The sequence below is a fragment of the Rhizobium sp. ERR 1071 genome, assembly GCF_007828675.1.
Taxonomy (GTDB): domain Bacteria; phylum Pseudomonadota; class Alphaproteobacteria; order Rhizobiales; family Rhizobiaceae; genus Rhizobium; species Rhizobium dioscoreae.
On sequence record NZ_VITM01000010.1, the window covers coordinates 172,456 to 217,633 of the forward strand.

Genomic DNA, 45,178 nt, shown 5'->3' on the forward strand with positions numbered 1-45,178 from the left:
CCGTGCTTAGACTGGATGCCGCATCGGGGCCGGCAGGAAGCCCAAAACAAAATCTATGACCTTCGACGAGGACATTTCGCAGGGCTTGAGGGTGAGGCTTGCTGCGGAGAGCATATAGAGATTGAAACTGACGACATCGGTCCCGCCAAGCTCCTCGCCATAGAGCCAGATCCGTTTGCCGTCGGCCGATCGCTTGACCGTCACACCCCAGGGGCGACCTTGAAAATGCCCCTCCGAATAGCCGTCAGGCAGCTTCGCAAGCGCATGTTCGAAGCCCGACAATTCGGCGGGCAGCAGCTGCGGCGCGCCGTCGATCATGGAGCCAGGCATTCGTCACATATGCCGCAGCCGTCTTCGTCCATCTTCCTCGCCGACCGCAGCCTGCGGCAGCACAGACACGCGGTGCCGTCGGCTCGGGATTCCTCGTCACGCTCGGGCGGGAGGATCTCCATAAGCAAGTCGGAAAGTGGATCGGTAGCGATTTGGCCCATCTCAAGGCTCCGTATTGGGGGACGGACAAGAGATAAGAAGCCTTGCGCGCATCTCAAGGTACCGTTTGCGGCATGGCTGGCCTGCGGCAATTTCCTCGCCTCTCCCTAGCAAGACAACCGAGCCGGTTTGATATCGTCATCGAGGATGATATGTTCCGCATTTGTTTCAGCTTCCGCAATAACGGACCGCGCTGAACCTACTGTGTAATGACCGAGACCGCCATGAACGACACCAGCTCGACCACTGTCCGGAAGATCATCCATGTCGATATGGATGCATTCTATGCATCGGTCGAGCAGCGGGACAATCCGGAGCTGCGCGGCAAGCCGCTTGCGGTCGGCGGGTCGGCTGCACGCGGCGTCGTGGCGGCCGCAAGCTACGAGGCCCGTGCCTTCGGCGTTCACTCGGCGATGCCTTCGGTTACCGCAAAACGCAAATGTCCGGACCTGATTTTCGTGCCGCCGCGCTTTGACGTCTACAGGGCGGTGTCGCAGCAGATCCGCGAGATCTTTGCCGAATATACTTCGATGATCGAGCCGCTGTCGCTCGACGAAGCCTATCTCGACGTCACCCAGAACCACAAGGGGATGGAAATCGCCACCGAGATCGCGCTGGAGATCCGGACCAAGATCAAGCAGGTCACCGGCCTCAATGCTCCGGCCGGCATTTCCTACAACAAATTCCTCGCCAAAATGGCAAGCGACCTCAACAAGCCGAACGGCCAGGCAGTCATTACGCCAAGGAATGGCCCGGCCTTCGTCGAAACGCTTCCCGTCAAGAAATTCCATGGCGTCGGGCCGGCGACAGCCGAGCGGATGCACAAATATGGGATCGAAACCGGACTAGATCTGAAATCGAAATCGCTCGCCTTCCTGCAGGAGCATTTTGGAAAGGCAGGCCCTTATTTCTACGGTATCGCCCGCGGCATCGACGAGCGCCAGGTAAAGCCGGACCGGGTTCGCAAATCCATAGGCGCAGAAGACACATTCGTTGAGGATATCGACGATCTAGAGCTGGCGACGGCGGAACTGCGGCCGCTTGCGCAGAAGGTTTGGCGCTACTGCGAAACAGGCGGTTTCAGCGCCAAGACGGTGACCGTGAAGATCAAATATTCGGACTTTACCCAGGCGACACGTAGTCGGACAAGCTCCCTGCCGGTCGCCGGCGTCGGCGCTGTCCTCGAAACAGCGTCGGCGCTTCTGGCAACCGTCCACCCGTTCACGCGGCCAATCCGGCTGCTCGGCATCACGCTTTCGTCTTTGACGAACGAAGAGACAGATAGTGGGAGATCACAGCCGCAGCTCGATCTCGGCATCTGAGGGATGATAATCTGCCATTCCACCGGTCAAGATGGCTGACTAACCTCTCCACCCGGAGCAACAAACAGGCGAAGACGGAAAGCCCGCTGTTCGTCCGATGGAGGAAACATACGGGCGAACCGCTAGTATGGAAACGGCAATAGTGCCAGCTAAGGGAACCGGAAGCCCGGCCATCATAGCGAAAATCATCAAGGCCAGAGCCGCTCCTTCAGCCAGCCCGCCTTTTCACGCCGATATCGCAAGCGATGGTGGCGGCGCTCTGAATCGCCCTGCCAGAATTCGACCTCATGCGGCATGACGATGAAAAGCGCCCAATTTGCAGAAACAAGATCGGGCTCGTCCCGCAACCGCCGATGCTGCAGTGCCAATGCATCATCGAGCTCCTGCGACGAACCCAGAACCTCGCTCTGCCGCTTGGTCAGGGCAATCGCCTTGGCGCCCGGCGCGCGTGCACGGAAATCGGCATGGCGCTCATGCGCCTCAGCCTGAAACGCCATTCCGCGCAATCGCACCTGCCGTCCGAGCTGCGGCCAATAGAAGGTGAGTGACACAGAGGGATTGGCGGCAATCTGTCGGCCCTTCGGCCCCCTGCCTGGTGTTGCGAAGTGCCAGCCACGCTGGTCGAGGTTCTTCAGGATGAGAACACGAGCATCCGGTGCGCCATCCTCGTCGATCGTGGAAAGCACCATGGCATGCGGCTCCTTGATATCACCCTCGATGGCATCGCGCAGCCAGTCGGAAAACAAGTCTCGCGGATTGTCAGGTGTCAGATCCGCCTCGAACGAGGGAAACGGCCCGGCCAAGGACTTGAGTATGCGCAATTCGTCTCTCACGGTCTCCTCATGGTCTGGCGATAATGAGACGCAGCGAGCCTTCGAAGAAGGGCTGCGTGCGAAGCGCGCCATAACGACGATCCCAGGATCCGTCGGTGAGATCGCGGCCGAGCTCGGCGACAAAACGCTCGCCAACGGAGGCATCGACAAAGCTCCATGCCGAATTGGCAAGCCGCGCGCCGGGATCAAGCATTCGCTCCGGTCTGCCATAATAGGCCTCGCCGAAACCATCGACGCAATTCAGCGGGATCGGCACCGCCTTGATCTCCACATTGCCGCCGAGTGCGGTCGCGATCCTATCCATCTCCGGATAACGTCGTCCCTCGACCGCAATCATTTCAGGCGCATAGGTGTGTAGCCACGACCGTTCCAGCAGATGCGGATCGCAGCTCAATACCAGGACGGGGCCGCGGGTAACGCGCCGCATCTCGGCAAGCCCTCGGTCGAGATCAGACCATTGATGCACCGTGAAGGTCGCCATTGCCGCATCGAAACTCCAGTCGGAAAAAGGAAGATGTTCCGCCGTTCCGTCAATTGCGACCGGGAGATGCGCCGGTCGTTGGGCGCGCATGGACGCAGACGGCTCGACGGCCGTCACCTGCCGGTCGACCGGCTCATAGGAGCCTGCGCCGGCACCGACATTCAACACGGTTTTCGCATCGCCGAGAGCGGCGCGGATGAATTCGGCTATATGGGGGTCCGGCTGACGATAATTGGTATAGCCCGATCCGATCACGCCGTAATTCGCATCGCCCGCACTGCCGTCCTGATATCTGCCTTGCACTTCATGTCTCCGTTGCTTCGTCGGACAAAGCTTCGCCGGACGTGAAAATGCCATTGCATCGTCGCGTCATTGTTCGATGAATACGCTGTCCATTTCTCTCGGCATCAAAAAACACGTTATTTTTACGGAAGAAAAACGATATGTTCGAACAGTCAATGTTCGGAAAATGCACATGACTAGACGATTGCCCTCCCTGAATGCGCTACGCGCCTTCGAAGCGGCCGGCCGGCTCGGCCGCATGACGCTTGCGGCAGACGAGCTTAATGTGACGCACAGCGCCGTCAGCAGGCAGATTCAGCATCTGGAGGAGGTACTTGGCGTTCCCTTGTTCGAAGGACCGAAAAACCGGCTGAGATTGACTGAAGGCGGGATGACCCTCTTGACCGGGCTGACGGGCGCATTCGACCAGATGGATCTGTCGGTGCGAGCCGTAGCCGATACGGAAGACGGTCAGCTCGACGTCTCCTGCCCCGGCACCTTTACGATGCGCTGGCTCATTCCCCGCCTCTATCGGTTTCAGGCGAAATACCCCAACATAGAAGTGCGCCTGTCGGCCTCTTCAAAGCCCGTCGATTTCAGCCGCGACGGCTTCGATGTGGCGATCCGCGTCGGAAGCGCGCCATGGCCTTCCGGCGCCGATGTGATTTTCCTGTTTCCGGAGCAAACCGGCGCGGTGCTCGCGCCATCGCTGTTTGCCGCGTCAACGCCAGAGTTCGATGGCCTGCCCCAGCTTCATACGCGCACAAGGCTGCGCGCATGGGGCGACTGGCTTGCCCGATCGGAGAGATCGGTCGCCACGGGACCGCGCGTCGAATACGAGCATTTCTACTTCATGCTGGAGGCTGCGAGCGCCGGCCTCGGTGTCTGCGTCGCCCCCTGGCCCTATGTCAGTGACGACATCCGTTTCGGCCGGCTGATGGCGCCATATGGCTTTCTGGAAAGCGGCCACGAATATGTAGCACTGCGCCGCGCCCGTCGGAACCGAAAATCCGTTCTCTTCTGCGAATGGCTGCAGAATGAGGCGGAGGTCTACACGCGCTCCAGCACGCCGCCGACTGGCTGATGCTTGAAAAGACCTTGGCCACCATCTGCCTTGGAGACTAATCGACCGGAGAAAACCCGGCCTTGTTGAGAATCTCCTGCCCGGTCTCCGATAGCAGGAAGTCCTGCAGAGACCTTGTTTCATCATCAGCGCCCTTACGAATTGCCATACCATATTCGATAAGCGGCTGAAACTCGTCGGGTATGTCGATGACGCTGAAAGCCGGATCCCCTGCCAAAAGACGCGCGTTCGAAGAATAGCTCATCATCAGATCAACGACGCCGTCAGTAATCAGATAGCCGCCGCGCTTGCCCGCTGGGGTTGGCAGCGAATGACGGCCACCTACCAACTGCCGCGACCGAGACCTGATCGCCGCGCCCTTGCCCGGATACCGTGCTTCGATCTTGTCGAAGACCTCGAAAGCATAGTCGCCGCCCGGATCGTCGCCCGGCGTGGAGGTACCAATCCTAACGGCCGGATCGGCCAGGACCGTGAGAAAATTCTGCGTCGTCAAACCGAGATCGGCGCGCGCCAGCACACAGAGCCGATTGCGGGCAAAACAGATCGCACCCTCCACAAAACCAATCAAGGCGAGACGCAGCGGATGCGCCATATTGGCGGAGGCAAAGAGATCGAAACGGGTGCCTGCCTCGATCGTTTGCCGCAGCAGCCCCGCGGGTCCGAGCGTCAGCGAGATACCGATGCCAAACTCTCGTCCAAAGGCATCGATGATCGCCGGAAAGGCATGGCGCAGACTGCCGGCCGCCAAGACATGAACCGCATTGCTCACGGGCGATTTCCTTTTCTGTCTCTTTGCCGGAATAGCGGCACAAACGCGGTCTCCATGAGTTCGCCATCGGCGAGCTTTGCCGAGCGAATGGCAAGACCATAAAGCAACTCGAGATTATCTTCGGTCATCACATCATCTGTGGCACCAAATACGGTTCTTGCCTGATCGAGCATGAGCAGTACCTTGTCGGCGACGGCGACGGCATGGTTCGGCTGATGCGTGGTGAAGACAATCGCCAACCCTTGACGATCGGCGAGGGTTGCAAGCAGCGACAGCACGATATCCTGGTTCTTGAGATCGAGCGCCGAGGCCGGTTCGTCGAGCAGCAGCACGGTGTTTTCGCCTGCCAACGCCCTTGCGATCAGCACCAATTGCCGCTCACCGCCGGAGAGCGCTTCGATGTTGCGTCGCGCGTAGCCGGCCATGCCGGTGAGATCGAGTGCTTCCATCGCCTTCTCGACATCGACCTTGCGCGGCGTCTGGAACAGGCCGATATGGCGGGCACGCCCCATCATCACGACATCGAGCACGGAATAAGGGAAGGAACCCGAAAACTCCTGCGGCACGAAGCCTGTGTGCGGGTTCAGCGCGACCTTACCGGCGCTCGGCTTCAAAAGTCCGGCCAGCACGCGCAGCAAAGTGGACTTGCCGCGACCGTTCAGCCCGAGAATGGCCGTGATCTCCCCGGCGTGGAAATCGAGATGAAGATCGCGGAACTGCCAGCGTTCGCCATCATAGGATTGGCTCGCCCCTTCGATACGCAGTTTGATCGGATCAGAACCCACGCGCGCCTCGCTGGGTTTGCCTGAGCACCAGGGCGAAGACCGGGGTGCCGATCAGGGCCGTGAGAATACCGAGCGGGATTTCCGAACTGGTTGTGGTCCGGGCGACCGTGTCGATCACAAGCAGGTAAAGCGCGCCGATCAGCAGCGATGCCGGCATCACCAAGCGATGATCCGGACCGACGAGCATGCGCGCCATATGCGGCACGACGAGACCGACCCAGCCGATGATACCGCTGACGGCAACCTGCGCCGCTACGATGCAGGAGACCAACACAAGGATCAGCCAGCGCAAAGGCTCGACATTGACGCCGAGCCCGCGTGCATCCTCGTCGCCAATCGAAAGAAGGTTGACGCGCCAGCGCAGTCCCAGCAACAACAGGCTGCCGATGACGACAGGCCCAGCGATCAGCCAGAACTTTTCCCAATTTGCGGTGGCAAAGCTGCCAAGCAGCCAGAAGACCATGGCCGGCAGCTTGTCTTCGGTATCGGCGAGATACTGCACGAGGCTCACCAGTGCTCCAAAGAAGCCGCTCACCACGACACCGGCAAGAACAAGCGCAAGGATATTTCGCCGGGCGACAATGCCGTTCAGCGCGTAGACGATGACGAGGGCGGAAAGACCGAACGCAAAGGCGGAGCCGAGCAGACCATAGCGCGAGAAACCCATAAGGATGGCAAGCGTGCCGCCGAAAGCCGCCCCCGAGGAAACGCCCATCACCTGCGGCCCTACCAAAGGATTACGGAACACGCCCTGCAGCGTCGCACCTGAGAGGGCCAGACCGGCACCGGTGAGCAGCGCCAGCAAGATACGCGGCATGCGCACCGTGAAGACGACGGTCGCCTCGGTCGCCGTGACGGGCACCGCCGGCGATGAAATCGGCGACCAGAGTATTTCCACGACCCGCGGGAATGGAATGTCGTAGCGGCCGACGCCCAGAGAGACAACAGCGACGATCACGAGCAGGATCGCCAATGTGGCGATCGTCGCACTAGGCCCGTGTCGGCTGAAAGGGGCCGCGCTCATTGCGCGACGCGATAATCGGTGCGGTAGAATTCCTTGTAATAGGCATCCGCTTCCTTCTGCATATCGATATCCTTGAACCGCTCGGGATAAAGCTCCTTCGCCATCCACAGTTCGCCGAGCGCCATGGCCTCCGGCATCGGATAGCCCCATGCCTTCGCATATTCCGGCATCAAGTAGATGCGGCCGTTCTTGACGGCGTCGATCGTTTGCCAGGAGGGGTTCTTCCTGATCTCATCGACAACGGCGGGATAACGCTCCTGAACGAGGATGACCGCGGGGTTCCACGTCAGCACATCCTCCATCGTCACCTGCTTGAAGCCGCTGATGGAATTGGCGACATTGCGGGCGCCCGCGCGCTCCATCATCAGGCCAGTATATTTGCCGCGGCCATAGGTCGTAAGGTCTGGATTGGCCATGTAAACAGGCACGCGCTTGTCCGTGGGAATATCGGAAAGACGATCGGCGACGAACTTGCGCGTCTTCTTCGTTGCCGCAATCATTTCCTCGCCCTTTTCCTTGCGCCCAAGCACATCGGCAATGAGGCGCACGCCCGTCGCAAAACCGGCGTCGATCGCGGCAGGCTCATCCTTGACGGAAGGGTTGAGCTTGACGGCCTCTTCCGGTGGCACGTCGAGCAGCGAGATCGCCACGACGGGAAGGCCGGCACCCTCGATCTGCTTCACCATGTCGGCCGGTGCATAATTGGTCACGAAGACCACATCCGGCTTCAGCGTCAAAAGCTCTTCGATATTTACTTTCGTCAGACCGCCCGGCGTCGGTAGATTCGGCAGCTGCGGCACAAGCCGCACATAATTGGCGCCGAGCTGTTTCTTCCACTCGTCGAGAACGCCGACCACCTTGTCCATCGCATCGAGCTGAACGGTGATGTTGAGCGTCTGATGCTGCAGGATCACGACCCGATTGACGACTTCGGGAATATGCACCTGCCGGCCGATCTGATCGGTGATGACCCTGTCAGCCCAGGCGGGGGCGGAAAATAACAAGCTACTGAAAATGATAAGGATTTTAACGGCGACAAGCAGATGGCGGAGCTGAAACATGGAATTCTCCTGGAAAGGTTCCAACCGCTATCATTATATTTCACGGTATACAACGACCGCTAATCCGAAACCAAGCCATCATCGTCATGCCGCGACGTCTCTCTGAAGGTACCTGGTAAAATGACCATCGCCGGCCTGCTCGCATGTCCGCTTTGGCGGCCGATAATCGGTTGCGCGGAACAGCTCCCTATCTCCTCGTTGGAGATACGTCGCGCCGCGCGGAAAGCGATCCGCCACCGAGGCCGAAAGGCCGACCCGTTCGAGAAGATCGCCGCCGCGATCCTTTGCCTGCGAAGCGCTTGCTAGCCCGTGGGCAATAATCGATTCGGCGATGCCTGACCGATACGCAGGCGTGGATTGAGGCTTTCGGACGAGTCCTGGAAGATCAGGCCGGTCCGATTGCCGCGGATCGCCTGCGTATCGGTCAGGCAGCGGGGCGAGCAGATCCTACCCCTTTCGGAATCGGATGCGGAATCCGTGCTTTAGGCGCGAAGCGCACGCTGTTTAAGCTCGCTATACAAATGAAATCGCGCTCTGCGGCAGCACGTCGAAATTTTAGCGAGATGTCCGTTGAGGCCGGACTCGGGATGCAAACATTACCGGTAATCCTCAAGTCGAAGCTGTTCGGCCTTCCCTATCCCGATCATCTCGGCCGGCTTCCTTCGATTCGTTTTCATCACATCGCGGTTGAAATCATTAACCGCCCAGCAAACACCGATGGTTTGGAGATGCGCGGTGTTTTCTATTCCAATTTTTATGAGAAAGGTCAGCCGCCCGGCCAGCGCGTTACGGCAATGCTCGCTGTTATCGAACCAGGGCTGACTGGTGACGTTGTCCAGCACCTTTTGGAGTGTGGCGACTTGCTTCGGCGATAGGCTGCCTCCTATAAGGTGGCGAAAGCGTTCCATCATGCCTCCTTCGAGGACCACTGCTACTGCGACACCACAGATGGACTCGCTCTTGCAAGTGAAACTACTCTGATACTATGCAGTCCGTTACTTCAGCTCTGCGCGACGGGCGATCCTTGACGGCAAGCCGCCAGCCAAACCGGCCATTGCTTATGTCTGCTGCCGGCACGTTAGGCAGGCTGCCGTTTAAAGCCTACGTCCATTTTTGATAGTGTGGGGACGCGCAATGCCCAACGAACGGGCGGAAACTGCCGCCAGTTCATTCGTGGTGATCGATCCCATGGGGTTCTGCCGGCTTTACCGCTCAGCAAGTCCGCCTGCGCTTCATCATCGCGTTCAGCTTCTCCGCCCCGGCTTCGTCGACGGGTGTATAGACGATCATGCGGTCGTCATTGCTGGGGCTTGCCCACCAATTGTTGGATTGCAGCGCCAGAATAGTGCCATCCGCCAGCCGGAAACGCTTGACGGTATTCTCGATTCCTTTGAGCTGGTAGCGATCCCACACGATGCGGAATTGGTCCGAAGCGCTCATATAGCGTTCCAATTGCCGCTCCCAGCTCGGATCGTCGAGATGCTCCGCCATGGAGGCACGAAACAGCGCGGCCATGTTGGCCAGCATCTCATCAGGATCGGCCTGGCTCGCGCGCCAGGCAGGATTGACGAGGGACAGATAGATGCAGTTCCGGTCCTCGGGCGGGACGGCATCGAGATCGACGCCGACGAGGCGGCGATAGGCCTCGTTGAAGCCGCGTATATTGTAGCGTTTCGTCTGGATAAGAGCCGGATAGGGACAGAGATGATCGAGAATGCGCTGGCTTGCCTCGGTGAGCGGCTCGCAAACGCGCGGATTTTCGAGGCGAGGCGGGACCGGCAGATTAGCCAGTCTGAAAAGGTGCTCCGTCTCCACTTCGTTGAATTCCAAAGCATGCGCGACGGAGAGAAGCACGCGCGGCGACACGCGGATGGGGCGGCCCTGCTCCAGCTTGGTGTACCAGGTGATGCCGATATCGGCACGTGACGCCACTTCTTCCCGCCGCAATCCGGGTGTACGAATCCGCCCTGCCCGACCGAGTCCCAATCTTTGCGGGTCAAGGGATTCCCGCCGTCTTCGCAACATCTCGCCGAGTTCCTGTGCCCGCGAAAGCATTGGATTGGGGACGATATCGAGCGTGCCGTGCATTTCCATTCTCCAGCCTGACACTTCTTATACCAGTCTAATCAGGTATCTTGTACCAGTTTAACATAGGTGTAGAACGCTGTGGACTCAGTTTTGGAAATGCTTTGAGGTCCCCCATGTCATCCGCACCAATCCGGCTTGGCCAGTTCGGCCTGCTGATCCTGCTGGCCGGGCAATTGCTGCTGCAGCTCGATTTTTCCATCATCAATGTCGGCCTCGCCGCCATCTCCGCCTCGCTGCACGCCGGCGAAACGGAACTTGAACTTTTCGTCGCCGCCTATGGCGTCGCCTTTGCCGTCTGCCTGGCAATGGGTGCGCGCCTTGGCGACAATTTCGGCCGCCGGCGCATGTTCGGCCTGGCTGTCCTATTGTTCTGCCTCGCCTCTCTGCTCTGCGGGGTGGCGACATCAGTCGCCTTCCTCATCGTTGCGCGCGCGCTGCAGGGAATTGCGGCCGCACTCATGGTCCCGCAGGTACTGGCGACCATCCATGTCAGCCTGACCGGACGCGATCACGCCCGCGCCGTCTCGCTCTATAGCGCGATCGGCGGCATCGCTTTCATCGTCGGCCAGGTTCTCGGCGGCTTCCTGATCTCGGCGGATATTGCCGGCTCCGGCTGGCGTAGCATCTTCCTCATCAATCTGCCTGTTTGCATCCTGATCCTGCTCTGCGTGTGGCGACATGTTCCAGAAACGCGTGGGCAAGGCAGGGTTCCGGTCGACTGGTCAGGCATGATCACGCTGGCGCTGCTGACGCTCTCGGTCCTGCTGCCGACCGCGCTCGGTCCGTCGCTCCACTGGAATTGGCTTTGCCTGCTCGGCTTCGTGCCGATCCTGCCACTGGTGGCACTTCTTTGGCGCATCGAGCGCGGCAAGGAGGCGCGTGGCGCCTTCCCAATCCTGCCGCCGTCGCTCACGCGCATCTCCAGCATGCGCTTCGGAGGGCTGATCGCCATACTCTTCTTCACGTGCTGGAGCGGCTTCATGTTCGTCTTCGCCCTTACCTTGCAGGCGGGCGCCGGGCTGACGCCGCTGCAGTCAGGCAATGCCTTGATCGCGCTCGGCGGCTCCTATTTCGTCTCGGCCGCTTTCGTCACACCTCGCCTAGCGAATATACGCCGGGAACTCATGTTGGCGATGGGCTGCGTGATTCAGATGAGCGGGCTTACGCTCCTCATCGTGACGCTCGAAACGGTCTGGCCGCGGCCGGGAGTCATCAACCTTATCCCATCCACGATCTTGATCGGCTTCGGTCAGGCACTGATCGTCAACACCTTTTATCGGCTGGGGCTGGCGGACGTGCCGCATGAACATGCCGGCGCCGGCAGCGCGATGCTCGCAACCATGCAGCAGGTGTCGTTGGGTCTTGGGCCGGCGATCCTCGGAGCCGTATTTGCCCAGGTGCTGCAATATTCCAGTGCCTATCTCTCCGCTGGAGTCACGGCGATCGCCGTCGAGCTCGGGCTGATGGCCATCCTGCTGGCGGCCACGCTTCTGCGGCTGGCACGGCAGCGTAGCCGACCCGACGAGGACGCGGAGATCGACGACGCGCTCATCGTGGCGCCCGAATGATCGGAAGGTCCGGATCAGTCGATCCCATAGCAAAGTCCGGCCTGTGACCAGGCCGGACTTTCGAGCATGAATCTCGTCTTCGACCAGAGCCGTTATGCCGGCAGCTGGAAGAACCAATTGGCGATCAGCACGATGGCAAGACCGCCGGCAAGCGCCAGATAGGGTAGAATACCCGCCTTCCTGACACCCAGATCCTGGCCGACCAGACCAAGATCATCCATGGCGCCGACCGGGAACTTGCCGCCATCGCGAACATAATGCCTGTAGGCAAAGACCGGCAGGATGAGAGCCGCAAAGGCAAAGCCGATCCAGAGCGCATTGGCATAACCCCAAACCTTGGCGCCGGCGCCAAGGAAGAGCGCATTGACGAAGGCGAGGGCGGTATTAAGGCCGATGAGCCAGGACGGCGCCTTCCACGGACGCTCGACATGGCCGGAGTCCATGCGGTGGATCCAGCCCGAATTGAGGTTGAGGAAATTGAAGATGATATATCCGACGTTGGAGACGGCGAGCACGAAGAAATAACCGCTCGTGTCCGACGCAATGGCGAGAAGAAAGAGATTGAAGGCAAAGTCCGTCCACATCGCTCTCGTCGGCGCGCCGTTCTCGTTCACATGGTCGAGATATTTCGGCAGCCAGCCGTCCTTCGAGCCCTGATAGAGGGTGCGCGAGGAGCCGGCCATCGCCGTCATGATCGCCAGGAACAGTGCCAAGATCATCAGGATGACGAGCAATTGCGTTACGATCCGGCCAGCGCCGATCAGGCCCCCGAGCGCTTCAGCAACGCCGGTGCCATCAACGATGCCAGGTGCCAGCATCCCGGTATGCCCGAGCACGCCCTGGAAGGCGAAGGGCACTAGGAAGAAGAAGATGCAGCAGGCAAGGCCCGAGTAGAAGATCGCCTTGAACGTATCCGTCTTCGGGTTCTTCAGTTCGCGCGTGTAGCACACCGCCGTTTCGAAGCCATAGGTCGACCAGGCGGCGATATAGAGGCCGCCGAGGAAAAGCGTCCAGCCGCCATTGCTCCAGGTACCGTCGGTCGCGGCATAGGCAGCCGTCGGCGGCAGCAGGCCGGTCACATTGGCGGAGAGGATCTGGCCGCTGACGATCGGATAGACTCCGATGATGAGCAGCGGCACCAGCACGATGATCGCCAGCCACTTCTGCACGCTCGCCGTCTCGGAAATGCCGCGATGCTGGATCGCGAAAATGATCAGCATCAGGATGCCGCCGATGAAGAAGGTGGCATTGATATTGGCGGTTGCGAGGAAGGGAATGTTGAAGCTGACGAGAGACCAGTTGCGGATGGCCGGCGTAAAAGCTGCAACGCCATCGGCGCTGAGCAGCGCTTTTACCGCATCGTCGGGAGATGTACCGGCATGGGCCGCGATGTATTCGGCGACACGCGGGCTGTCGGCGGTGATCGATGTCGCATGGGCGCTGATCCAGCTCAGCACAGCCTGCGAATCCGCCGCCGGAATGGGGAAGAAGGCATTGAGGATATAACCGGCCGCAATGGCGCAGCCGAGGGACAGCACCGGTGACCAGGCAAACCAGTTGCACCAGACCGAGAGCGGCGCGATGAATTTCGAATAGCGCAGCCAGGCGGTCGCACCATAGACCGAGGCGCCTCCGGACTTGTTGCCGAACATGCCGGCAATCTCGGCATAGGTGAAGGATTGCAGGAAACCCATGATCATCGAGATGATCCACACGACGAAGGCAAGCTTGCCCGTGGTGCCGGCGATGCCGCCGATGGAGAAGAGAACAAGTGGCGGCACGCCCGCAGCCACCCAGAACGCGCCCTTCCAGTCCAGCGCGCGTATAAGCTTACCTTCGGTGCCGGCGGGAGCGCCGGCGTCCACGATGTCAGTCATTGGTGATATTCCCCATTTTGTTCCGGACGTATCTCTCGTACGTCTCCCTGAACGTGCCTCCCATGGCATTGCGGGGCTTGCTGGAGGTTTTCATGAGCCGAGTCTGCGCGCGGTTTCCAGATACATGCCCTTTATGTATAGTGAAGATATTTTCTTTTTAGTCAATATCCCTTTACTTTCGGATGGCATTTTGTCAGCATGATCCCCGTGTTTGACACGCCTCATTTCCCGAGAGGGTTTAATGCGAGAACTCCATCCGCCGACCGCCGGAATACGGCCGATCTCGGCGAGCATCATCCGCTATCCGGGCATTCCGGCCTTGCCGCAAGATACAGAACGCTATCGCTGCAAGGGTGGTGGGTCGCTGGTCGTGCGCGTCGAGCCCGGCGATCGGGTTTTGGTGACGGATAGCGAAGGTGGGCAGGTCTGCGAGCTCACCTTCCTCGATGAGAAGGGCCGCTTTCAATCCGCGGGATTGGGGTCGGCATTCACCGGCGAAGCGACAGGTCTGAAAGCCATTCTTTCCTCGGGAAATGAAAGTGCGGCTCGCGTCAGGACAGCGCTGGAACGGCGCGGAGCAGACATGGCGTCCGCGACAGCATTGCACCTTTTCGGCGGGTCATCTCCTGCCGGCAGCACGGCGGAATTCACCATCGCGACCAAAGGTCTGCTGATCGCCTGCGCACCGGGAACGACCATGTCGCCGGAGGCGCAGGATACGGCAACGCCCATCGAGCTCACAATACGCCGCACGACGATCCTGCGAGACTATGCCTCCGCGCTGCCCGAACCGCTTGCCGATCCGATCGAGGACATCCGCATCAAGGCGGCAACCGCTTCGGCCTATTTCGTCCGCGCCGGTGAATATATTCAGATCATCGATGTCTATGGCCGGCAATGCACCGACTTCCAGGCCTTTTCCGCCCGCAAGGTCGACAAAGGCCTCGACCTTGCGCTCGATTCTACAGTGACCCGTACCCTGCTTGGCCGCAGCTATCCGGCTCCTGGCCTTCCCTCCAAGGCCTTCGACCGTGATTTCGAGCCGTTGGTGGAAATCGTGCAGGACACGGTTGGCCGCCACGATGCCTTCGCGACGGCCTGTAATTCCCGCTACTACGACGACATGGGCTATCCCGGCCACGTGAACTGCACCGACAATTTCAACGCGGCGCTCGCGCCCTATGGTATTGCCGGCCGAAAGGGCTGGGAGGCGCTCAATTACTTCTACAACACCAATGTCGATCACAATAACCAGCTCTATCTCGACGAGCCCTGGTCCAGGCCCGGCGATTACGTCCTGATGCGGGCTCTAACGGATCTTGTCTGTGTCTCCTCATCCTGTCCCGATGACATCGACGCGGCCAATGGCTGGGATCCGACTGATATCCATGTGCGCACCTTTTCCGGCAAAGAGAAATTCACACGAGCGGTGGCCTATCGTATGACCCCAGACGCCGACCCCGAACTGACGCGGGAAACCGCGTTCCACCCGCGCCTTTCCGCGATGACGCGCGACTACACCGAATATCGCGGCTTCTGGCTGCCGAACCGCTTCTCCTCGGAAGGCCCGGTCGAGGAATACTGGGCCTGCCGCGAACGCGCCGTCGTCATCGACCTTTCGCCGCTGCGCAAGTTCGAGGTGACAGGGCCGGATGCCGAGGAATTGCTGCAATATTGCCTGACGCGCGACGTGCGCAAGCTTTCGACGGGCCAGGTCGTCTATTCCGCCATGTGCTACGAACATGGCGGCATGATCGACGATGGCACGCTGTTCCGTCTTGGCGACAAGAACTTCCGCTGGATCGGCGGCGATGACTATAGCGGCATCTGGCTGCGCGAGCAGTCGGAGAAGAAAGGCTTCAAAGCCTGGGTCCGCTCATCTACCGATCAGATGCACAACATCGCCCTGCAAGGCCCGAAGAGCCGCGACATCCTTAAGGAGATCATCTGGACGGCACCGCGCCAACCAACGATCGGCGAGCTGGAATGGTTCCGCTTCACCGTCGGCCGCATCGGCCATTTCGAGGGAGCACCGGTCGTCGTCTCGCGTACCGGCTATACCGGCGAGCTCGGCTACGAAATCTTCTGCCATCCGAAGGATGCAGTAACAGTCTTTGACGCTGTCTGGAAAGCCGGTGAACCCCATGGTCTGAAGCCGATGGGACTCGAGGCGCTCGACATGGTGCGTATCGAGGCCGGTCTGGTCTTTGCCCATCACGAATTCGACGACCAGACTGATCCCTTCGAGGCCGGTATCGGCTTCACCGTGCCGTTAAAATCCAAGCAGGATGATTTCATCGGGCGCGAAGCACTGGTGCGGCGAAAGGAAAATCCTCGCCATCTGATGGTCGGTCTGGACATCGAGGCCAATGAAGCCGTCGGACACGGCGATTGCATCCATATCGGCCGCGCGCAGATCGGCGTGATCACCAGCGCCACGCGGTCGCCAATCCTCGGCAAGACCATCGCGCTTGCCCGCGTCGACGTCACGCATGCCGCTGTCGAAACCAAGGTCGAGATCGGGAAGTTGGATGGCCAGCAGAAGCGGCTTCCGGCTGTCATCGTGCCGCTTTCTCACTACGATCCGCAGAAGACGCGGCCGCGATCTTAATCCGACTTCTTCTGCGCGGCCGAGATCGCACGCGCCGCCTCTTCCGAGGAGTTGGCAAGCGTGCGCATCTCTGCCGCCAGCACCGCAAAACCAGATCCGGCCGTGCCTGCTCTTGCAGCCTCGATGCCGGCATTGACGGCAAGCAGCTTCAAGTAGCGCAGCGACTGCAGAATTTCGTTGGTCTTCGATGCCGTGACCCGCATGCCCGCGGTCTGCTCGTCGAGGCGACGGTAGAGCGATTCGATATTCAGGATACTGCCTTCGAGATAAAGAAGCTCCCCGGCCTCGTCCCATACGCCGCCGCCCGTTTCCGTTACCCAGAGGAAATGGCCGTCGCGATGACGTATGCGATACTCCATCGTCCAGTCGGTGTGACTTTCCAAAGCCTTGCCGACAAGCTCATCCATGAGCGGGATATCCTCTTCGCACATGATCGAAGTGAAGGTTCGCGAACGGTTGCCGATAATCTCGTCAGCGGGATAGCCGAAGATGCGCTCGATGCCGTCGGTCATCTCAAGCATCGTATAGCTTTCGTCCGCCCTACAGCGATAAAGGAAACCGGCCATACGGCCGAGAACGCTTGTCTGGAAATCCATGGAAGCCATGCCCGAAAAGAAAGTTGCGGATGAACTCGTTTCGTCTCATCACATAAAAATCCGGCAAGGGCTGCTCGACGCCTCCCTTGCCGGTCAGGTGGGGAAGTGAGCATGGATCAATTGCGCAGATATTCCTCCATGGAATCGTCGAGCGCGTCAACCCAGGGCGTATGATGTGTCGGCGACATGGTGCCGGTCATCAGTGAGCGGTAGGCGTGGTCGCGGAAGCCCATGATGTTTTCCGCCTTGTGATGCTCCCATTCCATGAAGGTCCTGTTCGTGCCTTCGATATCGAAGCTCGGATAATCGGTCTCGGCGAGCAACTCCTTCACATAGTCGCCCTGATACCAAATCATCTGCTCGGCATCCTCAAGCGTTTCCTCGCGGGCGCGCCACTTGTCGAAGTTCGCCTGCAGTTCCGCTTCGGGCGGCAGCTTGATGCGGCCCATCATGACATCGCGCGCCCACCAAGCCTGCACGTCGAACATGTTGAAGGTGTAGAACTGATCCTGCATGCCGATATAGAAGAGCTGCGGATTCTTATCGAAGATCACACCCTTGTAGAGGTGGTCAGCCCAGAGGCGATTTGCCGTCTTCAGCCGAAGATCATCCGGCAGGAAGGGGAAATGGTGTTGATAGCCTGTGCAGAGGATTAGCGCGTCGACATCCTTCGATGAGCCATCGAGGAAATAGGCCGTCTTGTTTTCAAGACGCGTCAACAGCGGCCGCTCCTCGAAATTCTCAGGCCATTTGAAGCCCATCGGCTTGGAGCGATAGCTCGTCGTCACCGACTTTGCCCCGTATTTCCAGCATTGCGAGCCGATATCCTCGGCCGAATAGCTGCGGCCGACGAGCAACACGTCCTTACCCTTGAACTCGAGCGCATCGCGAAAATCGTGGGCATGCAGCACGCGGCCGTTGAAGGTCTTCACCCCTTCGAAATAGGGCACGTTCGGCGTCGAGAAATGACCAGAGGCAACGACGACATAGTCGAACACCTCGTCATACATCCGGTCCTGAGGGCGATCATGCGCGGTTACCGTGAACTTCTTCGTCTCTTCATCGAAGCGCACCATGCGCACCGGCGTGCTGAAGCGCACCCATTTGCGCACGTCAGCCTTCTCAACGCGGCCTTTGATATAGTCCCAAAGCACGGCGCGCGGCGGATAGGAGGCGATCGGTTTTCCGAAATGCTCCTCGAAGGAATAATCGGCAAATTCCAGGCATTCCTTCGGGCCGTTCGACCACAGATAGCGATACATGCTGCCATGCACCGGCTCGCCATATTCATCGAGGCCCGTGCGCCAGGTATAGTTCCAAAGGCCGCCCCAATCCGCCTGCTTTTCAAAGCAGACGACTTCCGGGATATCAGCACCCTTCTTCGCGGCCGATTGAAAGGCCCTTAGCTGGGCAAGGCCCGAAGGGCCGGCACCGATAACGGCAACTCGTGTCATGTGGCATTCCCCTTCTCGATTATGTCGAAGTTCTTATCGCATGCAGTCGTTTCGCGCCGTGTCGGCATCAATCCGGAAAAATGCCGGGACTGGTCGGGGCGCCGTCGTCATATTTCGATAGCCAGTCGATCGTGGTCTGGCGGAAGCGCGTCAGGCCCTTGTAGTCGATGAGCTCCGGCGGCAGGGTTTTCAGCACGCGCGGGAAGCGGCGCGCCCATTTCGGCACTGTCACCAGTTCATTCATGTTCATCAGATAGCAGCGGATGACGAAGAGAATGGCATTCGAGCGCGGCAGGCGCCACAGGCTTTGCAATTCTACGCGCAGGTGCACCTTCTCGCCGACATTCTCGGGCGTCACCGTTGTGCGATCCGGACCCCATTTCGGGTAGTTTTCGGGGCTGGTATCGAGGCGCGGATTGATTGTCATCGTCCAGTTGAACCGGCGCGTCGGCTTGCCCTGCTGCAGGTTCAAGAGGAATTTGAGCGCGCGGTCGAAGACGCCGATCTGGTGGGCGAGCGGCACCGGCCCATGCCATTCCATGAAATTCATGCCGATATCGAAATCAAGCGACCAGTCGGCCTGGGTTGTGACCATACCCGCATCCATCCAGAGATTGCCGTCACGCTGGTCGATGATGCAGAAATCACCCTGCGCCTGGCGGCTGATGTATTCGAAGGGTTCGTAAGGCAACGTGGACGCATCGCCGAAGGTGAAGGTGTCGTCTATGCCGAGCGGCCTATTGATCCAGCGCCATTGATCGCCATTCCTGGTGAGCGTGAAATGTTCGGGATAGCCGGCAGCCTGCTCTTCCATTAGCAGTTCCAACGTGTCCCATTGCGCCGTCATCATGTGCGGCAGCGCCTGATAGCGTAGGGGATCTTCCTTCAGCACCAGAGCCCGGTCATGCATCTCGGCGACATAATGCTCATCGACGTCGATGAGGTTTTCAAAGACCGTATTCTTCCTCCCCTTCACATGCGGTTCCATGTTGACCGAATACATGTATTCGTCGCGATCGAAGGGGAACGGAAAACGCCGGATATTTTCCGGACTGTTGCGGTAGGTAAAGTCGTCCCGAAACGTTTCCTGCTTGAAGGCGATTGCCATGCCCATTCTCCTGGATATCGGCCGAATGCTTAGAGGTCGAGATGCAGCGCGCTTCCCTCGAACCGGGAGACGCAGATCATCACCTTTCGGCCAGAGGCCTTTTCTTCATCGCTCAGATAGACGTCATTATGCAGAAGCTTGCCGTCGCAGACGGCAACAGCCGTCTCACACTGTCCGCAGGCGCCGCCGCGACAGAGGAAGGGCGCATCGATGCCGGCAGCCTCGATTGCTTCCAGCATGCTTTCGTGATGGCCGACGTGAACGGTCTTACCCGACCGCGTCAGCTTGATGGAAAAGGGCTTGCCAGGCTGCGACGACAGGAAGCGTTCGGAATGCAAGTTCTGTTCCGGCCAACCGGCCTCGATGCCCGTTTTCAATACGCCGTCGATCATGCCGGCCGGACCGCATACGTAGAGATGCGTGCCGAGCGGCTGACTTTCGAGCAGACGGGCGACGGGGATGAAATTGCGATCAGCGTCGCAATAGATCTTCACCCGCTGCGAGCCGTATTGCTCGACGAGCTCTCGGCAATAGGCGCCGCGATCGAGCGAACGCACGGCATAATGCAGCTCGAAATTCGCGCCCTCGCGCGAGAACTGCCGCATCATCGCGATGAAGGGCGTAATGCCAATGCCGCCGGCGATCAAAAGGTGCTTGCGCCCGCGCCAGTCCGGCTGAAAGAGATTGACGGGATAGCTGACCTTGAGCTCGTCACCCTCCCTCACTTTCTCATGCATGAAGGCGGAACCGCCACGCGAGTCCTCGACGCGCAGCACGCTGATCTCATAGGCCGAGCAATCATGCGGCGGCGACATCAGCGAATAGGCGTTGCGACGAACATGACCCTCATCGTTCATCGAGACGATGACATGGGCGCCACCGGAAAAATAAGGCATCGGCGCGCCATCGAGACGCTCGAAGCGGAAACGCTTGATACGATCGGCGACCGGCGTCACCTTCGCGACACGAACCGGAATTTCCGTACCACCGCTCACAGGAACAACTCCTCGGGATCAGGCGCAGTGCCGGGCTCTTCCGCATCGATGTTGACGCCCTGAAAGGCGCCGAGGCGGCGCGAATAGTGGTCGCGCACTAATAGCGGAAGCCCGCAATGGCTGCAGGTAAAGGGACTGTGCGTGACATCGTCGGTGATGCCCTTGCAGTGGACGCATTGCACGCGGCGAGCCAGCGAACCGCGATGCTCCGTGATGATCGAGGCATGATCCATGCCGTAGTCGAGCGCCACCATCATCGCCTGGCCGATAAAGCCCTCGGTGCCGGCGATATAGAGCCGCGTGCCCATATGCGCCGTTGCAAGGGAGCCCTTCAGGCGGAAAAGCAATGTCGCGATCGTCGGCGCCGTGAAGAACATATCGGCGCCGAGCACACGCAGGGCTTCATCATGACCCCTACCTTGCGAGCCGCGCGCGACATAGAGGATTTCGCTGCGCGACAGGATGGTATCGTCAAGCCCGGTCGCCTGGTCGAGGAGAGCATTGGCCCCCTCGCCTTCCAGCGCGAACAGATGCCGCCGGGCATGCGGCTGGATGGAGAGGCCCTTGTAGACCGGTCGGCTCTTGATGCCTTCGACAAGCATGAGCGCCTCCTTAACCGATGGCCGTCCTCTTCTTCTTTTCAGGGTCGTCAAACGGCAGCGTATGGGCAATCGCGCTTGCGTTCAGGCTCTTGCCGCGTACTTCCAGCTTCGTGCCCTGCACGGCCTTGTCGACATCGAGGCGGGCGATCGCCATCGATTTCTTTGTCAGGGTCGAATAGCAGGGGCAGGTGATGACACCGACCTTTTTACCCTCGGCATAGACCTCGTCGCCGAGATCGGCCGGACCGTCCGCATCGATCAGCATACCGAAGATCTTGAAGCGTTCCTTGCCCTTGAGGCGCGCATGTTCTTCGGCGCCGCGGAAACCCGTCTTTCCCGGGCTGACCGTGAAGTCGAGGCCGAGCTCCCAAAGACTATCGCCGGGCGGCTGGTCCGCGAAGGGGTACATCTGCGAGTTATCGTAGGGATAGAAGAGCAAATAGCTTTCGACGCGCAGCATGTCGAGGACGCTGAAGCAGCAGGGGATGATCCCCATCTCCTCGCCTTCCGCGACGATACGATCCCAGACCATCGGCGCATCCTGGCCGCGCACGAAGATCTCATAACCGCGCTCGCCGGTATAGCCCGTGCGCGAGATCATCACGGGCGCACCGAAGAGCGTCGTCTGCATGTGATGGAAGTATTTGAGATCTCGGATGCCAGGGACGTATTTGGCAAGGTAGTCAACAGCGATGGGACCCTGCAGCGACAGATCGTGCAGATCGTCGTCAAAGAGGACAGCGCAGTTGCGGCCGGCCGCCTGCTTGAGCACTTCCTCGTGGCCTGAGCCCGAACCATGCACCAGCATCCAGGAATTCGGACCGGTGCGGTAGACGATGCAGTCGTCGGTGAAGTAGCCGCGATCGTTGAGCATCGCGGCATAGACCGAGCGGCCGGGATAGATCTTCGACATGTCGCGGGTGGTGATATAGTCGAGCACGGCAATGGCGTGCGGTCCAACCAGATGCACTTTCTTGAGGCCGGAAACGTCCATGATGCCGGCCTTGGTGCGGATCGCGACATGCTCCTGCGACATGTCCTTCTCGTAGGTCCAGGCGGTTCCCATGCCGCTCCAATCCTCGAGTTTCGATCCGAGAGCACGGTGCCGGTCCGCCAAGGCGGAGAAACGCCATGATAATGCCATTTCGTTCCCTCTTTTTCTTCTATGGAATATTTATTTCCTGACTATAATCGTCTTTCGCGCCTTGGCAAGCCGATCCGGAGGGTTTTTCTTGGCCGTCCGGATGGTATTTCGCTCTCAAAACCTCGGCGGCTTCTGACCCGCGGCGCGATGGGCAGCGATGACGGTATTGGCCATCAGCATGGCGATCGTCATCGGTCCGACACCGCCTGGAACCGGCGTGATCGCGGCGGCGACTTCGGATGCTTCACCATAGGCGACATCGCCCACCAGCCGGCTCTTGCCCTCGCCGCGCTCGGGTGCATCGATCCGGTTGATGCCGACATCGATAACGGTGGCACCCGGCTTCACCCAATCGGCCTTGACCATCTTGGGACGGCCGACGGCTGCCACCAGAATATCGGCACCCTTTGCGACGGAGGAGAGATCCTTCGTGCGCGAATGCGCCGTCGTGACCGTCGCATTGGCGGAAAGCAGCAATTGCGCCACCGGCTTGCCGAACAGGTTGGAACGGCCGATGACAACGGCATTGAGACCCGACAGGTCCTCGCCATGGATGGAGCGTACCAAAAGCATGGCGCCGGCTGGCGTACACGAGATCAGCCCGGTTTCGAGATCGCCGGTCGCAAGCTTGCCGGCATTGACCACATGCAGGCCATCGACATCCTTCTCCGGCTTGATCGACTGAATGATGTCATCCGAATTCAGATGCTTCGGCAGCGGCAGCTGTACGAGAATGCCGTGGATGGAAGGATCGTCGTTCAGTGACTGGACGAGCCTTGCCAGCTCTTCCTGCGTCGTCTCCGCCGGCAGCGTGTGCTGGATGGACTTGAAGCCGCACTCCTTGGCCATCTTGCTCTTGGAGTTCACATAGGCGTGGCTGGCCGGATCGTCGCCGACGATGACGACCGCGAGCCCGGTCTTCACCCCAGCCTCCGCCTCAAGTTCCGCCGCCGCAGCCTTCACGGCCTCGATCACCGAAGCCGCCGCTTTCTTACCGTCGATCACTGTCGCGAGCGCCATCACTCACCCCATGCGCTCGGAGGCATAGGAGCCTGGGCTTGCCGGGAAGACGACGGTGCGGTTGCCGTTCAAGAAGGTGCGATAGTGGATATGGGCATGAATGGCGCGCGCCAGTACCTGGCTTTCCACATCGCGGCCGATCGAGACATAGTCCTCGGCCGACTGCGCATGCGTGATGCGCGCCGTGTCCTGCTCGATGATCGGACCTTCGTCGAGATCGGCCGTCACATAATGCGCCGTCGCCCCGATCAGCTTCACCCCGCGCTCATAGGCCTGCTTGTAGGGGTTCGCCCCCTTGAAGGATGGCAGGAAGGAATGGTGGATGTTGATGATGCGGCCCGACATCTTTCGGCAGAGCGCATCCGACAGAACCTGCATGTAGCGGGCCAGCACCACCAGCTCGGTGCCGGTCTGCTCGACGATCTCGAGCAGCTGGGCTTCGGCCTGCGGCTTGTTGTCCTTCGTCACCTTGATGTGGTGGAAGGGGATGTCGTGATTGACGACCACCTTCTGGTAGTCGAAATGGTTGGAGACGACGCCGACGATGTCGATCGGCAGCGCGCCGATCTTCCAGCGATAGAGCAGGTCGTTCAGGCAATGGCCGAAGCGCGAGACCATGAGCAGCACCTTCATGCGCTTCTTCTCGTCATGGATCTCCGCATCCATGACGAACTTCTCGGCGATCGGCTTGAAGCCTTCGACGAGCGCTGCCTGGCCCACGCCTTCTTCCGAGATGAAGGAGACGCGCATGAAGAACTTGCCGGTATCGAGATCGTCGAACTGGCTGGAATCGACGATGTTGCAGCCCTGCCCGGCCAGATAGTTCGAGATCGCCGCAACGATCCCACGCGTCGATTGGCACGTCACTGTCAATACATAGCTCGTCATGCTGATCTTCCTCCGCCGTCCGCGGCCAAAATTCCGCCCTCGCGCCGGGGGAATGCACCCCGGCGCCTGAGCCCTGAAGGGCATCTTGCCGCCACGCACTCAGATATCGAGCGTGCTGTCGCGCTCCCACTGCGTGAAGTGCGAGCAGTAGGCGTTCCACTCCTGATGCTTGAGCTTCAGATAGGCTTCGGAGAATTCCGAACCGATCGCCTGCTTCAGCCCCTCGTCCTCGTCATAGGCACGCAGCGCATCGAGCAGATTGAGCGGCAGTCGCGGCGCATTCTTCACGAGATGACCCTCCGCATACATGTCGATATCGTGATGAGGCCCGGGATCGGCCATGCTGCGTAGGCCATCGAGGCCGGCAGCGATGATGACGGCCTGCAGCAGGTAGGGATTGACGGCACCATCGGGCAGGCGCAGCTCAAAGCGGCCGGGACCAGGCACGCGCACCATATGGGTGCGGTTGTTGCCGGTCCATGTCACGGTATTGGGAGACCAGGTGGCACCCGACGTGGTGCGCGGCGCATTGATGCGCTTGTAGGAATTAACGGTGGGATTGGTGATGGCCGCCAGCGACGAGGCATGCTTCATGATGCCACCGAGGAAATGCTTGCCCTCGGCCGACAAGCCGAATGCGGCCTCCCTGTCGGCAAAGACATTGGTCCTGCCATCATTACTCCATACGGAAATATGGCAATGGCAGCCGTTGCCCGTCAGCCCCTTGAAAGGCTTCGGCATGAATGTCGCCCTGAGGCCATGCTTTTCGGCGATCGATTTGACCATGAATTTGAAGAAGGAGTGCTTGTCCGCCGTCTTCAGGGCGTCGTCGAATTCCCAGTTCATCTCGAACTGGCCGTTGGCATCCTCATGGTCGTTCTGATAGGCGCCCCAGCCAAGCTCCAGCATATAGTCGCAGATCTCGGAGATGACGTCATATCGCCGCATGACAGCCTGCTGGTCATAGCAAGGCTTTTCAGCCGTGTCGTATTCATCCGATATCTTGGCGCCATCGGCGGTGATCAGGAAGAATTCGGCCTCGACGCCGGTCTTGACGCGCTTGCCCGCGGCTTCCGCTTCCTTCACGAGCTTCTTCAGCACGTTGCGCGGCGCCTGGGCGACCAGCTCACCCTCCATCATGCAATCGGCCGCGACCCAGGCAACATCCTTCTTCCACGGGAGCTGGATAACGGAGGAGGCATCGGGTACGGCAAAAAGATCGGGATGGGCGGGCGTCATGTCGAGCCAGGTGGCAAAACCGGCAAAGCCGGCACCCTCCTCCTGCATCCCGGCAATCGCCTGCGCCGGCACCAGCTTGGCACGCTGGCCGGAAAAAAGATCCGTATAACTGATCATGAAATATTTGATGCCTTTGTCCTTTGCAAAGGCAGCAAGATCCAGTGTCATTCTCGTTCCCCTTTGGATTTCTTCGAGACACTTCGATGATGCATGCAGCGGCCGGACCTCTCGGTCCGGCCGGTATTTTAAAAGCCTCCCTTGCCCGGGTACCAATTGGTGCCGGCGAGCGGAATCTGCGCCATGGCGGCGGCCTCCATCGTCAGCGCACAGAGATCCTCCGGCTCCAGGTTGTGCAGGTGATTCTTGCCGCAAGCACGCGCGATCGTCTGCGCTTCCAGCGTCATCACGTTGAGATAATTGGCAAGGCGCCGGCCGGCTGCAATGGGGTCGAGCCGGCTTGCGAGCTCAGGATCCTGGGTCGTGATACCGGCTGGGTCCTTGCCCTCGTGCCAGTCGTCATAGGCGCCGGCCGTCGTGCCGAGCTTCTGATATTCTTCTTCCCATTTGGGATCGTTGTCGCCGATCGCAACCAGCGCCGCCGTACCGATGGCAACTGCATCCGCACCAAGCGCCAAGGCCTTGGCCACATCGGCACCAGAACGAATGCCGCCTGAAATGATCAGCTGCACCTTGCGATGCATGCCGAGATCCTGCAGTGCCTGGACTGCGGGGCGGATACAGGCAAGCGTCGGCATGCCGACATTCTCGATGAAGACATCCTGCGTCGCAGCGGTGCCGCCCTGCATGCCGTCAAGCACGACGACGTCGGCACCGGCCTTGACCGCAAGAGCCGTATCGTAATAGGGGCGCGCACCGCCGACCTTCACGTAGATCGGCTTTTCCCAATCGGTGATCTCGCGCAGCTCCATGATCTTGATTTCGAGATCGTCCGGACCGGTCCAATCCGGATGGCGGCAGGCCGAACGCTGATCGATGCCCTTCGGAAGATTGCGCATATTGGCGACGCGATCGGAAATCTTCTGGCCGAGCAGCATGCCGCCGCCGCCGGGCTTGGCGCCTTGGCCCACAACGACTTCGATCGCATCGGCGCGGCGCAGATCCCTAGGGTTCATACCGTAGCGCGACGGGAGGTACTGATAGACCAGCGTCTGCGAATGGCCGCGCTCCTCGTCCGTCATGCCGCCGTCGCCTGTCGTCGTCGACGTGCCTGCGATCGTAGCGCCGCGGCCAAGTGCTTCCTTGGCATTGCCGGAAAGCGCGCCGAAGCTCATGCCGGCAATAGTGATCGGGGTCTTCAGCGTGATCGGCTTCTTGGCGAAACGGCTGCCGAGGACGACGGTCGTATCGCACTTCTCGCGATAGCCTTCGAGCGGATAGCGCGATATCGACGCGCCGAGGAACAGTAGATCATCGAAATGCGGCACCTTGCGCTTGGTGCCGGCGCCGCGAATATCGTAAATGCCTGTCGCCGCCGCGCGGCGGATTTCGGCGAGCGTATGATCGTCGAAGGTAGCGGACTTGCGAGGCGGCGTGTGCGGATTGTGGTAGCTCATGAGGTCCCCTTCGCCTTAGTACGCGTCGGCATTGTCGATATTGAAATTATAGAGCTTGCGCGCCGATCCATAGCGCTTGAATTCCTCCGGCCTGACGCCGCGCACGCCGGCCTTTTCCAGAAGCTCGGAGAGCTTCTGCAGGTGTTCCGGGCGCATCTCCTTTTCGATGCAATCGGAGCCGAGGCTTTTCACCGAACCGCGGACGAAGAGCTTGGCCTCGTAGAGGCTGTCCCCCAGCGCATCGCCGGCGTCACCGAGCACGACCAGATGGCCTGACTGTCCCATGAAGGCCGACATATGGCCGATATTGCCGTAGACGACGATATCAATGCCCTTCATCGAGATGCCGCAGCGCGAGGCGGCATTGCCCTTGATGACAAGCAGGCCACCCTGCCCGGTCGCCCCGGCATACTGGCTGGCATCGCCTTCGATGACGACGGTGCCGGACATCATGTTTTCCGCAACGCCTGGGCCGGCCGAACCGTGGATGGTGACGTTGCCGCCATCATTCATGCCGGCGCAGTAATAGCCGACGGAGCCCTTGATATCGACAGTAACGGGCGCGTCGATACCTGCGGCAACAGCATGATGGCCGCGCGGATTGACGACTTCGAAAGCTGTATCGTTGGTGCCGGCTGCGAGGCCATGAAGGGCGCTATTGAGTTCGCGCAGCGGCGTGACGGATAGGTCGAAAACTGGCATGTAAGATCTCTCTCGATTGCGGCGCTTCTGATCAGGCAGCCTTTTCGTGATCCCAGAAATAGACGGTCGCCGGCTCCGGCTCCCAAATGCGGGCATCCTCGATGCCCGGAAGACTGACGAGCGCGCGATATTCGGAGCCGAAGGCGACATACTGGTCCGTCTCGGCCATAACTGCCGGCTTGCAGGCGATGGGGTCGCGAACGACGCCGAAGCCGGACTTGGTGCCGACGACGAAGGTGAAGAAGCCGTCGAGATCGTCGACCGCGCTTTCGAGCGCCGCCCCGAGATCCTTGCCCTTGGCCATCTCGGCCGTCAGATAGGCGGCCGCGACCTCGGTATCGTTTTCCGTCTCGAAGGTCATGCCCTCGCGCTTCAGCTCGCGCCGCAGGTTGTTGTGGTTCGATAGCGAACCGTTGTGAACCAGGCACTGGTCCGAGCCGGTGGAGAAGGGATGAGCGCCGAGCGTCGTGACGGCCGATTCCGTCGCCATGCGCGTATGGCCGATGCCGTGCGTGCCTGACATGGCGGTGACGCCGAAGCGCGAGACCACATCCTTCGGCAGGCCGACCTCCTTGTAGATCTCGACGGTATCGCCGCTGCTCATGACCCGGATATTCGGGCGCAGACCCGCCAGAGCCACCCTGCCCTCTTCAAGCTTGTCCTTGGCAAGGGTGATGACGGCATGCGTGCTCTTGACCGCCACGGCCACGGGAATGTCGAGCGCCCGCCTCAGCTCATATTCCAATCCGTCGAAATCCTTGACCGGATCAGGTGACTGAACGGTAATCTTGGCCGAGCTGCCATTATCGTTGCCGTAGATCGCGATACCCGCACTGTCAGGTCCGCGATCGGTCATCGTGATCAACATGGAAGACAGAAGCGCGCCGAGTTTCGGCTCCAGCGCCTTATCCTTCAAGAAAAGACCGACAATTCCGCACATGCCCAAAGCCTCCGTTTTCGCATCTGCAAAAATGGCTATCAGGTCCGTTGCGATTTTTCAACTCAAAAGAATAATTTTTTCTTTTAAGGCAAGTCAGTCGGTCTTGCCTCGCTGTGGGTAACTAATGATCGAAAGGTATTTTGCCGGCAGTTTCACCAGCACCTCCGGGCCATGCGGAGCATCCGCATCGAAGAAGAGGCTATCGCCGGGCTGCATGGGGTAAAGCTGGTCCCCATGGCGGTACATGACCTCGCCCTCGAGCATATAGAGGAACTCCATTCCCTCATGCTGGAACGTCGGGAAGACGTCGGAATCCGCCGTCAGCGTGATGAGATAGGGCTCGACGATGACGCCGCTGGAATTGTTGTCGATATGGCCAAGGAGATTATATTGATGGCCCGCGCGCGTGCCACGGCGTTCCAGCTCGACACCCTGGCCCGCCTTGACGAAGACGGCGTTGCGCGGCTCCTCATAGCGACGGAAGAAGGCGGTCAAGGGCACGCCGAGCGCACGCGACAGCGATTGCAGCGTCGTCAACGACGGCGAGATATTGCCGTTCTCGATCTTCGACAGCATGCCGAGCGAGATCCCCGTCGCGGCGGCGAGATCCGTCACGGTGATGCCGAGCTTCTTGCGATAGGCGCGAACTTCGTGGCCGATCGCCATTTCGAGATTGTTTTCCTTCGGCTCGCGAACCGCATGCGGGTTTTGGGAGAAGGCCGAGCGTCCAGCATGGGATTGGTCGTCGGCCGATATCGTGTCTGCCTTGGTTTTCATTCTGTATCCTTTTTTGTCGGCAGGGCCTGCTGGGAAGAACTCTATCTTCCCAGTGAAATTTTCTCAACTGCGACGAAAATCAAACGCGGCGGGTTTCGCTGGGTGCCATGCCATAAAGCGAGCGATAGGCTCTGGAGAAATGCGCGCCGCTGGAAAAGCCGGTGGCGATGGCGATTTCGGAAATCGAAAGCGGACTTTGCTCCAGAAGCCGCCGGGCATGCCGCAGGCGTATCAGCCGATATTGATCTAGGAATGTCGAGCCGAGATGACTAGCAAACAGCCGGTCAAGATGACGCGGCGTGACACCTGCAATGCGCGCCATGGCCGTACGGTCGAGCGGCATCTCGATCGTTTCCTCCATTTTTGCAAGAACGCTGAGCAGGCCCGGATGGTGAACGCCGTAGCGTTCTGCGAGCGAACCACGTTGCGGCGCCGCTGGCTCGCCGACTTCGGTGTGCAGATACCAGTCGCTGACGCGCCGGGCGAAATCGGCGCCCATGTGCTCAGATATTAGCACATGCATCATGTCTAGCGGCGCGATGCCACCGCCGCATGTGATGCGATTGCCATCGATGACGAAGCGTGCCTGGCGCGGCGCAAGTGCTGGAAAGGCTTCGAGCAGGGCCGGCGCATGCTCCCAATGAATGGTGAAATCGCGCTCGGCCAAAAGCCCGGCGGCGGCAAGCAGATAGGGGCCACCGGAGATGCCACCGATGCGCACGCCCTCGCGTGCGAGCTGGCGGAGGCAGGCGAGAACCGAAGGGTAGTGCCAATCGCGCGGCGAGCCGCCGGCGCAGACGAAGACCGTGCCGAGCTCGGATCCGCGACCCGGGAGAGGGTCGGCCGGCACCGGTACACCACCAGAGGATACCGCCGGGATGCCATCCGGCGAAAAAATCGACAATCGATAGATTTCACGTCCGGCCAAAAGATTCGCGGCGCGCAACGGCTCGCTCGCGGAAGCATAGGACATCAGCGCGAATCCCGGGATCAGGACGAAGCCGATGGACTGACTATTTCTTGCATCGATTGGCGCCATGTCCCTTTTCTATCGAAAGAGGTCCTAATTGGGCAAGTCGGCATTTGCCACTCTGTCATCATGAGCGCATTCACAGCGGATCGAACCATGCGCTATTCGGCTTTCTCTGTTTTCCTCAACGGTCTTCGCGGCAACACCGGCTGGGCGCCCGCCTGGCGCCAGCCACAACCGAAACCGCATTATGACGTCATCATCGTCGGTGGCGGCGGTCATGGGCTGGCAACCGCCTATTATCTGGCCAAGACCTTCGGCATCACCAACGTCGCCGTTCTGGAAAAGGGCTATCTCGGCTCGGGTAATATCGGCCGCAATACGACGATCATCCGCTCGAACTACCTGCTGCCCGGCAACAATCCGTTCTACGAGCTCTCGATGAAGCTCTGGGAAGGGCTGGAGCAGGATTTCAATTTCAACGCCATGGTCTCGCAGCGCGGCGTTCTCAATCTATTTCATTCGGATGCTCAACGCGACGCCTATACCCGTCGCGGCAACGCCATGCGCCTGCACGGCGTCGACGCGGAATTGCTCGATCGCGAAGCTGTTCGCAAAAAGCTGCCCTTCCTGGATTTCGAAAACGCCCGCTTCCCGATCATGGGTGGCCTGTTGCAGGCGCGCGGCGGCACGGTGCGCCATGACGCAGTCGCCTGGGGCTATGCCCGCGGCGCCGACAGCCGTGGCGTCGACATCATCACCGGCTGCGAAGTGACTGGTATTCGTTCCGACAATGGCCGGGTCCTTGGCGTCGAGACCACGAAGGGCTACATCGGTTGCGGCAAGCTGGCGCTCGCGGCCGCGGGCAATTCCACGGTGGTCGCCGACATGGCGGGTTTGCGCTTGCCGATCGAGAGCCATGTGCTGCAGGCCTTCGTCTCGGAAGGCCTGAAGCCGTTCATCGATTGCGTCGTCACCTTCGGCGCCGGCCATTTCTATGTCTCGCAGTCCGACAAGGGCGGTCTCGTCTTCGGCGGCGATATCGACGGATACAATTCCTACGCCCAGCGCGGCAATCTCGCGACCGTCGAACATGTCGCCGAAGCCGGTGTGGCGATGATCCCGGCGCTGACGCGCGTGCGCTACCTGCGCACATGGGGTGGCGTCATGGACATGAGCATGGATGGCTCTCCAATCATCGACCGGACGCATATCGACAACCTCTATCTGAACGCCGGCTGGTGCTACGGTGGTTTCAAGGCCACGCCGGCGTCGGGCTATTGCTACGCGCATCTGATCGCCCGCAACGAGCCGCATGAGACAGCAATGCAGTTGCGCCTCGATCGCTTTCGGCGCGGCTATCAGATCGATGAAAAAGGCGTCGGCGCCCAGCCGAACCTGCATTGAGGACATGACGACATGGCAAGCCTGATTTCCTGCCCTCACTGCGGCGCCCGGCCCAAGGAAGAGTTCACCATCAAGGGCGATGCGAACCTCAGCCGCCCGAAAGCCGACGCCGGCGCGGAAGACTGGTACGATTACGTCTATCTGCGCGACAATCCGAAGGGGCTTCACAAGGAGTATTGGCATCACTCATCCGGTTGCCGCCGCTGGCTGATCGTCGAGCGCGACACTGTTACCCACAAGGTCCATGGCGTCAGCGACGCGGCACTTGCCAAGCTTGGGGGCGGCGCATGAGCAGCTATCGTCTTTCCTCCGGCGGCCTGATCGATCGTTCGAAGACCCTCGCCTTCAGCTTCGACGGCCGGGATCTGACGGGCCATCCCGGCGACACGCTTGCCTCCGCCCTGCTCGCCAATGGTATCCAGCTTGTCGGCCGCAGCTTCAAATATCATCGCCCGCGCGGCATCTTGACGGCGGGTGCCGCCGAACCCAATGCCCTTGTCACGACCGGCACGGGCGGACGAACTGAAGCCAATACCCGTGCCACGATGATCGAGCTTTACGATGGGCTCACGGCGCGCAGTCAGAATCGCTGGCCGTCGCTCGGCTTCGATATCGGCGCCGTCAACGGCTTGTTGTCGCCTTTCCTCAGCGCCGGCTTCTACTACAAGACCTTCATGTGGCCCGCCGCCTTCTGGGAGAAGGTCTACGAACCGCTGATCCGCAAGGCCGCCGGTCTCGGCAAGGCATCCTATGAGCTGGATCCCGATTCCTATGAAAAATGCTGGGCGCATTGCGATCTGCTCGTGATCGGCGCCGGACCCACAGGTCTTGCCGCGGCGCTGACGGCGGGACGCGCCGGAGCGCGGGTGGTTCTTGCAGACGAAGGCTTCGCCCTCGGCGGCAGTTTGCTCGCAGAGAAGAATCCGACGTTCGAAAGCATGATCAATGAGCTCGAAAGCCTGTCGAACGTGCAGTGCCTGCCGCGAACGACAGTTATCGGCTGGTACGACGACAATGTCTTCGGGGCGGTCGAACGCGTTCAGAAGCATGTGGCGACGTCTGATCCGCGACGGCCGGTCGAGCGCCTGTGGCGCATCATCGCCAAGCAGGCGATCCTCGCGACCGGAGCGGAAGAGCGCCCAATCGTCTTCGGCGGCAACGACATTCCGGGCGTGATGATATCAGGCGCAATGCGCAGCTATCTGAATCGGCAGGCGGTTGCGCCTGGCAAGCGCATGATAGTCTTCACGACCAACAGTTCCGGCTACCGCACCGCCGCCGAGCTCGAGGCAGCGGGCGTCGAGGTTGCCGCCATCGTCGATAGTCGCGCCGATGGCAACGATCTCTGGAACGGCAAGGCACAAGTCTTGACCGGCGCTCGCGTCATTGACGCGCATGGCGGCAAGCAGCTGCGCCGTGTGACCGTGGCGAGCTCCTCCGGTAGCCGGGAAATCGAAGCCGACGCGCTTGCCATGTCCGGCGGCTGGAGCCCGATCATTCACCTCGCCTGCCATCGCGGTGCAAAGCCGACCTGGTCGGAAAAGTGTGCAGCCTTCCTGGCCCCTGAAAGACAGGATGGCTTGCTGATTGCCGGCTCCGCAGCCGGCCTTGCCTCCACCGATAGCTGCCTTGGCGACGGGGCAATGAAAGCCGCCGAGGCGCTGGAAGCAATCGGCCTTGGCAAGATCGTCCCGGCCTTTGCGTCAATGGAGGAAGTACCGCCTGCTGCCAAGCCGCTCTGGTTTGTCAAAGGTGGCAAGGGCAAGGCCTTCGTCGACTATCAAAACGACGTGCACCTCAAGGATCTCGGCCTTGCCGTTCGTGAAGGCTATGGCGATGTCGAGCTTGCCAAGCGCTATACGACCAACGGCATGGCGACCGATCAGGGCAAGCTCTCCAATGTCAACGCCATTGGCATACTCGCCGAGGCCCGCGGTGTATCGCCGGCCGCGGTCGGCACCACGACGTTTCGTCCCTTCTATACGCCGGTCACTTTCGGGGCGCTGACGGGCGCCTCGCGCGGCAAGCACTTCCAGCCCGCGCGCAAATCCCCTTTACACCAGTGGGCAAAGAAGAATGGCGCGATCTTCGTGGAGACTGGCCTTTGGTATCGCTCCTCCTGGTTTCCGCGCGAGGGTGAAAAAACCTGGCGCGAAAGCGTCGATCGCGAAGTGCTGAACATCCGAAAAAATGCCGGCATCTGCGATGTCTCCACACTCGGCAAGATCGAGATCTTCGGCAAGGATGCCGCCACTTTCCTCGACCGTATCTATTGCAACGGTTTCGCCAAGCTTTCCGTCGGCAAGGCGCGCTACGGCATCATGCTGCGCGAAGACGGCATGATCTATGATGACGGCACCACCAGCCGGTTGAGCGAAGACCATTTTTTCATGACCACAACGACAGCGCTTGCCGCCGGCGTGCTCACCCACCTGGAGTTCTGTGCCCAGACGCTCTGGCCCGAGCTGGAGGTCTGTTTCGCGTCGTCAACCGATCAATGGGCGCAGATGGCGGTCGCCGGACCCAAGTCGCGGTTGATCCTCTCCGAAATCGTCGACGAGGATATTTCCAACACCGCCTTCCCGTTCATGAGCGCGCGCGCGGTCTCATTGTTCGGCGGCAAGCTTGAGGGTCGCCTCTTCCGCATATCTTTTTCCGGGGAGCTCGCCTACGAGCTCGCCGTGCCGGCGGCCTATGGCGAATTCGTCGCCGACGCCATCATGGAGGCGGGTCAAAAACATGAAATTTGCGCCTATGGCGCCGAGGCGCTTGGCGTCATGCGTATCGAGAAGGGTCATGTCACCCATGCCGAGATCAACGGCACGGTAACGCCAGGCGATCTTGGCTTTGCCCGCATGGTTTCGGCGGCGAAGCCTGATTTCATCGGCAAGGCGATGCTCGCGCGCGAGGGTCTCCAGGCCGCCGATCGGCTTCGCCTCGTCGGTGTCAAACCGGTGGACCCGGCAACAAGCTTCCGTACCGGCGCCCATATCCTTGCGGACGGTGCGGCGGCGACACTCGAAAACGACCAAGGCTATGTGACATCGAGCGCCTTTTCCCCCAGCCTCGGCCATACGATCGGGCTCGCTCTCATCAAGAATGGAGCGGAGCGCATCGGCGAGAAGGTCGTCGTCTGGAACGGGCTTAGAAACGAATACACGGATGCAATGATCTGCAGCCCGGTCTTCCTCGACCCGCAGAATGAGAAACTCCATGCCTGATTTGCCGATATCAAAGCCGGTCCTTGCCGGAAAGACCGTCCTGCAAAGCGAGACCATCCGGCTTGAAGCCCTGCCCGAGGGGCATCTCCTGCATGTGCTGGGCGCAACCACGAGCGAAGAGCTTTTGGCCCATCTTCCTGTGGCCGGCCTCAAGCGGAGTTCCGTACGCCCGGCGGGATACCGGCAATGGTTCATCGCCGGTAACGAGCAGCTCGTTCAATCTCAAAGGCAGGCTATCGCCGATGTCCTGGCCGGCCGCGCCTTCATCTGCGACCAAAGCCACGGCCGTATCCGCATCCTGGTTTCGGGCCAGGACGCGCCCCGGATACTCAACAAAGGTACGGCCGTCGATCTGCATCCATCGAGCTTCCCCGAGGGGCGCAGTGCCATGACGCTTTTCGGTCATATCTCTGTGCAGCTTGCGCGCATCGGCATGAACGATTTCGAGCTGACTGTGCTGCGCAGTTTTGCGGAATCGCTTTATGAGGAACTCGAAGCTCTGGTTCGATCTCAGGATGCCGAGCAGCTCGCGCTCTGAACCACATCTCTGGCGCGGACATGGTCGGGCAGGGCTATCTCGCCCGCAACCGCAATACGCGCAGAGCGCGAGGCGCGCCTCAAACACAACGTTAGTAAGAAAAACTTATAATTAGGTCCCTGTTAACCATCTTGAGCTTAGAGATTGTTGATCCAGAGGCACGTCCGCCTTCCCCTGTTTTGCGAATAAATCGTTCATGTCGATCATCCACGCCCTCGGCGCAAATAGCGGTCGCCTCATCAGAATCACCTTTGGTCCGGGCGGACGAGAGCGCCCGCCTGTACGCGCAACGGGCAAAGCCAAACTCGCCAAAGCTCGCATCATGATGCTGGCGGGTGGGCTGTTCGTCTGTTATGTGGCGATCTTTGCCAGGCTTACCTATTTCGATATGGAGCCGCGGACCGACACGTCGGCGATTCCGCCGGATCATGTCAGCGCCGCGCGCCCGGATATCGTCGACAGAAACGGCGAATTGCTCGCAACCGATATTCGCACAGTCTCGATGTTTGCCGAGCCCAACCGCGTGATCGATCCGGACGAGGCAGTGGAAAAAATCGCCTCGATCTTTCCCGATATCGACCGAAAATCACTTTATAAAAAGCTTTCCGACCGCCGCTCGCATTTTGCCTGGCTGCGCCGGCAGCTGACGCCGAAGGAACAGAGCGAGATCCTGGCGCTCGGCATTCCGGCGATCGGCTTTCGGCCTGAGGTCAAGCGTTTCTATCCGGGCGGGCGAACAGCCGCACATATTCTCGGCTATGTCGATATCGACAATCACGGCGTCGCCGGCATGGAGAAATATCTCGACATGCAGGGCCTGTCGGATCTCGCTTCCACGGGCCTGACGAGCCGCGACCAATTGGAGCCGGTACGGCTTTCGATCGATCTTCGTGTTCAGAACGTTGTGCATGACGTGGTGTCGGATGCAATCGGCCGATATCAGAGTCAGGCGGCTGGCGCCGTCATCCTCGACATCCATACCGGCGAAGTGCTGGCCATGGCCTCGGCTCCCGATTTCGATCCGAACGATCCGCAGGCTGATGTCAAAGGCTGGCTGAACCGCATGTCGAACGGCACCGACGAGATGGGCTCGGTGTTCAAGACCTTCTCGATCGCAATGGCCATCGACACGGGCATGGTCAAGCTGACGGATACCTTCGACGCCAGCTCTCCCCTGCATTATGGCGGCTTTACCATCCATGACGACCGCGACGTGCCGCGGCGTGTCCTGTCGATCCCGGAAATCTTCCGCTATTCGTCCAACATCGGCACGGCCAAGATGATGGATAAGGTGGGCATGACCATCCAGAAGAGCTATCTGACCCGCTTCGGGCTGTTGACGAAGATGCAGACCGAACTGCCCGAGGTGAAGGCGCCCAGCCAGCCAAAGGTTTGGAAGAAGCTCAATTCTATCACCATCGCCTTCGGCCACGGCGTCGCCACTACGCCGATGCAGACGGCCGTCGCTGGCGCAGCCCTCATTGATGGCGGCAAGCTGATCGAGCCTTCCTTCCTTCCGCGCACGCAGGAAGAAGCGGAAAAGACCGAGACGATGATCGTCAAGAAGAGCACCAGCGACACGATCCGCTACCTTTTCCGTCTGAACGGCGAACAGGGCACCGGCAGAGCCGCCGACGTCCCCGGCTATCATGTCGGCGGGAAGACGGGCACCGCAAACAAGGTCATTCACGGCGTTTACTCGCACAAACTCAGCTTCAATTCGTTCCTGGCGGCATTTCCCATGGATAATCCGAAATATGTGGTGCTGGCCTTCATCGACCAGCCGCTGACGGGTGTTCACAACCTGAACCTCGCTGCAGAAACGGCGGCCCCCATGGTCCACGATATCATCAGCCACGCCGCGCCGCTGCTCGGCGTCGAGCCCGATTTCGGATCGAACTTGCTCGCCGCCTACTGAGGATTGGGTGTTTGATCCCTAGCTTCGATGGGCAAAGTCACGCCTTTCTCGAAAGCCGCGGCTTGATGAAATGCGTCTTGCCCCAAAAGACAGGGCTCGCCACCTCAGCTTATGTTCCACAATGAATCTATCTGATGCAATTTAAGATTGTATATTTCAAATCACTACCGATACTAGATTTAGCTCTTTCTCGCACCTCCCTCGACGGGCATTTGTATGTTTTGCTGTTGGTCTTGCCCCGACAAGCGGGGCAAGCATATTATCGCGAGGTAGCCGGTGAGTTCTTCACCGATCAGGCAACCTCCCGCGCTAGCGTTTCAAAGATTGGCGTCAGCCGCCGATGGCGGCCGACCGGTGGATGCTCGATTTCCACCAGACGCCCGGATTTCTTCTGCCGTTTCAGCCATTCGCGCAGGGTTTCGGCGCTTGTATGATCAAGGTAGTGCAGGCGCGTGCCGGCAATCCTGATCTTGCGACCCTCGGGAAGCGTTTCCAGCATGTTGAGCAGGGCGGGAACGTCCTTGCATGTCGCCACGCCCACGAGGTCGAGATGGATGGTTTCATCCTCTTCCAATCTGTCGATGGCGAGCTTGCGACGCAGATATGGAAGGATTTCCAATATGGACAGCGCAAGACCGAGTGCCACGCCCACAAGCAGGTCCTGAAGCACCACCATCGCGACCGTCGCGGTCCAGATCCCGACAGGGACCCAGCCGTGATGATCGAAGAGATGCCGGACATGATGAAGACTGATCAGCCGCCATCCTGTCACCAGCAGCACCGCGGCAAGCGCCGTCAGCGGCACCATCGCGAGCAGCTCCGGCAGAAACGCCACCAGTCCGAGGATCCAAACGCCATGCAGCACGGCCGACGCCCGCGAGCGTGCGCCCGCCTGAATATTGGCGGACGACCTGACGATGACACCGGTGATGGGCAGCGCACCAAGCAGACCGCAAAGCCCGTTGCCGATACCCTGCGCAAACAGCTCCTTGTTGAAGCGGGTCCGCACGCCATCATGCATGCGATCGACGGCGGCGGATGAGAGCAGCGTTTCCGCACTGGCGATCACCGCGATGACCAGCGTCGTCACGATGATGCCGGGCTCAACCATCCTGGCAAAGCCATCCAGCGTCGGCAGTGTAATGCTTTCGATAAGGGAGGACGGCACCTCCACTCTTGCGATTGGCAGCTGCATGCCAACCGTCAATATCGTACCGGCCGCAACCCCCACCAGGGCACCGGGTATCAGCATCAGTTGCTTCGGCCTGAATTTCTCCCAGGCGATCATGGCCAGCAAGGAAATCAGCCCCACGAGGAGAGCGACTGCTTCACGCGTCAGCCCCGCGCCCCATACGCGAGCAAAGGTTTGCTCCATGGCGGTGACGTTCTCGATGCCTCCGGCAGCCGGTCTTGCCCCCATCAGCACATGGATCTGGCCAAGAATGATGAGGATGCCGATCCCGGCGAGCATGCCGTGGACGACCGCGGGTGAAATCGCCCGGAACCACGAGCCGATCTTCAGGAATCCGGCAAGGACCTGCAGTAAACCCGCAACGATGAGAACCGGCCCGAGCATGTCGATGCCATATTGCTCGACGAAACCGAAGACGATCACGGCAAGGCCAGCGGCCGGCCCTGATACCTGAAGCGGAGATCCCGCCAAAAGGCCGACGACGATGCCGCCGACAATGCCTGAAATGAGGCCCATCGCCACCGGAACGCCTGAAGCCACGGCAATGCCGAGGCAGAGCGGTATGGCGACGAGGAATACGACGAGCGAGGACGCGAGGTCGCGTGAAAGAGCAGAGCTTGACATCATCGGCCTACTCCGCGGCTTGCGGGATCACATGCGGACGACCACGACCCTTAACCGCGACAGGCAAAGGCCTGTCCTCAAGGATTTCCGTGAAGCGAGCGGCCGTACCGTCATAGACGAGCACCTCCCCCGTCTCGATATCGAAGAACCATCCATGCAGTGTGATGTCGTTGATCGCAAGCTTGGCGGCGACGGAAGGATGCGTGCGCAAGTGGTCGAGCTGAACGACGACGTTTTCCATCGCGATGGCGCGAACCCTTTGACGCTCGGACAGGTCGGCGGGGTAGGCTTCGCAGACGATCGAATGGGCGGCATGACTGTGCTTCAGCCAGGCGGCGACATTCGGCATCGGTTTCAAAAGATCAGGATGGCAAAGCCCTTTCATCGCACCGCAATCGGAATGCCCGCAGACGATGATATCACGAACGCCGAGTGCTACGACCGCATATTCTATTGCCGAGGACACACCGCCATTCGCCGTGGAAAAGGGAGGAACGATGTTTCCGGCATTGCGGCAAACGAAGAGTTCGCCGGGGCCGGATTGCGTGATCGTTTCAGGCATGACCCGGCTGTCGGCGCAGGAAATCATCAGCGCTTGCGGCTGCTGCCCCTCCTCCGCCAGCTTGCGATAAAGTGCCTGATGGTCGGGAAAGACGGCACCGCGAAAGCTGGAGATCCCTTTAAGCAAATCACCCATTGTCGAGTCCTTGTAATGGGCCGGACGGCAGGCAGGGGGCGTACCCATGCCCGGCGGGTTGGAATGCGCGATCATCTCGCAAGCGCGAGATAGGAACTGGAAACGGGAAGAAAATAGCGAGCGCCGAATTAGCGTAGCCTAATTTATAAAAATCTTGTGAGTGGACTGTGAGATCCTTTTAGTTGACCTCCGGCGCATGCGTCACAACGACAGCCCATATGAGACCATTGGACGGTGCTCTTCCAATCGGTAAGGTCCGTCCCTGATCTCCGAGCCTCGCCGACTATGATCCGGATGGCCGCTGCTAGGCCTGCGGATCGCTTCTCGCCGGCCATAAAACCGCTCTGTGATCTTCCCGTCAATTGGGGGGGCAGACTAATGACCGCCAAGTCCGAAATCACTGGGGTGATCCGCCCCACCCGCCTCCTTCATGAAGGCGAGCAGCAGCTCGCTCAACCGGCCCGGCTGCTCCTGCTGGATCCAGTGACCGGCGCCGTCGATCAGCTCGATGCCAGCCATCTTCGTCGCTGCCATTGTCCTCATGATATCGAGCGCGCCCGGCGCTGCGTAGGTGCCCCAATCGCTCTTCCCGCCCACGAAGAGTGACGGGACATCGATCGTCCTGCCCGAAAACAGGCGCAACTCGGCATTCAGGTCAGGATCGGAATAGACGCGATAAGTCTGCAGCGCGCCCTGAAATCCGGTGCGGCCATATTCCTCCGTGTATATGTCAAGTTCCGGCTCGGTGAGCCATTTGCAGGTTTGGACCTCGGCGGCGGAAGGCTGGAATGGAGCGACAGTCTCGGGCATCGTCTTGCCGAGATCCATGACATAGTAGGTGGGCATTTTTGCAAGCTCCATGGCGGTTCGCGCCTGCAGCGGATGCGGCTTGTTTCCCGGCCAGTCGGCGCTCTTGACGTAGAAAAATGCGCGAAGAAACGCGTGCAGACCTTGAGGGGGACGCCACATGTCATCATTGGCCTTCCGCGTGCTCAAATATTGCTGATAATACTCTCTGGGCGGATCGAGCGCGGCCAGCGCGGCCGCCAACCTTTGATTGTCAGTGTTCGATTGGACCGGCGACGATGCCTCGCTTTCCGCGGTGTTGAACGGAAATGCCGGCGGGCCAGGGAACGGCGCGCTCATCAGCACCACCGATGGAAAAACGTCAGGTCGAGCGAGCGCACAATAGGCGGCCACGGGCGAACCGAAGTCGTGCCCGACAAGCATCGTCGTGCGCCGATACCCCAGCGCCGAAACCAGCCCGAGCGCGTCGCGCGTCATGTTCAAGAGGCTGAAGGGCGCGAGCGGGGTTTCATAGCCGTTCATCCAACCTGTGGTGCGGCCAAAACCCCGCTGATCGGGCGCCACGACATGGTACCCCGCGTCAGCCAGAACCGGAATCAGATGTCGCCAGCCGTAAGCCAGATCTGGAAAGCCGTGCAGAAGCAGCGCGAGGGGCCGGCCGGGGTTTTCGTAACCGGCCTCGAGAATATGGACATCAAGGCCGTTGACCCCGTGGATCATGCGCGAGCGGCCCCCCTTGGGAAGCGTTCCCCCGCCGTAAGGTGGTGTAGTCAAAGCACTTCCTCCCATGGGGTTTGAGCGAGCCGATCGAAGGGACGCGGCAACCAGACTGGCCGCGCCCATCGCCAAAACGGCTCGTCGGGACATCGATGGTTTGAAATGAACGGGATGATTCATCCGCGGGCCTCTTTCTATGGCGATCACCATAGTATGGCGATCGCCATAGCGGCGTCAAGCGAACCGTGTTATGTTTGTTGCATGCCACGCAAGACTGACGCCCGCGCCAACGCGATTGCAACCGCCCAAAGACTGTTTCGCATCCAAGGCTATACCGCGACTGGATTGACCCAGATCATTGAAGAAAGCGGTGCCCCTAAAGGATCGTTCTACTTTCACTTTCCACGCGGCAAGGCACAGCTCGCAGAAGAAGCAATCGATCAATACGTCGCGAGCCGAATTGCGGTTTTGCGAAATATCTCCGCGAACACGGCCGGCGATGCGGAAAATTTCGTTCGCCAGATTTTCGGAACATTCGCCGCCGAAATGGTCGCCTCCGACTTTCAATATGGCTGTCTGATGCAAAATCTGGCGAATGAACTGCCCGCGCTCGACGCTGAGCTGACCAAAAGGGTCGCGCGCGGATTTGTCGATTCGACCGAGATTATTGCAGAGCATTTCAGGCGGTGTGGCTTCGCTCCCGCGCGCGCATCCTCCACCGCGGCCGCTTTGGTAGCCGCGCTCGAAGGCGCGCGAACGATCGCACGCCTGGAACGCACGCCGGCCGTATTCGAGGCACTGGCGGAGGTTAGTTGCCAGAGGTGCTTACCACCGGCATGACTGCGGGCAGCGTCCCCTCGACAAAATAATATCGCGACACATGCGCTGCCGCACGAACTTGATCGCTCCCGGCGCCACCCATCAAAGATCTGGATGCAGATCCCTGACGGTGCTCACGCTCTCGAGCTGGGACGCGACCGCCAGGATCGTCGACTCCGCCAGCCAGCTGCCGACGATCTGGACGTTGATCGGAAGACCTTCCCTGCTCGTGCCGAACCGCATTGAAATTCCCGGCAAGCCGGTGACGTTGAGCGGCACGGTCGCACCCTGCAGATATGTGGCGTCGACCGCCCGGCCATTGATGACGAACTCCTCCTGGCCGTGCTTGTGGGCCGGCAAGGGCAGCACCGGCGTGATCAGCGCATCGAACTTCTGGAAATACTCGGCGAAGCCATCGCGCAGACGCTCGGCCGCCTGCTCGGCCTCGATGAAATCTGCCATGGAGGTGTCCGGTAGCGACAGCATCGTCTTGGACATCTTGTACATCTGGTCTTCGTGCCCGGCGGTCGCCTCCGCGAAGGCCTGCTTCATCTCCATCACGTGGATACGATTGAAGACATCGAGCGCAAAATCCCTTTCGAGCGCGGGAATGCGCACCGGCTCGACATGTAGCCCGAGACCTTTGAGCGCCTCGGCGGCCGCCTCGACCACCTTGGCTACTTCAGGGTCGATCGGCCCGAAGCCCGGTTCGACCAGCCAACCCACCCGGAGCTGCCGATAGGGCTGACGGCCGATACCGGCGTCGAATTGAACAGTGCTCGTCGCGAAAGCGTCATGGCCGTCAGGACCGGCAAGCTGCGAGAAGGCGAGCGCCAGGTCGCGGATGCTGCGGGCCATTGGACCTACGTGCCAGAAGCGGCGCGGCGCGCGCGGATAAATGCCGGTCATCGGCACACGGCCGTGCGTTGCCTTGATGGACGAGATACCGGTCTGGGCGGCCGGTCCACGCACCGAGATGGCGAGATCGGTGCCGAGGCCGATCGGCGACATGCCCGCCGCAATCGCGGCCGACTCGCCACCGCTCGAACCGCCCGGCGTCCGCGAGAGATCCCAGGGATTGTTGGTGCGGCCGGTAAGCAGATTGTCGCTTTCGATCCAGTAGGAGAATTCGGGAAGATTGGTCTTGGCGAGCAGGATACCGCCAGCCCTCTTCATGCGTGCGACGCTGGTGGCGTCGGCATCGGGCATGCGTCCCTTGAAGATCGGCGAGCCGCGCTGCGTCGCCACGCCGGCGGTATCGATCGAGTCCTTGACCGTGAAGGGGACGCCATGAAGGGCACCGAGCTCATCACCCGCGCGGACCGCGGCGTCCGCCGCCTCGGCCTTTTCCAGGGCGTCTTCGGCGAGTGTGACGATCGCATTGATCTTCGGGTCAACCGCCTGGATGCGATCCAGATGGGCCTTGACGACCTCGACCGCTGAAACCTCGCGGCTGCGGATCATCTCAGCGAGCTTGGTCGCGTCTGAATAGATGATGTTCTCACTCATGGCTTTCTCTCTCTTCCGGCTACGTCCGCTCCGGACGTAGCCAACCTAACGTTCGTTAGGGATAGATAAACCCTTTCCTTTTTGTGCGTCAACCCCTATCTAACATTTGGTAGGGCAATAACCATTCAATCCTCGCCGCTGAGATGACGATGACGAATTCAAAGGAAGCGATCCTGGCCGCTGCCAGGCAGATCGCTCAATCACATGGCTACAGCGGGCTGAACTTCCGCGATCTCGCGGCCCAGGTCGGGATCAAGGCAGCGAGCATCTATCATCACTTCCCAAGCAAGGCGGGGCTCGGTGCGGCGGTTGCTCGGCGCTACTGGGAGGATACCGAACGGGAGCTCGATACCCTCCTTATAAACGCGGCCGATCCAATCAGCGCGCTACGGGAATATCCGAAAATCTTTCGAAGGTCGCTGGAGAGCGACAACCGACTTTGCCTCTGCAGCTTCATGTCGGCGGAATATGATGACCTTCCAGATGAGGTGACGGCGGAGGTTCAGACCTTCTCCGACGTCAATGTGGCCTGGATCAGAAAGGCGCTCGCCGCCGCCGGCGTGACGCGCCCAGAAGACAGCGAGGCGCGGGCACGTGCGATCTTTGCGGCGGTCGCCGGAGCTCAGCTGATGGCGAGAAGCCGCTGCGACATATCATTGTTCGACGCCTTAATCGAAAGCTACCGAGCCACGGGGCTCCTGCCGGCATAGACGTAATCCGCGCTCGGTTGCCTCATTAGCGTTCAATTCAACGCGCCGCCGGCATTCGTCCAGCTTACCTATGCATGCTCAATCACCGGCTCCAGGCTCCTTGCGGGACGGCATCAGGATGCCATGGGCGCCTCGCTCCGCTTCATACGGAGTATGCCGGCTGGAGCCCGCGGCCTCACCTCTCGAGCGGCAGGATGCACAATTCTGTTATCAATGTCCGCAAGCACTGATCACCTGGTATTTGCGCGGGGGGAATGAGAGGAGCGGCGAGATCGAGCCGCACCCCGAAGCATAGACCACCACGACAATTGCGGATGCCTGGATCACACGATATCGGTGACAAACTCATGGCGGCTTCGACGGACCTTCTTCAGATGCACGAGCCAATCGCCCTCTGGGGCTCGGTATCCAATCGGCAGCATGACGACGCTGCGCAGCCCCTTCGACCGCAGGTCCAATATCTCGTCGACCGCGGCCGGGTCGAAGCCTTCCATAGGTGTCGAGTCCACCTGTTCGAAGGCTGCCGCGATGACGGCGACGCCCAAGCCGATATAGGCCTGCCGGGCGGCGGCTTGATAATTGGCCTCTGTTCCCTGCGCGGCAACTATACCCAACAGTTTCTTGCGATAATTTTCCCAGCCTGCGGATTCCGACGTGAAGCCGGCCGCCAATCCGACCAAAGACCGGCCACCATTCCGATTTGAAGCCGGCCACCATTCCAATCAAAATCCGGCCA

General features: G+C 60.2%; 40 protein-coding genes and 1 pseudogene. 12 read left to right on the forward strand and 29 right to left on the reverse strand.

Going from position 1 to position 45,178, the window contains the following annotated elements; translation table 11 throughout:
- Window positions 1-6 precede the first annotated feature (6 nt).
- Entirely contained in the window at window positions 7-330 is a 324-nt protein-coding gene (locus FBZ99_RS26670; protein ID WP_113355724.1) for a hypothetical protein, read from the reverse strand.
- 383 nt (window positions 331-713) lie between these two features.
- On the opposite strand from FBZ99_RS26670, the gene dinB reads away from it, so the two are divergent.
- Window positions 714-1,811 carry a DNA polymerase IV gene (dinB, locus tag FBZ99_RS26675; protein WP_145635778.1) on the forward strand — a complete coding sequence of 366 codons (1,098 nt, stop codon included), beginning with the start codon at window positions 714-716 and terminating at the stop codon, window positions 1,809-1,811.
- A gap of 188 nt (window positions 1,812-1,999) precedes the next feature.
- On the opposite strand, the gene FBZ99_RS26680 is transcribed toward dinB, so the two are convergent.
- Both FBZ99_RS26680 and FBZ99_RS26685 read right to left on the reverse strand, forming a co-directional pair.
- The gene (locus tag FBZ99_RS26680) at window positions 2,000-2,644 is read right to left on the reverse strand and encodes a pyridoxine/pyridoxamine 5'-phosphate oxidase (RefSeq protein ID WP_145635780.1); all 645 of its coding nucleotides are present in this window, start codon (window positions 2,642-2,644) and stop codon (window positions 2,000-2,002) included.
- A gap of 7 nt (window positions 2,645-2,651) precedes the next feature.
- Complete coding sequence (locus FBZ99_RS26685) at window positions 2,652-3,428, reverse strand: class I SAM-dependent methyltransferase (protein ID WP_246661206.1); 777 nt, start codon at window positions 3,426-3,428, stop codon at window positions 2,652-2,654.
- Window positions 3,429-3,600: 172 nt separating this feature from the next.
- Here FBZ99_RS26685 and FBZ99_RS26690 point away from each other — a divergent pair, with 172 nt between their 5' ends.
- Entirely contained in the window at window positions 3,601-4,491 is an 891-nt protein-coding gene (locus FBZ99_RS26690) for a LysR family transcriptional regulator (RefSeq protein WP_145635782.1), read from the forward strand.
- Between the two features lie 37 nt (window positions 4,492-4,528).
- On the opposite strand, the gene FBZ99_RS26695 is transcribed toward FBZ99_RS26690, so the two are convergent.
- From FBZ99_RS26695 to FBZ99_RS26720, 6 genes are all read right to left on the reverse strand, one after another.
- The gene (locus tag FBZ99_RS26695) at window positions 4,529-5,260 is read right to left on the reverse strand and encodes a molybdate ABC transporter substrate-binding protein (RefSeq protein ID WP_113355720.1); all 732 of its coding nucleotides are present in this window, start codon (window positions 5,258-5,260) and stop codon (window positions 4,529-4,531) included.
- Window positions 5,257-6,045, reverse strand: coding sequence for an ABC transporter ATP-binding protein (locus FBZ99_RS26700; RefSeq protein ID WP_113421465.1), 789 nt, complete (start codon window positions 6,043-6,045; stop codon window positions 5,257-5,259). Before FBZ99_RS26700 ends, FBZ99_RS26695 begins: the two co-directional genes overlap by 4 nt.
- A complete protein-coding gene (locus FBZ99_RS26705; protein WP_113355718.1) occupies window positions 6,035-7,069 on the reverse strand; it encodes a FecCD family ABC transporter permease in 1,035 nt (344 codons plus the stop codon). The genes FBZ99_RS26700 and FBZ99_RS26705 overlap by 11 nt, the downstream gene beginning before the upstream one ends.
- Complete coding sequence (locus FBZ99_RS26710) at window positions 7,066-8,130, reverse strand: ABC transporter substrate-binding protein (RefSeq protein ID WP_145635785.1); 1,065 nt, start codon at window positions 8,128-8,130, stop codon at window positions 7,066-7,068. The genes FBZ99_RS26705 and FBZ99_RS26710 overlap by 4 nt, the downstream gene beginning before the upstream one ends.
- Before the next feature lie 596 nt (window positions 8,131-8,726).
- The gene (locus tag FBZ99_RS26715; RefSeq protein WP_113355716.1) at window positions 8,727-9,041 is read right to left on the reverse strand and encodes a hypothetical protein; all 315 of its coding nucleotides are present in this window, start codon (window positions 9,039-9,041) and stop codon (window positions 8,727-8,729) included.
- A 301-nt stretch (window positions 9,042-9,342) separates the two neighbouring features.
- Complete coding sequence (locus tag FBZ99_RS26720) at window positions 9,343-10,218, reverse strand: helix-turn-helix transcriptional regulator (RefSeq protein WP_145635787.1); 876 nt, start codon at window positions 10,216-10,218, stop codon at window positions 9,343-9,345.
- Window positions 10,219-10,331: 113 nt separating this feature from the next.
- Between FBZ99_RS26720 and FBZ99_RS26725 the strand changes: the two genes are divergently transcribed.
- Complete coding sequence (locus tag FBZ99_RS26725; protein ID WP_186450361.1) at window positions 10,332-11,786, forward strand: MFS transporter; 1,455 nt, start codon at window positions 10,332-10,334, stop codon at window positions 11,784-11,786.
- A gap of 92 nt (window positions 11,787-11,878) precedes the next feature.
- Here the strand turns inward: FBZ99_RS26725 and FBZ99_RS26730 are convergent, their stop codons facing one another.
- Window positions 11,879-13,663: an APC family permease gene (locus FBZ99_RS26730; RefSeq protein ID WP_113391195.1), complete on the reverse strand. Its 1,785-nt coding sequence runs from the start codon at window positions 13,661-13,663 to the stop codon at window positions 11,879-11,881.
- Between FBZ99_RS26730 and FBZ99_RS26735 the strand changes: the two genes are divergently transcribed.
- Window positions 13,653-13,865, forward strand: coding sequence for a hypothetical protein (locus tag FBZ99_RS26735; protein ID WP_145635792.1), 213 nt, complete (start codon window positions 13,653-13,655; stop codon window positions 13,863-13,865). The two genes, FBZ99_RS26730 and FBZ99_RS26735, sit on opposite strands and share 11 nt — an antisense overlap.
- A gap of 39 nt (window positions 13,866-13,904) precedes the next feature.
- Complete coding sequence (locus tag FBZ99_RS26740; protein WP_145635795.1) at window positions 13,905-16,274, forward strand: DUF1989 domain-containing protein; 2,370 nt, start codon at window positions 13,905-13,907, stop codon at window positions 16,272-16,274.
- On the opposite strand, the gene FBZ99_RS33815 is transcribed toward FBZ99_RS26740, so the two are convergent.
- From FBZ99_RS33815 to FBZ99_RS26810, 14 genes are all read right to left on the reverse strand, one after another.
- Window positions 16,271-16,870, reverse strand: a complete 600-nt coding sequence (locus tag FBZ99_RS33815; RefSeq protein ID WP_113355745.1) for a methyl-accepting chemotaxis protein — start codon at window positions 16,868-16,870, stop codon at window positions 16,271-16,273. The two genes, FBZ99_RS26740 and FBZ99_RS33815, sit on opposite strands and share 4 nt — an antisense overlap.
- A 116-nt stretch (window positions 16,871-16,986) precedes the next feature.
- Window positions 16,987-18,324: an NAD(P)-binding domain-containing protein gene (locus FBZ99_RS26750; RefSeq protein WP_113355712.1), complete on the reverse strand. Its 1,338-nt coding sequence runs from the start codon at window positions 18,322-18,324 to the stop codon at window positions 16,987-16,989.
- 67 nt (window positions 18,325-18,391) lie between these two features.
- Complete coding sequence (locus FBZ99_RS26755; RefSeq protein WP_145635798.1) at window positions 18,392-19,432, reverse strand: heme-dependent oxidative N-demethylase family protein; 1,041 nt, start codon at window positions 19,430-19,432, stop codon at window positions 18,392-18,394.
- A gap of 29 nt (window positions 19,433-19,461) precedes the next feature.
- Window positions 19,462-20,427 carry a PDR/VanB family oxidoreductase gene (locus tag FBZ99_RS26760; RefSeq protein WP_145635801.1) on the reverse strand — a complete coding sequence of 322 codons (966 nt, stop codon included), beginning with the start codon at window positions 20,425-20,427 and terminating at the stop codon, window positions 19,462-19,464.
- Window positions 20,424-21,029, reverse strand: a complete 606-nt coding sequence (locus FBZ99_RS26765) for a dimethylamine monooxygenase subunit DmmA family protein (protein WP_113355709.1) — start codon at window positions 21,027-21,029, stop codon at window positions 20,424-20,426. The genes FBZ99_RS26760 and FBZ99_RS26765 overlap by 4 nt, the downstream gene beginning before the upstream one ends.
- 10 nt (window positions 21,030-21,039) lie before the next feature.
- Window positions 21,040-22,173 (reverse strand): aminomethyltransferase family protein, encoded by a 1,134-nt coding sequence (locus FBZ99_RS26770; RefSeq protein WP_113355708.1) that lies wholly within the window; start codon window positions 22,171-22,173, stop codon window positions 21,040-21,042.
- A 114-nt stretch (window positions 22,174-22,287) separates the two neighbouring features.
- Entirely contained in the window at window positions 22,288-23,193 is a 906-nt protein-coding gene (gene folD / locus FBZ99_RS26775; RefSeq protein ID WP_145635803.1) for a bifunctional methylenetetrahydrofolate dehydrogenase/methenyltetrahydrofolate cyclohydrolase FolD, read from the reverse strand.
- Between the two features lie 3 nt (window positions 23,194-23,196).
- Window positions 23,197-24,081 carry a formyltetrahydrofolate deformylase gene (gene purU, locus FBZ99_RS26780; RefSeq protein WP_145635806.1) on the reverse strand — a complete coding sequence of 295 codons (885 nt, stop codon included), beginning with the start codon at window positions 24,079-24,081 and terminating at the stop codon, window positions 23,197-23,199.
- Window positions 24,082-24,180: 99 nt separating this feature from the next.
- Entirely contained in the window at window positions 24,181-25,488 is a 1,308-nt protein-coding gene (glnT, locus tag FBZ99_RS26785) for a type III glutamate--ammonia ligase (protein WP_113352089.1), read from the reverse strand.
- Window positions 25,489-25,565: 77 nt separating this feature from the next.
- Entirely contained in the window at window positions 25,566-26,894 is a 1,329-nt protein-coding gene (locus FBZ99_RS26790) for an FMN-binding glutamate synthase family protein (RefSeq protein WP_145635809.1), read from the reverse strand.
- Between the two features lie 15 nt (window positions 26,895-26,909).
- On the reverse strand, window positions 26,910-27,596 hold the full coding sequence (locus FBZ99_RS26795) for a GXGXG domain-containing protein (protein WP_112724649.1): 687 nt from the start codon (window positions 27,594-27,596) through the stop codon (window positions 26,910-26,912).
- A gap of 31 nt (window positions 27,597-27,627) precedes the next feature.
- Window positions 27,628-28,536 carry a class II glutamine amidotransferase gene (locus tag FBZ99_RS26800; RefSeq protein ID WP_113352090.1) on the reverse strand — a complete coding sequence of 303 codons (909 nt, stop codon included), beginning with the start codon at window positions 28,534-28,536 and terminating at the stop codon, window positions 27,628-27,630.
- 93 nt (window positions 28,537-28,629) lie between these two features.
- Window positions 28,630-29,313, reverse strand: coding sequence for a helix-turn-helix domain-containing protein (locus FBZ99_RS26805; protein WP_113352091.1), 684 nt, complete (start codon window positions 29,311-29,313; stop codon window positions 28,630-28,632).
- A gap of 79 nt (window positions 29,314-29,392) precedes the next feature.
- Window positions 29,393-30,352 carry a GlxA family transcriptional regulator gene (locus FBZ99_RS26810; protein ID WP_113391138.1) on the reverse strand — a complete coding sequence of 320 codons (960 nt, stop codon included), beginning with the start codon at window positions 30,350-30,352 and terminating at the stop codon, window positions 29,393-29,395.
- Window positions 30,353-30,439: 87 nt separating this feature from the next.
- On the opposite strand from FBZ99_RS26810, the gene FBZ99_RS26815 reads away from it, so the two are divergent.
- The 5 genes from FBZ99_RS26815 (at window position 30,440) to FBZ99_RS26835 (ending at window position 37,367) form a co-directional block, all read left to right on the forward strand.
- Entirely contained in the window at window positions 30,440-31,690 is a 1,251-nt protein-coding gene (locus FBZ99_RS26815) for a sarcosine oxidase subunit beta family protein (protein ID WP_113352093.1), read from the forward strand.
- Between the two features lie 12 nt (window positions 31,691-31,702).
- Complete coding sequence (locus FBZ99_RS26820; RefSeq protein ID WP_113391140.1) at window positions 31,703-31,981, forward strand: sarcosine oxidase subunit delta; 279 nt, start codon at window positions 31,703-31,705, stop codon at window positions 31,979-31,981.
- Entirely contained in the window at window positions 31,978-34,911 is a 2,934-nt protein-coding gene (locus FBZ99_RS26825) for a sarcosine oxidase subunit alpha family protein (protein ID WP_145635812.1), read from the forward strand. Before FBZ99_RS26820 ends, FBZ99_RS26825 begins: the two co-directional genes overlap by 4 nt.
- The gene (locus FBZ99_RS26830) at window positions 34,904-35,449 is read left to right on the forward strand and encodes a sarcosine oxidase subunit gamma family protein (protein ID WP_145635815.1); all 546 of its coding nucleotides are present in this window, start codon (window positions 34,904-34,906) and stop codon (window positions 35,447-35,449) included. The genes FBZ99_RS26825 and FBZ99_RS26830 overlap by 8 nt, the downstream gene beginning before the upstream one ends.
- A gap of 196 nt (window positions 35,450-35,645) precedes the next feature.
- Window positions 35,646-37,367: a peptidoglycan D,D-transpeptidase FtsI family protein gene (locus tag FBZ99_RS26835; RefSeq protein ID WP_145635818.1), complete on the forward strand. Its 1,722-nt coding sequence runs from the start codon at window positions 35,646-35,648 to the stop codon at window positions 37,365-37,367.
- A gap of 292 nt (window positions 37,368-37,659) precedes the next feature.
- Here the strand turns inward: FBZ99_RS26835 and FBZ99_RS26840 are convergent, their stop codons facing one another.
- From FBZ99_RS26840 to FBZ99_RS26850, 3 genes are all read right to left on the reverse strand, one after another.
- A complete protein-coding gene (locus FBZ99_RS26840) occupies window positions 37,660-39,186 on the reverse strand; it encodes a SulP family inorganic anion transporter (protein ID WP_145635821.1) in 1,527 nt (508 codons plus the stop codon).
- Window positions 39,187-39,190: 4 nt separating this feature from the next.
- A complete protein-coding gene (locus tag FBZ99_RS26845) occupies window positions 39,191-39,880 on the reverse strand; it encodes a carbonic anhydrase (protein WP_113395667.1) in 690 nt (229 codons plus the stop codon).
- A 375-nt stretch (window positions 39,881-40,255) separates the two neighbouring features.
- Window positions 40,256-41,461: an alpha/beta fold hydrolase gene (locus tag FBZ99_RS26850; protein WP_246661207.1), complete on the reverse strand. Its 1,206-nt coding sequence runs from the start codon at window positions 41,459-41,461 to the stop codon at window positions 40,256-40,258.
- 204 nt (window positions 41,462-41,665) lie between these two features.
- Here FBZ99_RS26850 and FBZ99_RS26855 point away from each other — a divergent pair, with 204 nt between their 5' ends.
- Window positions 41,666-42,244, forward strand: coding sequence for a TetR/AcrR family transcriptional regulator (locus tag FBZ99_RS26855; protein ID WP_197044223.1), 579 nt, complete (start codon window positions 41,666-41,668; stop codon window positions 42,242-42,244).
- A gap of 81 nt (window positions 42,245-42,325) precedes the next feature.
- Here FBZ99_RS26855 and FBZ99_RS26860 read toward each other — a convergent pair whose 3' ends face one another.
- Window positions 42,326-43,732 (reverse strand): amidase, encoded by a 1,407-nt coding sequence (locus tag FBZ99_RS26860; protein ID WP_113391147.1) that lies wholly within the window; start codon window positions 43,730-43,732, stop codon window positions 42,326-42,328.
- A 149-nt stretch (window positions 43,733-43,881) separates the two neighbouring features.
- Between FBZ99_RS26860 and FBZ99_RS26865 the strand changes: the two genes are divergently transcribed.
- Window positions 43,882-44,442, forward strand: coding sequence for a TetR/AcrR family transcriptional regulator (locus FBZ99_RS26865; RefSeq protein WP_162749484.1), 561 nt, complete (start codon window positions 43,882-43,884; stop codon window positions 44,440-44,442).
- Window positions 44,443-44,765: 323 nt separating this feature from the next.
- Here the strand turns inward: FBZ99_RS26865 and FBZ99_RS26870 are convergent.
- Window positions 44,766-45,092 (reverse strand): annotated as a pseudogene (locus FBZ99_RS26870) (nitroreductase family protein); the annotation flags it as partial.
- Window positions 45,093-45,178 lie beyond the last annotated feature (86 nt).

What these genes read in the sequence shown, in the direction of transcription:
- FBZ99_RS26820 (WP_113391140.1), top strand. Translation starts at nt 31,703, where the DNA reads ATGGCAAGCCTGATTTCCTGCCCTCACTGCGGCGCCCGGCCCAAGGAA.
- glnT (WP_113352089.1), bottom strand. Translation starts at nt 25,488, where the DNA reads ATGACACTGGATCTTGCTGCCTTTGCAAAGGACAAAGGCATCAAATAT.
- FBZ99_RS26830 (WP_145635815.1), top strand. Translation starts at nt 34,904, where the DNA reads ATGCCTGATTTGCCGATATCAAAGCCGGTCCTTGCCGGAAAGACCGTC.
- FBZ99_RS26805 (WP_113352091.1), bottom strand. Translation starts at nt 29,313, where the DNA reads ATGAAAACCAAGGCAGACACGATATCGGCCGACGACCAATCCCATGCT.
- FBZ99_RS26740 (WP_145635795.1), top strand. Translation starts at nt 13,905, where the DNA reads ATGCGAGAACTCCATCCGCCGACCGCCGGAATACGGCCGATCTCGGCG.
- FBZ99_RS26810 (WP_113391138.1), bottom strand. Translation starts at nt 30,352, where the DNA reads ATGGCGCCAATCGATGCAAGAAATAGTCAGTCCATCGGCTTCGTCCTG.
- FBZ99_RS26670 (WP_113355724.1), bottom strand. Translation starts at nt 330, where the DNA reads ATGCCTGGCTCCATGATCGACGGCGCGCCGCAGCTGCTGCCCGCCGAA.
- FBZ99_RS26790 (WP_145635809.1), bottom strand. Translation starts at nt 26,894, where the DNA reads ATGAGCTACCACAATCCGCACACGCCGCCTCGCAAGTCCGCTACCTTC.
- folD (WP_145635803.1), bottom strand. Translation starts at nt 23,193, where the DNA reads ATGGCGCTCGCGACAGTGATCGACGGTAAGAAAGCGGCGGCTTCGGTG.
- FBZ99_RS26840 (WP_145635821.1), bottom strand. Translation starts at nt 39,186, where the DNA reads ATGATGTCAAGCTCTGCTCTTTCACGCGACCTCGCGTCCTCGCTCGTC.
- FBZ99_RS26770 (WP_113355708.1), bottom strand. Translation starts at nt 22,173, where the DNA reads ATGGCATTATCATGGCGTTTCTCCGCCTTGGCGGACCGGCACCGTGCT.
- FBZ99_RS26800 (WP_113352090.1), bottom strand. Translation starts at nt 28,536, where the DNA reads ATGTGCGGAATTGTCGGTCTTTTCTTGAAGGATAAGGCGCTGGAGCCG.
- FBZ99_RS26710 (WP_145635785.1), bottom strand. Translation starts at nt 8,130, where the DNA reads ATGTTTCAGCTCCGCCATCTGCTTGTCGCCGTTAAAATCCTTATCATT.
- FBZ99_RS33815 (WP_113355745.1), bottom strand. Translation starts at nt 16,870, where the DNA reads ATGGATTTCCAGACAAGCGTTCTCGGCCGTATGGCCGGTTTCCTTTAT.
- FBZ99_RS26825 (WP_145635812.1), top strand. Translation starts at nt 31,978, where the DNA reads ATGAGCAGCTATCGTCTTTCCTCCGGCGGCCTGATCGATCGTTCGAAG.
- FBZ99_RS26755 (WP_145635798.1), bottom strand. Translation starts at nt 19,432, where the DNA reads ATGGCAATCGCCTTCAAGCAGGAAACGTTTCGGGACGACTTTACCTAC.
- FBZ99_RS26720 (WP_145635787.1), bottom strand. Translation starts at nt 10,218, where the DNA reads ATGCACGGCACGCTCGATATCGTCCCCAATCCAATGCTTTCGCGGGCA.
- FBZ99_RS26835 (WP_145635818.1), top strand. Translation starts at nt 35,646, where the DNA reads ATGTCGATCATCCACGCCCTCGGCGCAAATAGCGGTCGCCTCATCAGA.
- dinB (WP_145635778.1), top strand. Translation starts at nt 714, where the DNA reads ATGAACGACACCAGCTCGACCACTGTCCGGAAGATCATCCATGTCGAT.
- FBZ99_RS26845 (WP_113395667.1), bottom strand. Translation starts at nt 39,880, where the DNA reads ATGGGTGATTTGCTTAAAGGGATCTCCAGCTTTCGCGGTGCCGTCTTT.
- FBZ99_RS26865 (WP_162749484.1), top strand. Translation starts at nt 43,882, where the DNA reads ATGACGAATTCAAAGGAAGCGATCCTGGCCGCTGCCAGGCAGATCGCT.
- FBZ99_RS26730 (WP_113391195.1), bottom strand. Translation starts at nt 13,663, where the DNA reads ATGACTGACATCGTGGACGCCGGCGCTCCCGCCGGCACCGAAGGTAAG.
- FBZ99_RS26725 (WP_186450361.1), top strand. Translation starts at nt 10,332, where the DNA reads ATGTCATCCGCACCAATCCGGCTTGGCCAGTTCGGCCTGCTGATCCTG.
- FBZ99_RS26795 (WP_112724649.1), bottom strand. Translation starts at nt 27,596, where the DNA reads ATGCCAGTTTTCGACCTATCCGTCACGCCGCTGCGCGAACTCAATAGC.
- FBZ99_RS26690 (WP_145635782.1), top strand. Translation starts at nt 3,601, where the DNA reads ATGACTAGACGATTGCCCTCCCTGAATGCGCTACGCGCCTTCGAAGCG.
- purU (WP_145635806.1), bottom strand. Translation starts at nt 24,081, where the DNA reads ATGACGAGCTATGTATTGACAGTGACGTGCCAATCGACGCGTGGGATC.
- FBZ99_RS26705 (WP_113355718.1), bottom strand. Translation starts at nt 7,069, where the DNA reads ATGAGCGCGGCCCCTTTCAGCCGACACGGGCCTAGTGCGACGATCGCC.
- FBZ99_RS26815 (WP_113352093.1), top strand. Translation starts at nt 30,440, where the DNA reads ATGCGCTATTCGGCTTTCTCTGTTTTCCTCAACGGTCTTCGCGGCAAC.
- FBZ99_RS26735 (WP_145635792.1), top strand. Translation starts at nt 13,653, where the DNA reads ATGTCAGTCATTGGTGATATTCCCCATTTTGTTCCGGACGTATCTCTC.
- FBZ99_RS26855 (WP_197044223.1), top strand. Translation starts at nt 41,666, where the DNA reads ATGCCACGCAAGACTGACGCCCGCGCCAACGCGATTGCAACCGCCCAA.
- FBZ99_RS26715 (WP_113355716.1), bottom strand. Translation starts at nt 9,041, where the DNA reads ATGATGGAACGCTTTCGCCACCTTATAGGAGGCAGCCTATCGCCGAAG.
- FBZ99_RS26860 (WP_113391147.1), bottom strand. Translation starts at nt 43,732, where the DNA reads ATGAGTGAGAACATCATCTATTCAGACGCGACCAAGCTCGCTGAGATG.
- FBZ99_RS26750 (WP_113355712.1), bottom strand. Translation starts at nt 18,324, where the DNA reads ATGACACGAGTTGCCGTTATCGGTGCCGGCCCTTCGGGCCTTGCCCAG.
- FBZ99_RS26765 (WP_113355709.1), bottom strand. Translation starts at nt 21,029, where the DNA reads ATGCTTGTCGAAGGCATCAAGAGCCGACCGGTCTACAAGGGCCTCTCC.